66 protein-coding genes and 1 tRNA gene are annotated in these 54,725 nt (G+C 57.1%); 15 read left to right on the top strand and 52 right to left on the bottom strand.

Annotation, left to right across the window (positions count from 1 at the left end; genetic code table 11):
- Window positions 1-26: 26 nt before the first annotated feature.
- From GOX75_RS19905 to GOX75_RS19880, 6 genes are all read right to left on the bottom strand, one after another.
- Entirely contained in the window at window positions 27-1,007 is a 981-nt protein-coding gene (locus GOX75_RS19905) for a hypothetical protein (protein WP_170602466.1), read from the bottom strand.
- A 12-nt stretch (window positions 1,008-1,019) separates the two neighbouring features.
- A complete protein-coding gene (locus tag GOX75_RS19900) occupies window positions 1,020-2,192 on the bottom strand; it encodes a site-specific integrase (protein ID WP_170602467.1) in 1,173 nt (390 codons plus the stop codon).
- Between the two features lie 148 nt (window positions 2,193-2,340).
- Window positions 2,341-2,417, bottom strand: a tRNA-Arg gene (locus GOX75_RS19895).
- Between the two features lie 64 nt (window positions 2,418-2,481).
- Window positions 2,482-3,864 carry a HAMP domain-containing sensor histidine kinase gene (locus GOX75_RS19890; protein ID WP_254428856.1) on the bottom strand — a complete coding sequence of 461 codons (1,383 nt, stop codon included), beginning with the start codon at window positions 3,862-3,864 and terminating at the stop codon, window positions 2,482-2,484.
- Window positions 3,865-3,882: 18 nt separating this feature from the next.
- Entirely contained in the window at window positions 3,883-5,301 is a 1,419-nt protein-coding gene (locus tag GOX75_RS19885; protein ID WP_171126077.1) for an NAD(P)/FAD-dependent oxidoreductase, read from the bottom strand.
- Between the two features lie 4 nt (window positions 5,302-5,305).
- Entirely contained in the window at window positions 5,306-6,037 is a 732-nt protein-coding gene (locus tag GOX75_RS19880; RefSeq protein ID WP_171126075.1) for a TVP38/TMEM64 family protein, read from the bottom strand.
- A 297-nt stretch (window positions 6,038-6,334) separates the two neighbouring features.
- On the opposite strand from GOX75_RS19880, the gene rpmH reads away from it, so the two are divergent.
- The 12 genes from rpmH to GOX75_RS19820 all read left to right on the top strand — a co-directional run bounded on the left by rpmH (window position 6,335) and on the right by GOX75_RS19820 (window position 17,101).
- Window positions 6,335-6,469, top strand: coding sequence for a 50S ribosomal protein L34 (gene rpmH / locus GOX75_RS19875; protein ID WP_005980833.1), 135 nt, complete (start codon window positions 6,335-6,337; stop codon window positions 6,467-6,469).
- A 25-nt stretch (window positions 6,470-6,494) separates the two neighbouring features.
- Entirely contained in the window at window positions 6,495-6,920 is a 426-nt protein-coding gene (rnpA, locus tag GOX75_RS19870; RefSeq protein ID WP_171126074.1) for a ribonuclease P protein component, read from the top strand.
- On the top strand, window positions 6,917-7,174 hold the full coding sequence (gene yidD / locus GOX75_RS19865; protein ID WP_371808200.1) for a membrane protein insertion efficiency factor YidD: 258 nt from the start codon (window positions 6,917-6,919) through the stop codon (window positions 7,172-7,174). The genes rnpA and yidD overlap by 4 nt, the downstream gene beginning before the upstream one ends.
- Window positions 7,175-7,230: 56 nt before the next feature.
- Window positions 7,231-8,847, top strand: coding sequence for an acyl-CoA dehydrogenase family protein (locus tag GOX75_RS19860; protein WP_171126072.1), 1,617 nt, complete (start codon window positions 7,231-7,233; stop codon window positions 8,845-8,847).
- A 44-nt stretch (window positions 8,848-8,891) separates the two neighbouring features.
- Window positions 8,892-9,785 (top strand): tRNA 2-thiocytidine(32) synthetase TtcA, encoded by an 894-nt coding sequence (gene ttcA, locus GOX75_RS19855; protein ID WP_171126070.1) that lies wholly within the window; start codon window positions 8,892-8,894, stop codon window positions 9,783-9,785.
- Window positions 9,786-9,855: 70 nt separating this feature from the next.
- Window positions 9,856-11,400 carry a bifunctional diguanylate cyclase/phosphodiesterase gene (locus GOX75_RS19850; protein WP_171126107.1) on the top strand — a complete coding sequence of 515 codons (1,545 nt, stop codon included), beginning with the start codon at window positions 9,856-9,858 and terminating at the stop codon, window positions 11,398-11,400.
- A 123-nt stretch (window positions 11,401-11,523) separates the two neighbouring features.
- Window positions 11,524-13,353, top strand: coding sequence for a membrane protein insertase YidC (gene yidC, locus GOX75_RS19845; protein ID WP_171126068.1), 1,830 nt, complete (start codon window positions 11,524-11,526; stop codon window positions 13,351-13,353).
- Window positions 13,350-14,087 carry an MOSC domain-containing protein gene (locus GOX75_RS19840; protein ID WP_171126067.1) on the top strand — a complete coding sequence of 246 codons (738 nt, stop codon included), beginning with the start codon at window positions 13,350-13,352 and terminating at the stop codon, window positions 14,085-14,087. The genes yidC and GOX75_RS19840 overlap by 4 nt, the downstream gene beginning before the upstream one ends.
- A complete protein-coding gene (gene yihA / locus GOX75_RS19835) occupies window positions 14,084-14,737 on the top strand; it encodes a ribosome biogenesis GTP-binding protein YihA/YsxC (protein ID WP_171126065.1) in 654 nt (217 codons plus the stop codon). The genes GOX75_RS19840 and yihA overlap by 4 nt, the downstream gene beginning before the upstream one ends.
- 301 nt (window positions 14,738-15,038) lie before the next feature.
- Window positions 15,039-15,902, top strand: a complete 864-nt coding sequence (gene argB / locus GOX75_RS19830; RefSeq protein ID WP_171126063.1) for an acetylglutamate kinase — start codon at window positions 15,039-15,041, stop codon at window positions 15,900-15,902.
- Window positions 15,903-15,920: 18 nt separating this feature from the next.
- Window positions 15,921-16,607, top strand: a complete 687-nt coding sequence (locus GOX75_RS19825; RefSeq protein ID WP_171126062.1) for a ferredoxin — start codon at window positions 15,921-15,923, stop codon at window positions 16,605-16,607.
- Window positions 16,604-17,101, top strand: coding sequence for a histidine phosphatase family protein (locus GOX75_RS19820; protein ID WP_171126060.1), 498 nt, complete (start codon window positions 16,604-16,606; stop codon window positions 17,099-17,101). Before GOX75_RS19825 ends, GOX75_RS19820 begins: the two co-directional genes overlap by 4 nt.
- A gap of 46 nt (window positions 17,102-17,147) precedes the next feature.
- Here GOX75_RS19820 and GOX75_RS19815 read toward each other — a convergent pair whose 3' ends face one another.
- From GOX75_RS19815 to GOX75_RS19720, 20 genes are all read right to left on the bottom strand, one after another.
- A complete protein-coding gene (locus tag GOX75_RS19815) occupies window positions 17,148-17,939 on the bottom strand; it encodes an amino acid ABC transporter ATP-binding protein (protein ID WP_269149813.1) in 792 nt (263 codons plus the stop codon).
- Window positions 17,940-17,951: 12 nt separating this feature from the next.
- Window positions 17,952-19,250, bottom strand: a complete 1,299-nt coding sequence (locus GOX75_RS19810; protein ID WP_171126058.1) for an amino acid ABC transporter permease — start codon at window positions 19,248-19,250, stop codon at window positions 17,952-17,954.
- 3 nt (window positions 19,251-19,253) lie between these two features.
- On the bottom strand, window positions 19,254-20,486 hold the full coding sequence (locus GOX75_RS19805) for an amino acid ABC transporter permease (RefSeq protein ID WP_171126056.1): 1,233 nt from the start codon (window positions 20,484-20,486) through the stop codon (window positions 19,254-19,256).
- 125 nt (window positions 20,487-20,611) lie between these two features.
- Window positions 20,612-21,628, bottom strand: coding sequence for an amino acid ABC transporter substrate-binding protein (locus tag GOX75_RS19800; RefSeq protein WP_171126054.1), 1,017 nt, complete (start codon window positions 21,626-21,628; stop codon window positions 20,612-20,614).
- Between the two features lie 207 nt (window positions 21,629-21,835).
- Window positions 21,836-22,543 carry an ATP12 family chaperone protein gene (locus GOX75_RS19795; protein WP_171126052.1) on the bottom strand — a complete coding sequence of 236 codons (708 nt, stop codon included), beginning with the start codon at window positions 22,541-22,543 and terminating at the stop codon, window positions 21,836-21,838.
- A gap of 4 nt (window positions 22,544-22,547) precedes the next feature.
- Window positions 22,548-23,219 (bottom strand): HAD-IA family hydrolase, encoded by a 672-nt coding sequence (locus GOX75_RS19790; protein ID WP_171126050.1) that lies wholly within the window; start codon window positions 23,217-23,219, stop codon window positions 22,548-22,550.
- Complete coding sequence (locus tag GOX75_RS19785) at window positions 23,216-24,259, bottom strand: RluA family pseudouridine synthase (RefSeq protein WP_171126048.1); 1,044 nt, start codon at window positions 24,257-24,259, stop codon at window positions 23,216-23,218. Before GOX75_RS19785 ends, GOX75_RS19790 begins: the two co-directional genes overlap by 4 nt.
- Before the next feature lie 109 nt (window positions 24,260-24,368).
- Window positions 24,369-25,682 carry a replication-associated recombination protein A gene (locus tag GOX75_RS19780; protein ID WP_171126046.1) on the bottom strand — a complete coding sequence of 438 codons (1,314 nt, stop codon included), beginning with the start codon at window positions 25,680-25,682 and terminating at the stop codon, window positions 24,369-24,371.
- Window positions 25,683-25,686: 4 nt separating this feature from the next.
- Complete coding sequence (locus GOX75_RS19775; protein WP_171126044.1) at window positions 25,687-27,072, bottom strand: trypsin-like peptidase domain-containing protein; 1,386 nt, start codon at window positions 27,070-27,072, stop codon at window positions 25,687-25,689.
- Between the two features lie 137 nt (window positions 27,073-27,209).
- On the bottom strand, window positions 27,210-28,100 hold the full coding sequence (locus tag GOX75_RS19770) for a DUF2950 family protein (protein ID WP_171126042.1): 891 nt from the start codon (window positions 28,098-28,100) through the stop codon (window positions 27,210-27,212).
- 1 nt (window position 28,101) lies between these two features.
- Window positions 28,102-29,415, bottom strand: coding sequence for a DUF3300 domain-containing protein (locus GOX75_RS19765; protein ID WP_171126040.1), 1,314 nt, complete (start codon window positions 29,413-29,415; stop codon window positions 28,102-28,104).
- A 132-nt stretch (window positions 29,416-29,547) separates the two neighbouring features.
- The gene (gene rplQ / locus GOX75_RS19760; protein WP_039538314.1) at window positions 29,548-29,970 is read right to left on the bottom strand and encodes a 50S ribosomal protein L17; all 423 of its coding nucleotides are present in this window, start codon (window positions 29,968-29,970) and stop codon (window positions 29,548-29,550) included.
- Between the two features lie 117 nt (window positions 29,971-30,087).
- Entirely contained in the window at window positions 30,088-31,104 is a 1,017-nt protein-coding gene (locus GOX75_RS19755; protein ID WP_058276312.1) for a DNA-directed RNA polymerase subunit alpha, read from the bottom strand.
- Between the two features lie 115 nt (window positions 31,105-31,219).
- On the bottom strand, window positions 31,220-31,609 hold the full coding sequence (gene rpsK / locus GOX75_RS19750; protein ID WP_008757289.1) for a 30S ribosomal protein S11: 390 nt from the start codon (window positions 31,607-31,609) through the stop codon (window positions 31,220-31,222).
- A 15-nt stretch (window positions 31,610-31,624) separates the two neighbouring features.
- Window positions 31,625-31,993 carry a 30S ribosomal protein S13 gene (gene rpsM, locus GOX75_RS19745; RefSeq protein ID WP_171126038.1) on the bottom strand — a complete coding sequence of 123 codons (369 nt, stop codon included), beginning with the start codon at window positions 31,991-31,993 and terminating at the stop codon, window positions 31,625-31,627.
- Between the two features lie 208 nt (window positions 31,994-32,201).
- Window positions 32,202-33,215, bottom strand: a complete 1,014-nt coding sequence (locus GOX75_RS19740) for a DUF1214 domain-containing protein (protein WP_217354455.1) — start codon at window positions 33,213-33,215, stop codon at window positions 32,202-32,204.
- Window positions 33,216-33,296: 81 nt separating this feature from the next.
- Window positions 33,297-33,941 carry an adenylate kinase gene (locus GOX75_RS19735; protein WP_171126036.1) on the bottom strand — a complete coding sequence of 215 codons (645 nt, stop codon included), beginning with the start codon at window positions 33,939-33,941 and terminating at the stop codon, window positions 33,297-33,299.
- Window positions 33,938-35,302 (bottom strand): preprotein translocase subunit SecY, encoded by a 1,365-nt coding sequence (gene secY, locus GOX75_RS19730; protein WP_171126034.1) that lies wholly within the window; start codon window positions 35,300-35,302, stop codon window positions 33,938-33,940. Before secY ends, GOX75_RS19735 begins: the two co-directional genes overlap by 4 nt.
- A gap of 109 nt (window positions 35,303-35,411) precedes the next feature.
- Entirely contained in the window at window positions 35,412-35,885 is a 474-nt protein-coding gene (gene rplO, locus GOX75_RS19725) for a 50S ribosomal protein L15 (protein ID WP_171126032.1), read from the bottom strand.
- Window positions 35,886-36,125: 240 nt separating this feature from the next.
- Window positions 36,126-36,338 (bottom strand): DUF1127 domain-containing protein, encoded by a 213-nt coding sequence (locus tag GOX75_RS19720; protein WP_171126031.1) that lies wholly within the window; start codon window positions 36,336-36,338, stop codon window positions 36,126-36,128.
- A gap of 445 nt (window positions 36,339-36,783) precedes the next feature.
- Between GOX75_RS19720 and GOX75_RS19715 the strand changes: the two genes are divergently transcribed.
- Window positions 36,784-38,058 (top strand): adenylate/guanylate cyclase domain-containing protein, encoded by a 1,275-nt coding sequence (locus GOX75_RS19715; protein WP_171126029.1) that lies wholly within the window; start codon window positions 36,784-36,786, stop codon window positions 38,056-38,058.
- A gap of 157 nt (window positions 38,059-38,215) precedes the next feature.
- Here GOX75_RS19715 and rpmD read toward each other — a convergent pair whose 3' ends face one another.
- The 19 genes from rpmD to rplB form a co-directional block, all read right to left on the bottom strand.
- On the bottom strand, window positions 38,216-38,404 hold the full coding sequence (gene rpmD / locus GOX75_RS19710) for a 50S ribosomal protein L30 (RefSeq protein WP_074736195.1): 189 nt from the start codon (window positions 38,402-38,404) through the stop codon (window positions 38,216-38,218).
- A gap of 13 nt (window positions 38,405-38,417) precedes the next feature.
- On the bottom strand, window positions 38,418-38,981 hold the full coding sequence (rpsE, locus tag GOX75_RS19705) for a 30S ribosomal protein S5 (protein WP_170356677.1): 564 nt from the start codon (window positions 38,979-38,981) through the stop codon (window positions 38,418-38,420).
- 172 nt (window positions 38,982-39,153) lie between these two features.
- The gene (rplR, locus tag GOX75_RS19700; protein WP_170356678.1) at window positions 39,154-39,513 is read right to left on the bottom strand and encodes a 50S ribosomal protein L18; all 360 of its coding nucleotides are present in this window, start codon (window positions 39,511-39,513) and stop codon (window positions 39,154-39,156) included.
- Between the two features lie 11 nt (window positions 39,514-39,524).
- Window positions 39,525-40,058: a 50S ribosomal protein L6 gene (rplF, locus tag GOX75_RS19695; RefSeq protein WP_170373361.1), complete on the bottom strand. Its 534-nt coding sequence runs from the start codon at window positions 40,056-40,058 to the stop codon at window positions 39,525-39,527.
- A gap of 11 nt (window positions 40,059-40,069) precedes the next feature.
- Window positions 40,070-40,462, bottom strand: coding sequence for a 30S ribosomal protein S8 (rpsH, locus tag GOX75_RS19690; RefSeq protein WP_171126028.1), 393 nt, complete (start codon window positions 40,460-40,462; stop codon window positions 40,070-40,072).
- A 13-nt stretch (window positions 40,463-40,475) separates the two neighbouring features.
- Complete coding sequence (gene rpsN / locus GOX75_RS19685) at window positions 40,476-40,781, bottom strand: 30S ribosomal protein S14 (RefSeq protein WP_010437098.1); 306 nt, start codon at window positions 40,779-40,781, stop codon at window positions 40,476-40,478.
- A gap of 19 nt (window positions 40,782-40,800) precedes the next feature.
- The gene (rplE, locus tag GOX75_RS19680; RefSeq protein ID WP_171126026.1) at window positions 40,801-41,361 is read right to left on the bottom strand and encodes a 50S ribosomal protein L5; all 561 of its coding nucleotides are present in this window, start codon (window positions 41,359-41,361) and stop codon (window positions 40,801-40,803) included.
- Window positions 41,354-41,665, bottom strand: a complete 312-nt coding sequence (gene rplX / locus GOX75_RS19675) for a 50S ribosomal protein L24 (RefSeq protein WP_170356681.1) — start codon at window positions 41,663-41,665, stop codon at window positions 41,354-41,356. The genes rplE and rplX overlap by 8 nt, the downstream gene beginning before the upstream one ends.
- A 2-nt stretch (window positions 41,666-41,667) precedes the next feature.
- Window positions 41,668-42,036, bottom strand: coding sequence for a 50S ribosomal protein L14 (rplN, locus tag GOX75_RS19670; RefSeq protein WP_008757934.1), 369 nt, complete (start codon window positions 42,034-42,036; stop codon window positions 41,668-41,670).
- A gap of 76 nt (window positions 42,037-42,112) precedes the next feature.
- A complete protein-coding gene (gene rpsQ / locus GOX75_RS19665; protein ID WP_068340771.1) occupies window positions 42,113-42,343 on the bottom strand; it encodes a 30S ribosomal protein S17 in 231 nt (76 codons plus the stop codon).
- A gap of 4 nt (window positions 42,344-42,347) precedes the next feature.
- Window positions 42,348-42,554 carry a 50S ribosomal protein L29 gene (rpmC, locus tag GOX75_RS19660; RefSeq protein ID WP_010437082.1) on the bottom strand — a complete coding sequence of 69 codons (207 nt, stop codon included), beginning with the start codon at window positions 42,552-42,554 and terminating at the stop codon, window positions 42,348-42,350.
- 428 nt (window positions 42,555-42,982) lie between these two features.
- Complete coding sequence (locus GOX75_RS19655; RefSeq protein WP_171126024.1) at window positions 42,983-43,603, bottom strand: 2OG-Fe(II) oxygenase family protein; 621 nt, start codon at window positions 43,601-43,603, stop codon at window positions 42,983-42,985.
- Between the two features lie 71 nt (window positions 43,604-43,674).
- Entirely contained in the window at window positions 43,675-45,042 is a 1,368-nt protein-coding gene (locus tag GOX75_RS19650; protein ID WP_174825634.1) for a sodium:proton antiporter, read from the bottom strand.
- A gap of 23 nt (window positions 45,043-45,065) precedes the next feature.
- A complete protein-coding gene (locus tag GOX75_RS19645; RefSeq protein WP_171126023.1) occupies window positions 45,066-45,530 on the bottom strand; it encodes an HPP family protein in 465 nt (154 codons plus the stop codon).
- A gap of 304 nt (window positions 45,531-45,834) precedes the next feature.
- Complete coding sequence (rplP, locus tag GOX75_RS19640; protein WP_058283513.1) at window positions 45,835-46,248, bottom strand: 50S ribosomal protein L16; 414 nt, start codon at window positions 46,246-46,248, stop codon at window positions 45,835-45,837.
- Between the two features lie 12 nt (window positions 46,249-46,260).
- Window positions 46,261-46,971, bottom strand: a complete 711-nt coding sequence (gene rpsC / locus GOX75_RS19635) for a 30S ribosomal protein S3 (RefSeq protein ID WP_008758042.1) — start codon at window positions 46,969-46,971, stop codon at window positions 46,261-46,263.
- On the bottom strand, window positions 46,971-47,351 hold the full coding sequence (rplV, locus tag GOX75_RS19630) for a 50S ribosomal protein L22 (protein ID WP_039538267.1): 381 nt from the start codon (window positions 47,349-47,351) through the stop codon (window positions 46,971-46,973). The genes rpsC and rplV overlap by 1 nt, the downstream gene beginning before the upstream one ends.
- 3 nt (window positions 47,352-47,354) lie before the next feature.
- Window positions 47,355-47,633, bottom strand: coding sequence for a 30S ribosomal protein S19 (rpsS, locus tag GOX75_RS19625; RefSeq protein WP_005980699.1), 279 nt, complete (start codon window positions 47,631-47,633; stop codon window positions 47,355-47,357).
- A gap of 3 nt (window positions 47,634-47,636) precedes the next feature.
- The gene (gene rplB, locus GOX75_RS19620) at window positions 47,637-48,479 is read right to left on the bottom strand and encodes a 50S ribosomal protein L2 (RefSeq protein ID WP_171126021.1); all 843 of its coding nucleotides are present in this window, start codon (window positions 48,477-48,479) and stop codon (window positions 47,637-47,639) included.
- Between the two features lie 594 nt (window positions 48,480-49,073).
- Here rplB and GOX75_RS19615 point away from each other — a divergent pair.
- On the top strand, window positions 49,074-49,367 hold the full coding sequence (locus GOX75_RS19615; RefSeq protein ID WP_171126019.1) for a hypothetical protein: 294 nt from the start codon (window positions 49,074-49,076) through the stop codon (window positions 49,365-49,367).
- Window positions 49,357-49,770: a hypothetical protein gene (locus GOX75_RS20440; protein ID WP_171126017.1), complete on the top strand. Its 414-nt coding sequence runs from the start codon at window positions 49,357-49,359 to the stop codon at window positions 49,768-49,770. The genes GOX75_RS19615 and GOX75_RS20440 overlap by 11 nt, the downstream gene beginning before the upstream one ends.
- Window positions 49,771-49,986: 216 nt before the next feature.
- On the opposite strand, the gene GOX75_RS19605 is transcribed toward GOX75_RS20440, so the two are convergent.
- From GOX75_RS19605 to GOX75_RS19575, 7 genes are all read right to left on the bottom strand, one after another.
- The gene (locus tag GOX75_RS19605; RefSeq protein WP_171126015.1) at window positions 49,987-50,190 is read right to left on the bottom strand and encodes a hypothetical protein; all 204 of its coding nucleotides are present in this window, start codon (window positions 50,188-50,190) and stop codon (window positions 49,987-49,989) included.
- Between the two features lie 3 nt (window positions 50,191-50,193).
- Complete coding sequence (locus tag GOX75_RS19600) at window positions 50,194-50,604, bottom strand: hypothetical protein (RefSeq protein ID WP_171126013.1); 411 nt, start codon at window positions 50,602-50,604, stop codon at window positions 50,194-50,196.
- Between the two features lie 11 nt (window positions 50,605-50,615).
- Entirely contained in the window at window positions 50,616-50,912 is a 297-nt protein-coding gene (locus tag GOX75_RS19595; protein ID WP_008757532.1) for a 50S ribosomal protein L23, read from the bottom strand.
- Entirely contained in the window at window positions 50,909-51,526 is a 618-nt protein-coding gene (gene rplD, locus GOX75_RS19590; protein WP_170694153.1) for a 50S ribosomal protein L4, read from the bottom strand. The genes GOX75_RS19595 and rplD overlap by 4 nt, the downstream gene beginning before the upstream one ends.
- On the bottom strand, window positions 51,523-52,248 hold the full coding sequence (gene rplC / locus GOX75_RS19585; protein WP_171126011.1) for a 50S ribosomal protein L3: 726 nt from the start codon (window positions 52,246-52,248) through the stop codon (window positions 51,523-51,525). The genes rplD and rplC overlap by 4 nt, the downstream gene beginning before the upstream one ends.
- Window positions 52,249-52,266: 18 nt before the next feature.
- Window positions 52,267-52,581 carry a 30S ribosomal protein S10 gene (gene rpsJ / locus GOX75_RS19580; RefSeq protein WP_008756422.1) on the bottom strand — a complete coding sequence of 105 codons (315 nt, stop codon included), beginning with the start codon at window positions 52,579-52,581 and terminating at the stop codon, window positions 52,267-52,269.
- 174 nt (window positions 52,582-52,755) lie between these two features.
- Window positions 52,756-54,483: an amidohydrolase gene (locus tag GOX75_RS19575; RefSeq protein WP_371808201.1), complete on the bottom strand. Its 1,728-nt coding sequence runs from the start codon at window positions 54,481-54,483 to the stop codon at window positions 52,756-52,758.
- Between the last annotated feature and the right edge of the window lie 242 nt (window positions 54,484-54,725).

Genomic DNA, 54,725 nt, shown 5'->3' with positions numbered 1-54,725 from the left:
GGCGTCTTCCAGAAGTTAGAAAGCGCTTAAGTGCTTTTTCTGAAAACCGCTTCGTACCTGGATTTGAAAGGTTCCTCTGAACGCAGCGCCGTTCCATAATCCGCATGCGTTTTATGCGACTTTGGAAAGCCCTTTTGTTTTGCAGCTGACTTTTCCAAAGCTTGCTCGACAATGCGCTCTTCACTGATCAAGCCAACCGCGTCTGACAGCTGTTCGATTTGCTGCATCAGAATCTCAAGGTTTGCCAATCTTCGAGCGCTAGATGCCCTTCCACCGCTCGAACCAGCCTTCTTTTTGGTATTGAGCGACCGTAGCGCAATTTTCTCCGCACCGTCAAAAAGCTCTACTAGCTCACGTGAAGCATAGCCCGCATCAAACTTAAAACGTGCGACAGATTCAGCGACTAAAACACGAGCCGCAACACTGGCCAACGATGTGGGATGAAAATGCTTGGAACAATACTCCAGCACAGCCACGTCTTTCCAATTCTCGCCGAACCTTTTCTCCAGGAAGCTATGACCTGAAGTTCCCAGCCAAGACAATACGTCCTCGGCTAGATCGTAGGATTCAGTAAAGACACCAGCACCAACCAAGCTTTCGAAAACTAATTGATACGGAGGTTCACCTCTGCCAAAAACGGATAGCTCTGTCTCCGGACTAAGAGCGTTTGGATTGAAGGTTTCGCCTGCCTGACTTTCATCGGGAGTGCCAAGAATTGTATTAATTTTCTTGCCAACTGGGTAATTCTCACTTGCTGCATATGCTTCTTCTGACGAAACACAGAACTCTCTGAAGCTTTCTTCTTGTGCGAGTCCGGTTTGATAGAAAACCTGCAAAACCCAGATAGGGTCACCACTCGTAACAGCGCGTCGAAGCATCGTTTCTGACGGGTGCTCGAGAAATCTTTCTGGTGGTCGTTTGAAATTGCCATCAGGAAGTTCCTCGACGACAACACGCTTAACCACGGTATCGCGATTTGCTTGTGTCCAGAATTCCCTATCTTTCATGCATTGCACCAATTACTTCGAAGTAATCCATCCAGCCCATTGAATTGCAAGCTCTCGCCGCCTTTCCAATAAATCCGACCGTGCATAGGCCCGCTCCACATCCGACCCAACCTGATGGGCCAAGGCTGCCTCTGCCAGTTCGCGCGGCGCGTTTGCGGCCTCCGCCGCCCAATCCCGAAACGAACTGCGGAAGCCATGCACGGTGACGCCATCCTGCCGCATCCGGCGCAGCAGCATCAACATGGACATGTTTGACAAGGGCTGGTGCCGCTTTTGGCCCTCGAACACATAGTCAGAGGCCAGCGCGCGCAACGGCTCCAGAATGGTCAGCATTTCGTCGGTGAGAGGGACGCGGTGGACCTGCCCGCCCTTCATGCGCTCCGCTGGTATGGTCCAAAGGCGCGCATCGATTTCGACCTCGGGCCATTTCATCTCCAGCACCTCTGAAGTCCGGCAGGCGGTCAAAATGGTGAACTGCAGCGCCTTGGAGGCCATGGCTGAGCGGGTCTGCAACTCGGCATAGAACGCGGGCACCTCTTGCCATGGCATCGCATCATGGTGCTGGACCTTGGCTTTGACGGTGGGCAGCACCTTACCTTCGCGGATCGCAGTCACCGGGTTCTCGCCCGAGCGTAAGCCCTTGGACTTTGCCACGTCGAGCACTGTCTTGATCCGTTGAGACAGTCGCTTCGCCGTTTCGTGTTTCTCGGTCCAGATGGGGGACAGGCACATCAACACTTCGGGCTGATCAATGCTGTCGACTGGCATGCGCCCGATCTTTGGGAACGCATAGTCGCGCAAGGTGTTTAGCCACTGCTGACCGTGTTTGGCGTTCTTCCACGTCGGCAACCGGTCGATGTGAACCTGACGGCTGAGTTCTTCGAAGGTCGGGATTTCTCGTTGGGCGTTGAAGCGCGGGTTCAGTCCGGACTTAGCCATGCGTCGATATTCGAGTGCTCTTTCGCGTGCTTGGTTCAACGTTACAACGTCCGCGCCGCCTAAACCGAAGTCCGTTCTTAGCGGAGCGCCCTTGCGATTCTTGTGTCCTTTGACCGTTACGCGTACGATCCAACGCCGAGCACCCGAAGGGTCAACAACAAGATACAGGCCAGAACCGTCGCCATGCCGACCCGGACCGAGATTCTCTACCAGCTTCTTTGTCAGCTTCCCGCTGAGCGCAGCCATGAAAATACCACAAAATATACCACTCAACGAAAGTATATGGGTATGATCGGATAAAATCCAACGAAACCCACCAACGTGGCAAAATTCATAAAACACAGAGGTTTAAAAAACCCAGTGCGCCTCATCGACATTTAGGAAAACTACCAAGTGGCGGACCGAGGAGGATTCGAACCCCCGACCCCTTGATTCGTAGTCAAGTACTCTATCCAGCTGAGCTATCGGTCCGCGTTGGTGAGGCGCTATGTAGACCCGGTATTCGGGACGTGCAAGTCGATTCTGCAAAAATAATTCAAAAAGTACCACCGCCCCGTGGAAGCCTTATTTCGAACCTTGTTCCGTCAGGGCCGGTTTCGGCAAGAACCAGATCGCCGCCGTGCCCACGCACCAGTTCCTGCGAGATCGCAAGCCCAAGACCAGAGCCACCTTTACGCACCCCTCCCTGAAACGGGGTAAACAGGTTTTCGCGCGCCTTCGGCGGCAAACCGGGGCCTGTGTCCTTCACCTCAAGGTACCAATTGGCCTCATCCTCATAGCCGGAAATCGTGATATTCCCGGGTTTCGCCGACGCGACCAGCGCCTGACGCGCGTTGCGAACCAGATTCATGATGACGCGGAACATCTGTTCGGGATCAGCGCGCGCCACAAGATCCTCTGGCACCTCGTTAAGGATTTGCACACAGCCCCCAGTAACGGACAGCAATTCGCTGGAGACAACGTCATCTGCCACGTCATGCAACGGCACCATCGTCAGCGTAGGTGCCGGCTCTTCGGCGCGACCAAAGGCCAATGTGCTTTCGCACAGGGAAACCGCGCGAGTGATCGAATTCACCAGTTTAGGCGCCATACGCCGCACCAACGGGTCATCGCTTGCTTCGATCCGGTCTGTAAAAAGCTGCGCCGACGTGAGGATGTTGCGAAGATCGTGGCTGACCTTGGCCACCGCTCCGCCCAGTTGCGCAAGACGCTCGCGTTGCTTCAGGGCTTGGGTCAGCTCTTTCTGCAACTGTTCCAGCGCTTCTTCTGCCTCGCGCAGTTCGGTCACTTTCGAGTTGGGCGAGATGATTCCCCGCGCATCCTCGGGCGCGCCAGCATAGCGCTGCATGTAACCTACGACGCTTTTGATTGGCTTCACCAGAACCACGCGCACAGCCAGAAACAGAAAAAACGCCGTGATAATCGAAATTACGAAAGACAGCCCCAGAATACGCAGCCCGTAATCTGTCATCGCCATGCGCAGCGGTTCGCTGTCTGTTGTGACTTCGATCAGCAAGCCCGCGTCTTTCACTGGCTCACCTATCACGCGGATCACCTCGTTCTCAGGGGTAAACAGCCGGGCCACAGCGTCACGGATCAAAATCCATGGGGTCGCGTCGCGCAGATCGTAGGTGTTGGTGATCCGATCAGGGATAGGAGAAGACAGCATCAACTGCCGCACCTCATCGCGGCGCAGCACCACGTTATAGACACCCGCATTGGCCAGCAGCTCAGCCTCAAGATCATCAGCCAGCATGTCGTCGGCCAACAGCGCCAGGGATGCGATCTGGGCGCGTTCAAGACGGTTTAGCAGGAAATCCTCGCGGAAACGCGCGATCGAGGGGACAAAGATCAAAATCTCGGCCAACATGACGAAGACCGTGGTCAGGATCAGAAATCGGCCTGACAGAGAATTCAATCTGCTCTCCCTTCCCGGTCAGGGCAGCCAGCGCTGGACGAACCTGACCACTTGTTTAACCGTCTGATTCTCAAACAGCCTTGGCGAGAAATAGGCACCCGCCACCCGTTTGTTAAGTTCTCCGATCGTCGGATAGGGCGAAACCATCGCGGCGATCTGTCCCATCTTGAGGTTATTGGCCAATGCCAGAGACCACAAGTTGATCAACTCTCCCGCCTGATGCCCAACGATTGTCGCACCGACCGGGCGGCCTTTTACGACCATGACCTTAATGAAACCTTTAGTTTTGCGTTCGGAAATGGCGCGGTCGTTATGGTGATAGTCAAAGCGCGCGATTTCCACCTTGTCGCCATGCTGCGCGCGGGCCTGAGCCTCGGTCAGGCCGACCTGAGCCAGTTCAGGATCGGTATAGGTGGCCCAGGGGATATGCGCCGTTTGCGCCTTGGAGGGCAGGCCAAAGAGGGCCGAGCGGATGATGATGCCCGCGTGATAGCCCGCCACATGGGTAAACTGCAGCCCACCCGCCACATCACCAATGGCGTAGACCTTTTTGTTGGTTGTGCGCAGCGCGTCATCCACCTTGATACCGGTGCGCGTGGGTTCGATCCCAGCCGCCTCAAGGTTCAGCCGGTCGGTATTGGCCTTGCGCCCTGCGGCCAGCAACAGGTGCGAGCCCGCGTAGATCTGGCCGGTTTCGGTTACAACTTCGACCTTCCCGTCCGCGCCGCGAATCTGGGCGACCATGGCCTGTTCGTGGATCTCGACGCCCTCAGCACGCAATGTGTCCAGCACGATCGCCGCCGCCTCGGGGTCGTCCTTGCCCAGCGCCTGCATCCCTTCGATCACAGTGACCTTGCAGCCCAGACGAATATGGGCCTGCGCCATCTCCATCCCGATGGGGCCGCCGCCGATGATCAGCAGATGCTCGGGCTTGTCGCGCAGGTCAAAGATCGTCTCGTTAGTATAATACGGCACCTGATCCAAGCCAGGGATCGGCGGCACCAACGGCGACGAGCCGGTGGCGATCACCACCCGCCGCGCGGTGATCAGGTGGTCGCCCGCCTGTACCTGCGTGGGCGAGATGAACTGACCATATTCGCGGATCACTTTGACGCCAAAGCCTTCGAACCGCTCCTGACTGTCCATCGGCTCAATCTGCGCGATCACGTCATGCACGTGGTCCTTGGCGGCGGCATAGTCCACCTGCGGCACCACATCCGCCACGCCCAGCGCCGAGGCATGAGCCTGCCCAAAAGCCGCCTTGCCACTGGCGATCAGCGCTTTGGACGGCACGCAGCCAAAGTTCAGGCAGTCGCCGCCCATCTTGTGACCTTCCAGCAAGATGACGTCCGCACCCATCTGGCTGGCACCGGCGGCCACAGACAAGCCACCCGACCCGGCGCCGATCACCAGGATATCTGTCTTCAGCTCTTGCATGGGGTCAGGCGTCCTTTTTACCACGTATCGCTTTGATAACTATCGGCAAAGCCGCTAGTACACACAAGCCGATGATCGGGCCAATCACGAAAGGCTCCCACAGCAGCGACACATCCGGCGTCTCGCCCCGGTCAAACACGCCGCCCAGACCGACACCAATCCAAGTATAGACGATGCCCCCGGGGATGATGCCCAGCGCAGTGGTGATCAGGAAGTTGCGGAATTTGACGCCCACCAGCGCGGGCACCAGATTGGCCACGAAAAACGGTACCACCGGCACAAGGCGCAGCAGGAACAAGACCGAGACTTCATTCTCGCGCAGCCCATCCTTCAGCTTTTTAACAGTACCTTCCGATGATTCCAGACGTGCGGTCAGGGTTTCCCCAAGCCCACAGCGTGCTGCCAGAAAGATTGCGCAGGCGCCGATGGTCGCGGCAAAGACGTTGAAGACCGTGCCTGCAAGCAGGCCGAACAAGAACCCTCCTGTCATCGAAGCCACCGCCGCTCCGGGCAACGAAAATGCAACGATCACGATATAGATCGCGACAAACGCACCGGCCATGGCCCAAAAATGGCTGTCACGCCATTCCAGCAACGCCTCGCGGTTGTCACGCAACGTTTCAAAGGTCAGGTAATCGCCCAGTGTGAAAAACCCAACCGTGGCCACAGCAAGAATCACCAGCAAAGGAATATGCCGCGTAAGCCCAGCGCGGGGGGCCTGCGTTGTGTCGCTCATGAGGCTGTCCGATTTTGTACGTTTCATCTTGCCCCCAACATGCGACGTCTGGCAGTTCGACAACAGGGACCTCACGCTGCGTTGATGTTAACCGTAGGGAATGTGAGGGTTTGAGGCAGTAAAACCCCCAAATTGAAACCTTTCGGGTTGCGCGGCTACAGAATTGTTGCAAAAGGCGTGAAAACCCCCACCTAGGGGTTTGACTTACCCCCCGCTACCCAGTAGAGGACGGGCTTCGAACACTAGGGCCAGGCGAATCCGCGCCGCACCCGACCGCTATAGATTGGAGACGGAGCGATGAAACGCACCTATCAGCCTTCGAACCTGGTTCGCAAACGCCGCCACGGTTTCCGCGCGCGCATGGCCACCAAGGCCGGCCGCAAGATCCTGAATGCACGTCGCGCACGCGGCCGCAAATCGCTGAGCGCATAAACCGCTCACCGATCAGGTTATGAACATGACGCCGCCGGAGGCCCCTGAGGATGGTAACAACCAACCGAGGGTGAAGCCCCCGGCGGCGTCCGTTTGCGCGCCTGAAACTCTCATCATCCTCAAAAAACGGTCCGATTTCCTGAAAGCCGCCCGCGCGCGCAGGCAGGGGACACCGTCGATGATGGTTCAGGCCCGAAAGCGCGCCGATGACGAAGCGGACGGTATTCGCGTCGGCTTTACCTGCTCCAAGAAAGTTGGCAATGCCGTGGCACGCAATCGCGCCAAGCGAAGACTGCGCGAGGCGGCACGTGCGGTCCTGCCGGACAATGGGGAAAGCGGTTGGGACTATGTCCTTATAGGTCGCGCCGAGGTCACCGCAGGACGCCCCTATGACGCGCTTCTGGGCGATTTGCGATACGCGCTGCGCAAAATTCACAGCGCGAAGACGTGACGCTGCTTTCCCATATCCTCGCCCTGCCCATCCGGATCTATCGTTTGGTCTTCAGCCCTTGGGTCGGTTTTAACTGCCGGTATCAACCAACCTGTTCGGCCTATGCCCTTGAAGCGTTGGAAAAGCACGGGCCGGTCAAGGGAACTTGGCTGACCATCCGGCGCATCGGGCGCTGCCACCCTTGGGGCGGGGATGGTTATGATCCCGTACCGGGCCGTTCGGACTGTGAACGCTCTTCCCACGACCCGCAGTAACACTTGACCCGTTCCGATCCGCGCTGAACAGTTGCCCTATTCAGCCGGAGGCCCAAATGACATCCCAGGCGCGTCACACTCTGCCCACGCATGACGTCGTGAACCAACCTCCTTTGCGCGGTGATAGCGACCTTTGGGTGGCTGATCCTGTTCTCCAAAATCTTCTCCACAACTTCGGTGGGCGTGCCGACCCGGTATTGACCTATGGTGACATACTGGGCCGCGCCGAAACGCGCGAGTTGGGGCGCGAGGCCAATCGGCACCCGCCAGAACTAATGCTGTTCGATCAAGGCGGCCGTCGCATCGACGAAGTCAGGTTCCATCCCGCGTATCACCAGATGATGCAGATCAGCCAAGCCGCTGGCTACGCAGCGTTGGCCTGGGACGGACAGCCCGGTGGCCACACCACCCATGCGGCAATGGTATATATGGCCAGTCAGGTCGAGCCCGGACATTGCTGCCCTCTGACAATGACCTATGCCGCAATTCCTGCGATCGAAGCTGACGCACACTTGGCTTCGATCTGGCGCCCAAAACTGTCCGCCTTCGACTACGACGGGACGATCAACCCCATTTCCGACAAAAGCAGCGCCACGCTGGGCATGGCAATGACCGAGAAACAGGGCGGCTCGGATGTGCGGGCCAACACAACAACCGCTACAAGGGACGGCGATCACTGGCGATTGCGCGGGCATAAGTGGTTCTGCTCGGCCCCAACGTCGGACGGATTCCTGACCTTGGCGCAGGCTTCGGGCGGCTTGACCTGTTTCCTTGTTCCCCGCTGGTTAGAAGGCCAGCGCAATGCGATTCATCTGATGCGCCTGAAAGACAAGCTGGGGAACAAGGCGAACGCTTCTTCCGAAATCGAATACCACGACGCGCTCGCTTATCAGCTTGGTGACGAAGGGTCCGGAATACGCACGATTCTGGAAATGGTGCATCACACCCGGCTGGACACCGCCATCGCCCCGGCCGGATTGATGCGCGCCGCGTTGACCGAAGCCCACCACTGGGTCTTGCATCGTAGTGCTTTTCAGCGTCGGCTGATCGACCAACCGTTGATGCGCGCCGTCCTTGCCGATCTGGTGCTGGACTGGGAGGGCGCATTGACGCTGGGATTGCGTGTCGCCCAAGCGTTTGATGGCACCTCTGCCGAGGATCGCGCCTTTGCCCGCATCGGCGTCGCACTGGCCAAGTTCCTGAACAACAAACGCTGTCCCGTCGTCGCTGTTGAAGCTATGGAGATTCTGGGCGGTATGGGATACGTCGAAGACACCCCCCTGCCGATGATCTACCGCGAAGCCCCCCTGAACGGGATCTGGGAAGGGTCGGGGAACGTGATCTGCCTCGACATACTCCGAACTTTGACGCAAGAGCCGCTGGCCGCCGAGGTTCTGCAAGCGGAACTGAACGCCGCAACGGGTGCGGATCGGGAATACGACGCCGCGCTAAAGGCACATCGCGACCGCTGGCCGGGCATCCCCCCCGAAACCGAGGCGCGCTGGTTCGCCGAACGCACAGCGCTTTTGCTGACCGCGTCCCAGTTGCTGAGACACGCGCCCGGTCCCGTGGCCGATGGTTTTGTCGCCACCAGAATCGCCGAACACAGCGGTCGGATCGCGGGATCAGTCGCAGGTCTGGACACAAACGCGCTGCTGGGGCGCTTGGGATGACCCGGCCACTTGCCGGGTTCCGTCAACTATTGTAGGGGCTGCGCATGTTTGACGAAGCTGACGATATCCACCCGCTCTTTGCCGGTGCGCCCTCGACCACCGAGTTCAAGAAGCTGCGCAAGCGCATCGTGCGCCAGACCCGCGAGGCGATCGAGCAGTACGGGATGATAAGTCCGTCAGCCCACGGCAAGGATGGCAAACCCTCTCGTTGGCTGGTCTGCCTGTCGGGCGGCAAGGACAGCTATACGCTTCTGGCGGTGCTGTATGAGTTGAAGTGGCGTGGCCTGCTGCCGGTTGATCTGCTAGCGTGCAATCTGGATCAAGGTCAGCCGGGCTTTCCCGCCACTGTTCTTCCTGAATTTCTGGAACGGATGGGTGTTCCCCACCGGATCGAATATCAGGACACATACTCTGTCGTGATGGACAAAGTTCCGCAGGGCCGGACGTATTGCGCACTATGTTCACGCCTGCGCCGGGGCAACCTGTATCGTATCGCCCGCGAAGAGGGGTGCACGGCCATTGTTCTGGGTCATCACCGCGACGATATCCTTGAGACGTTCTTTATGAACCTGTTCCACGGCGGACGTTTGGCGACGATGCCGCCTAAACTGGTGAATGAGGAAGGCGATCTGTTTGTCTTCCGCCCTCTGGCCCATGTGGCCGAGGCAGATTGCGAGAAATTCGCCAATGCAATGAGCTATCCCATCATCCCCTGTGACCTGTGCGGCAGTCAGGACGGGCTGCAACGTCAGCAGGTAAAACAAATTCTGGATCAATGGGAAAAGAACAGCCCCGGACGCAGACAGGTGATGTTCCGCGCGCTGACCAATGCAAGGCCCTCGCACCTGCTGGACCCAAAGCTGTTCGATTTCGAAGGTCTGAGCCTGAACACTGACAAAAAGGACGAAATTGAGGACAAAATTCCTCAGTTGCGTTAACGACTGACTCAGATAGGTTTTCTACGGTTACCCTGAGCGTGCGATGCCCAAGGGAAAGGCCGGAAACCTGATGTGGAAACATTTCTCTGTTAACAGAGCTCTCGATTTTCTAGCCACCGTGTTCAGCGGACCATCCGTTCTGGCATTCGCGCCGGCGATTTGCCTTGCTGCGTTTTGGATAGGCGGAGAGCGTACGCTTGTTCTCGTGGCCCTCATTCTGCCTGTGTTGATCGGTGCAATCATAGCGCTTGTCCGCAAGGTCCAACCCGATTCCACTGATTTGAACGCAGCCAGCGGCCTGATGGCCATTGATATGTTCGCCGCAGAGATGGAAGGCTTTTTTGAGGCCAGCCGAAACATGCAAGAGGACTCTGCCTGCATGATCGTTGCGCTGGACGGGTTTTCCGACATTTCAGACCAGCATGGTCAGGCGGCGGCAAGTCATCTGGCGGAACATTTCTGTGAGCGTGTCCTGTCGTCGATTCGCACGCATGACATCACGACAAGACTGGATCAGAACTCGGTCGCAATCGGCTTGCGCCCGTACAGTCATCTGGATCTTGAAGCGTGCATTCAAATGTCTGGCCGCATTCAGGCCGCCATAGAGGAACCGATCAGCGTAAACGGTGCCAGCATTTATGTTTCCTGTTCCATCGGCTTCTGCCTTTTGTCCAGCGTGAAGGAAGACGGGTTCGACTACTGGATCGACGCAACGAACGCAGCCTTGAGCGAGGCGCAGCGAAACGGACCATCAACGATCCGTGCCTATTCCAGCGAAACCCGCCGCAGGTCGCGCACCCGTGCAAACCTGCGCAAAGAATTCGAGGCTGCGCTGGACAGCGGTGAAATCCGCCCATGGTTTCAACCTCAGATATCCACAGACACCGGCAAGGTAACTGGATTCGAGGCCCTTGCCCGGTGGGAGCATCCCCAAAAGGGCGTCATCGGCCCGCAGGTGTTTTTGCCCTTTGCCGAGCAAGCCGAATTGATGGAGCGATTTGGGCAGGCTATGCGCCACCACGCCTTCGCGGCGATGCAGAAATGGGATCACGCCGGGATCAGTGTGCCCCGGATCGGCATCAATTTCTCGTCCGACGAACTGCGCGACCCTGCCCTGATGGATCGGCTGAAATGGGAACTGGATCAGCATGACCTTACCCCTGACAGGCTCGCGGTAGAGATTCTTGAGACCGTGTTTTCCCGGCACCCCGATGACGTGATTACCCGAAATGTAATCGGTCTATCCAGCTTGGGTTGCTGCATTGATCTGGATGATTTCGGCACCGGCCATGCGTCGATCGCGTCTATCAAACGCTTTGACGTATCCCGGATCAAAATCGACCGCTCATTCGTGGCCAAAGCCGACAAGGATGCCAGCCAGCAGCAAATGGTCAGCGCGATTCTGACGATGGCGGAAAGGTTGAACGTGGAAACTCTGGCAGAAGGTGTGGAAACCCCCGGGGAACATGCATTGATGGCACAATTGGGCTGCAATCACGTTCAGGGGTTCGGTATAGGTAAGCCGATGCCGTTTGAAAAAACTCTGGATTGGATGACTGCGCACCGGAACAAGGTTGGGGGTGTACCCAGGATCGGGCGTCAGGCGGGATCATAAACGCGAAATTACGCCACAAAAGCCTTATACGCGACTATAGCAGGGGCGATTCCGCTTGACCTTTGGGGCTGCACTCTGTTGAACCCACCGGGTGTGTTTCACTGCTTAAGGTGGCTGTCCCAGATGGACGATCAGAATAAGAATCTCATCCTCGCAACCGCGCTCAGTTTCCTCGTGATCCTCGTTTGGTTCGTGCTCTTCCCGCCGCCCGAGCAGGCCACGTCACCGGAACAGGCCGAAATCAGCGCGACCGAGGCCAATGAGGTTCAAACCCCCAGCACCACAGGAACCGGCACTGTAGGCGAAGCAACCACTGCGGCCGAAGAAACACTGCCCGATGCACAGGCCCCGCGGGTTCAGATCGACACGCCCCGTTTGGAGGGCAGCCTGTCCCTGTCGGGTGGGCGCATCGACGAGCTGTATCTGAAGGACTACAAGGTCTCGATCGAAGAAGGCGCGCCGATTGTCGAGCTTCTGTCACCGGTCGGATCTGAGTCCGCCTATTACGCCCTTTATGGCTGGGCACCGGGTGCCGGTGTCGCCGGCACGGATGTGCCCGGTCCGAACACAGAGTGGTCCCTGGAACAAGGTGAAACTCTTGGCGTAGACTCTCCTGTCACGCTGAAGTGGGACAATGGAAACGGCCTGACCTTCCGCCGCACAATTGCGGTGGACGAGAACTATATGTTCGAGGTCACCCAGTCCGTTGAAAACAACACCCAAGCCGAAGTCGGCATGGCCCCTTACGGTATTCTGGCCCGTCACGGTATCGGCGAGGATGGTGATCTGCCCGGTCTCAAAAACTTCTTCATCCTGCATGAAGGCGTGATGGTCATGGCCGACGGAGTTCTGGACGAGATCGACTATGGCGATGTCCGTGATTTCGACATTGACCCCAACGAACGCGCGCAGGCCGAAGTGTTTCAGGTCAAAGAAGGCGGCTGGGTTGGCTTCACCGATCACTATTGGATGACCACCCTGATCCCCGAGGAAGGCTCGGCCTTCAAGGCCGCCGCGAAATACGACGCGCGTCGCAAAATCTATCAGACCGAGACGGTTCTGCCGACACTCACAGTGGCCCCCGGCGCAACCGAACAGGTAACCACGCAGCTTTTTGCTGGTGCAAAGGAATGGGAAACCATTCGGGAATATCAGGCTGACGGCGTTCAGAAGTTCATCGACAGCATCGACTGGGGCTGGTTCTACTTCCTGACCAAGCCGATCTTCTGGCTGCTGCACAACATCAACGCGCTGATCGGCAACATGGGTTGGTCCATTATCGGCCTGACCCTGATCATCAAGGCAATCCTGTTCCCGCTGGCGTTCAAATCTTACGTCTCGATGGCGAAGATGAAGGAACTGCAGCCGCAGATGGAGGCCCTGAAAGAAGCCGCTGGCGACGACCGCCAGAAAATGCAGCAAGGCATGATGGAGCTCTACAAGAAGGAAAAGGTGAACCCTGCCGCGGGTTGTCTGCCGATCCTGATGCAGATCCCGATCTTCTTCTCGCTGTATAAGGTAATCTTCGTCACGATCGAATTGCGTCAAGCCCCGTGGTTTGGCCCCTTCCAGGACCTGAGCGCACCTGACCCAACCTCGATCATGAACCTGTTTGGCCTGCTGCCTTGGGGTGGCCCGCAGCCAGACACGCTGATGGCGCTGATCTTCATCGGTATCCTGCCGCTGTTGCTGGGTATCTCGATGTGGCTGCAGCAAAAGTTGAATCCAGCGCCAACCGATCCGACGCAAGCAATGATCTTTGCCTGGATGCCATGGGTGTTCATGTTCATGCTGGGCAGCTTTGCCAGCGGGCTGGTGGTCTACTGGATCGCGAACAACACGATCACCTTCACCCAGCAATACCTGATCATGAGAAGCCAGGGTTATAAGCCCGACGTGTTCGGCAATATCAAATCCAGCTTCAAGCGCGCACCAAAGACGGATGACAAATGAGCGCCGAAGTAACCAGCCTCTGGCGGCATCCGATCAAAAGCCACGGTCATGAAGCTGTGGAAACCGTAACACTGAGCCCCGGGCAGACCATGCCCGGGGATCGTATTTGGGCAATCGCCCATGAGGCGTCCAAAGCGGACGGTTCGGAATGGGCGCCCTGCGCGAATTTCAGTCGTGGTGCCAAGGCCCCTCAATTGATGGCAATCACGGCGAAACTGTCAGGTGATACGGTGGCACTCAGCCACCCACAGCGCCCAGACCTGAGTTTCCAGCCGGACGCAGAACAAGATGCGTTCCTTGATTGGGTAAAACCATTGATGCCCGCTGACCGCGCCGCGTCTGCACGTATTGTTCGCGTACCCGGGCGGGGAATGACCGACAGTGACTTCCCATCCGTCAGCCTGTGCAACATGGCCTCGCACAGAGCGGTCGAGCAGAAACTGGGCAAAGACCTGTCGATCAGGCGCTGGCGCGGCAATATCTGGTTCAACGGCCTGCCCCTGTGGGAAGAGTTCGAATGGTTGGGTCGCGAGGTTCAGATCGGACAGGCCGTGTTCCACGTGCGTGAGCGGATCACACGCTGTCTGGCCACAACCGCAAACCCGGATACCGGTGAACGCGACGCGGACACTTTAGGCGCGTTGAACCGTTGGAACCACCAGGATTTCGGCGTTTACGCCGAGGTGATCCGAGGTGGAGAGGTAAAAACCGGCGACACGGTGCAAGTGCTATGACAACGCTTCCCTTCCCCCTTGCCGAGACACCCGACGAATTCGCGCTGGAGCGCGGGCGCAAGCTGTTTGCCGGGTCCTCGGAATTCGTCAAAGGCGTTGTGGCGATGAATGGCCTGCCTGCCCCGGATCGGCTGGAGGTCTGCTTTGCTGGCCGTTCCAATGTCGGCAAGTCCAGCCTGATCAACGCGCTGACCGGGACCAAGGGTCTGGCCCGCGCCTCGAACACGCCGGGCCGGACACAAGAGATCAACTTTTTCACCCAAGGCCCCGAGCTGTATCTGGTTGATTTGCCCGGCTATGGCTATGCCAACGCGCCGCTCAAGGTGGTGGAAAAGTGGCAGCGGCTTCTGAAACAGTACCTAAGCGGCCGTCAGACCCTGCGCCGAGCTTTTGTTCTTATTGATTCCCGCCATGGGGTAAAACCCGTCGACGCCGAGATCATGAAGTTGCTGGACACCAGCGCCGTGACGTTTCAATGCGTGCTGACCAAAGCTGACAAGGTCAAAGCCAAGGATCGGGAAAAGGTCTTGGATCAAGTGCGCAGTGCATTGTCCAAACATCCCGCCGCCTTCCCGGAAATCGTGTTGACCTCATCCGAAAAGGGCGACGGGATCGAAACGCTGCGCGCGATTATTGCCGGGCTGGAGTAGCGACGCAGAATCGCGCAGCGCTTCATCGGTAGTTGGTACAGGTATTGCAGCCCGCTTCCCATTTATCCCACGTACCACCTAAACCCGGCGCGAAGAAATTCACGCCGGAACTCTTCCCTTTTGCCGTGAGGTTGGACGCCAGACTTCTCGCACCCACCTCTTGGGGCTTGCTGGCAACGCTGCGGTGAACGCCGCGTTTTGCCGGGCGTCGGATTTGCAGGCCGGTCAACCTATGGCACCCACAACAGCGATCTTGGCTTACGCGTCCAAAACGCCTAACACGAGGGGAAGAGGACAAGACATGAAGACAAGAGATATGAACCGGGACTGGATCGCTACTGCTGCAACTCTGAACAGCGCTTTGCCATATTTGCAGCGCTATGACGGCGCGGTCGTCGTTATCAAACTTGGCGGTCATGCCATGGGCAGCGATGAGGCCATGGAAAGCTTTGCCCGCGACGTCGTGCTGATGCGTCAGGTCGGTGTGAACCCTGTGATCGTCCATGGCGGTGGACCGATGATCAACGCAATGCTGAAACAGTTGGATATCCAGTCCGAGTTTGTGGGCGGCAAACGCGTGACGGACAAGGCCACCGTAGAAGTGGTCGAAATGGTTCTGTCAGGGCTGGTCAACAAACGCATCGTTCAGGCCATCAACGGTCAGGGCGGCACAGCCGTTGGTCTGTCGGGCAAGGACGCCAATCTGATTGTCTGTGACCAAGCCGATCCCGCGTTGGGATTTGTCGGCGCTCCGGCGCAGATGAACCCTAAAATACTCCACGATTTGTTCGCACATGATGTGATTCCCGTAATTGCCCCCTTGGGCGCGGGTCGCGAAGGTGAAACTTTTAACATCAATGGTGACACGGCAGCGGGGGCGATTGCCTCGGCCCTGAAGGCGGATCGCCTTTTGCTGTTGACCGATGTGTCCGGCGTCAAGAACGCAGCCGGCGAGGTGGTGACAGAACTCAAGGCCGGCCAAATCCGCGAGATGACGATGGATGGCACGATTGCGGGCGGCATGATCCCCAAGACTGAAACCGCGCTGGACGCGCTGCACAGCGGTGTCCGGGCGGTGGTTATTCTGGATGGGCGCGCGCCCAATGCCGTGCTGCTTGAACTGTTTACCGAGCACGGCGCGGGGTCGCTGATCCGGCCCGACTAATCCCAATGCGGAGGTCCCATGACCGGGCAGTCCACCCCCCTCACTTACGCTCCGGCCATTAGTTATGGCTGGGTCGGGCGTGTTGCGCATCAAGCTGGCCTGATTGTCATGGGCGCGACCCATCCTCGTAAAAGCGGTGCAAAGGGACTGGACGGGGGCACACTGGTTCTATTGGGCGCGGGTTCGGCCTTTTGGACGGTGCTGAAAACCTCGCCCGAGTGGCAAGGCCCTGATCCAGCGGATCGCTGGTCTGCGCGCGTCATTGGCCAAATGGCGCAGGAATTGGGCGGGCAAGCCCATTTTCCCTTTGGCGGACCGCCTTACGCCCCGTTCATAGACTGGGCGCTGAAGTCACAACGCACCTTCAGCAGCCCGGTTGGGGCGTTGGTTCATGACACGGTTGGCATGATGATTTCGTACCGTGGCGCGCTGCATTTCCCGCAGGAGTTCAACATCCCCGAAGTCACAACCGCTTCGCCCTGCGTCGAATGCCCGGCACCCTGCACGACGACCTGTCCGGTCGGTGCGCTGAATAGTCAGGATTTCTATGATGTTGCCGCGTGCCATGCCCATCTATCAACCGAAGAAGGCCTGACCTGCATGACGGGCGGTTGTCTCGCGCGCCTGTCCTGCCCGATCAGCGTCGGGGCCGACCGGGACCCCGAGCAATCCGCCCATCACATGAGGGCGTTTCACCCCGCATGACCTTGACCCTGATCCTGACACGACACGCGAAGTCCAGTTGGGGCAACCCGATGCTTGACGATCACGCCCGTCCTTTGAACAAGCGCGGAAGTAAATCCGCCCCTGCTATCGCCACATGGCTGCGCGACAATGGGTGGCTTCCCGACGAAGTGCTCAGCTCAACCTCGGCCCGCACGCGTGAGACATGGGATCGGATGGGTTTGCAGGCAGACAAGGTTTGCTTTCATCGGCGTCTTTATCATGCTGCACCCGAAGACATGTTGACCCAACTTGCTGGTGCAACAGAACCCACGGTCCTGATGCTGGGTCACAATCCGGGCATTGGCGATTTTGCCCAGCGGATCGTTGGCAAAGCACCAAACCACCCCCGGTTTCAGGATTATCCCACCTGTGCCACGGCTGTGATTCAATTCAACATCTCAGACTGGGCCAATATCAAATGGCAGAGCGGGGTTGTTCTGGATTTCACCACACCGCGCGAGCTGTTGGAATAGAGAAAGGCGAGGCCAAAGCCCCGCCCTTTCCCTGATTTCAACCGGATCAGTGCCCCAGGATTTGGCTGAGGAAAAGCTTGGTCCGTTCACTTTGAGGGTTGTTGAAGAACTCTTCCGGTTCATTCTGTTCCACGATCTGGCCAGCATCCATAAAGATCACACGGTTGGCGACCTGACGGGCAAAGCCCATCTCGTGCGTGACGCACAGCATGGTCATGCCTTCCTCGGCCAGTTCGATCATGGTGTCGAGCACCTCTTTGATCATCTCGGGGTCCAGCGCCGATGTCGGTTCATCGAACAACATAATCCGAGGCATCATGCAGAGCGAGCGGGCAATCGCCACACGCTGCTGCTGACCACCCGAAAGCTGGCCGGGATATTTCAGCGCCTGATCGGGGATTTTCACCTTTTCCAGGAAATGCATCGCGCGCTCTTCGGCCTCTTTCTTGGGCGTCTTGCGCACCCAGATCGGGGCCAGCGTGCAGTTCTCCAGGATGGTCAGATGCGGGAACAGGTTGAAGTGCTGGAACACCATGCCAACCTCGGACCGGATTTTGTCGATGTTCTTCAGGTCATTCGACAGTTCGGTCCCGTCTACGACGATCGTGCCCTGCTGGTGTTCTTCCAGCGCGTTCAGGCAGCGGATTAGGGTGGACTTACCCGAGCCCGACGGCCCCGCGATCACGATCCGCTCGCCCTGATTGACGGTCAGATTGATGTCGCGCAGCACGTGGAAGGACCCGTACCACTTGTTCATGCCGTTGATTTCGATGGCGACCTCGTCGCTCACCTGCATCTTCGAGCGGTCGATTTCGCGTTCTACTGCAAGTTCAGACATGTGTTGAACTCCTTAGTGATGATCCGTGGCAAGGCGACGCTCGAGCCACTGGGAATATTGAGAGATGCCGTAACAGACGACGAAGAACAGAAGCGCGGCAAAGCCCAGAAGCTCCCAATAGACGCCGTTCCATTCGGTTGACGCCAGGATGGGGCCCCGGATCATGCCCACCAGATCGAACATCGAGATGACCGAAACCAGTGTGGTGTCCTTGAACAGGCCAACGGCCACGTTCACGATACCGGGGATCGAGATCTTCAGAGCCTGTGGCAGGATGATCAGCCGCATCGCCTGCGGGTAATCCAAGCCAAGACTGTCTGCTGCCTCGTACTGTCCGCGCGGAAGCGCTGCCAGACCGCCGCGGATCACCTCGGCGATATAGGCGGCCGAGAACATGGTGATCATGATCACAACGCGCAGGAACAGGTCGACCGTGCTGTCAGGCGGGAAGAAATAGGCCAGCATCACCGAAGCCACGAACAGCAGCGTGATCAGTGGCACGCCGCGGATGAATTCGATGAAGATGACACAGACCCACTTGATCAGCGGCATATCGGACTGACGGCCCAGAGCCAATGCAATGCCCAAAGGCAGGGACAGCGACACACAGGTCACGCCCAGCATCAGGTTCAGCATAAAGCCACCCAGATCACGGCTGGGAACAGCCGAAAGCAGCGCGCCCTCGTTGGCATCGTCGGGAATCAGCGCCCCGCCGATATTCCACACGACCAGCGCCACAACGATGCCCCCAAAGAACCCGGCTGCAAAACTGTTCTTGCCGAATTTCTGAAACACCACGGCGGCTGCGACACAGCCCAGCAGTGCCACGATGGGGACCATGATGGTTCCGCCCCAGATCAGCCAGAACGCAACGAACGGGTACACCGCTGTAAACAGCAGCAACTTGCGCGGCAGGTCGAAGAACAGCACGGGTGCCACCGCGACCAACATCAGCAAGAAGGCCAGGTTCGGGCGCCAATAGGCATCGTCAGGGTATTTGAACCCATAGATCAACTGGTGCCAGCGCTCGGTCAGAACCGCGAAACAGGCTCCGGTCTTGCCGTCCAGAATCTCACGGCATTGCGCCAATGAATCCGCGTTCCATACACCATTCAAAATCCACGGAAGCGTGTTCTTGAGCAGCACATAGATCAACAGGATCGACAAAACCGTCAGGATGGTATTCGCCACGCCCGAGAAGAGATTCTCGCGCAGCCACTTGATGATACCGGTCTGGTTTGCTGGCGGAGGCGATGGCGGGATTGTGCCATCAGCGACAAAGGCGATCGGGTTTGTTGTTTGATCAGCCATAACTCAGCGCTCCTTCAACTTGACGGATGCGTTGTAGATGTTCATCGCCATCGAAATCAGCAGCGAGGCCGTCAGATAGAACAGCATCAGCAGCAGGACGCATTCGATTGCTCGACCGGTCTGGTTCAGCGTGATGCCGCCCAGCGTGGCCGTGATATCCGCATAGCCCACAGCAATCGCCAGTGACGAGTTCTTGGTGATGTTCAGATATTGCGAGATCAACGGCGGGATGATGACCCGCAGCGCCTGCGGCAAGATCACAAGGTTCATGATCCGTCCAGGACGCAGGCCCAGCGCAGCCGCAGCTTCGGTCTGACCCTTCGAAATCGCCTGAATACCAGCACGTACGTTTTCTGCGATGAAGGCACCCGTATAGATGGACAGAGCAAACCACAGCGCGATCAGCGGACCGCCAACCTTGATACCCCCGCTGAAGTTAAAGCCCTTGAGCGCGGGAACTTCCCATGTCAGGCCCATCAAAACCATCAGCAGCGCAAACGGCACCAGCCATACGGCCAGTTTCACAAGACCGGTTTTTGGACGCTCACCCGTCTGTTCCTGCTTCAGCGTGGCGCGCTTTTCGATTTCACGAGTTGCAAACCATGAGCCCACCAGTACTGCAATGACCAACAGCCAATTCAGGAACGTCGCGCCAAACAGACCATTCGCAAACTCGGGGCGCGGAATGTAAACGCCTCGGTTGGTAAATGCGAACAGATCAAACAACATGCTGGATGTCGGGTTATCCCCGCGAAATTCCCGCGGACCCGGCAAAACCGCCGTCATGATCGTGAAGATGATGATGATCCAGATCAGAACCGGAATATTCCGGAAAATCTCGACGTAAACCGCCATCAGCTTGGACACCAGCCAGTTATTGGACAGGCGCAAAACCCCGGCGATCACACCAAACACAGTTGCGGTGATACAGGCCAGAAACGCGACCAAAAGCGTGTTGAGAATACCGACAACAGCCGCACGTCCGTGCGAGGACTGGCTGTCATATTCGATCAAACGCTGGTTGATGTCGTACCCGGACGGATCGCCCAGGAAGGAATACGAGATGTTGAGGCCTGCGGCCCTGAGGTTCTGGATCAGGTTGTTGCCCAGATACCAGATACTTAGCGCAATAACGATCGCCGCGATCACCTGGAACGTCAATGATCTGTAGCGGGTATCGTTTATGAGCATCGACAACCGAAAATCTGCTTTCGGCGGGTCAGTCATAGTCGACATATTTTGGGATCCCCGTGCTTTTCGGGTGCTTCCTTCCCGGCGAGGTTTTCCCCGCTCCTGAGCAGCCCGTAGCATTCTGTTATGGAAAAAGGGCGCAGGTTAACCCGCGCCCTTTTCTGTGGATTTTAGCGGAACGGCGGCGAGTACAGCAGACCGCCGTCGGTCCATTGTGCGTTCAAGCCACGTGCCAGACCGATCGGAGTTTCCTCACCGATGTTCTTGGCAAAGACTTCGCCATAGTTACCACCGGATTTGATCGCCTTCATAGCCCAGTCAGCGTCCAGACCCAGCATCTCGCCCAGCGTACCTTCGGTACCCAGCAGGCGATTGACTTCAGGGTTGTCGGTGCCAGCGGCCATCTCGTCGATATTTGCCGAGGTCACGCCCAGCTCTTCAGCCGAGACCAGTGCGTTCAGAGTCCAACGGACAACGTCGCCCCACTCGTGATCGCCGTGACGGACCAGCGGGCCCAGCGGCTCTTTCGAGATGATTTCGGGCAGCAGGACGTGGTCACCGGGGTTTTCGAACGTGGCGCGGGTTGCGGCCAGGCCCGATGCGTCGGTGGTGTAAACGTCACACGCACCAGCCAGGTACTGCTGCTGCGCTTCAGCGTTGGTTTCGATCGGAACCGGCTCGTAGCTGATGTTGTTCGAGCGGAAGAAGTCCGCCAGGTTCAGCTCGGTGGTGGTGCCGGTCTGGATGCAGACGGTCGCGCCGTCCAGTTCTTTGGCCGAGCTTACGCCCAATGCCTTGGGAACCATGAAGCCTTGACCATCGTAGTAGTTCACGCCTACGAATTCGAACTTCAGGTCGACGTCGCGGCTGAAGGTCCAGGTGGTGTTACGGGCCAGCATGTCGATCTCGCCTGAAGCCAGCGCGGTAAAGCGTGTCTTACCGGTGGTCGGAACGAATTCAACGGCGCTTGCGTCGCCCAGAACGGCTGCAGCAACTGCGCGGCACAGCGAGACGTCAAAGCCCTGCCATTCGCCATTCGCGTCGGGTGCGGCAAAGCCAACCAGACCGGTGGTCACACCGCAGTTCAGCTTACCGCGCGCTTTGACATCATCGACAGTCCCCGCTGCCGCTGCGCCTGCAGCAAGGCCGGCAACGGTTGCCACGCCCAAGATTACGGATTTTTTCATTTTTACCTCTTCCTGATTTTCCGCCCCGACTCTGGGACGGTTCTGTCCGGCACCTTTGGTACCAGAAAGGTTTCCCCAAAGGTGTCTCCCCTTTAGTGGGCTTGAGTTTGGGCGCATTCATAAACAAACGTCAAGGGTCGGATCAGCGAAAACGATGGTTCATCTTACAGATGTTCGGCACAGCGGCGGATTTTCAGGCGTAAGAGCTCAAACCGAGAGGTCGAAGAACCTTTTGGCGTGTAGAAATGCAGCCCTTTTGACCTCGGAGGCGGCGTGGGCCTCGTCGTCATGACCCCATTGTTCGATTTGCCACAACTCGTCCAACCTTGAGATTTGCCAGATGTCCTCGGCAGAGCGCCAGTCCGCAGCGGCTGCAAACCCCAGCACCAGCGACCCGGACAGGCTGACCAAGTCGTGGAAAGCGGCAAGCTGGAAGTTATTGAAATCATGGACACGTTGGCGCAATTCGTGCAAAGCCGATGCGTCCTGGGGCTGATGCAAAACACCGGCGACCGGCAGCAAACGCGCCGCGAGCGCCTCGGCCGCCCAATCCAATGCCGGGTCCCACTGTTCGGCCTGCCGTTGCTGCAACTCCTGCGGGTGCGTGGCGCGATAGCATAACAGGTCCGAATCGCCGTAATCGGCCAGCATGTCCGCAACCTCGGCGTGCTGTTGCTGGACCTTGTCGATGGCTGCGTTCGCCGAACGGGTAAACGGCATCGTGGTCGGGTCTACTTCTTTTTCCTGCGCGTCCCACTCGGCAGCGATTTCCTGCGCCATGGCTTGAGTGGGCACGATCAACCCTACCTTGGCCGGCGTTTTGACGCGCCGACCATCCAATTCCACCGTAAACCCACCTTCTGCGTCAACAACCGCGCTTTCGGTCCAGAATCGTTTCGGTTTCCAGTCGCTCATGATTTCAGGTCCAGATTTGATCCAGCGCGCCCGGCAACTGGTCGAAGGTTTCGATTATGGTCGTGGCGGCATCAAGTGCAGGGCGCGTATGATATCCCCATGTCACGCCAATGGCAGGGACACCGGCAGCAGCGGCCATATCCATGTCAAACCGGGTATCGCCGATCATGACCGTATTCACCGCCTCAACGCCCGTTTCGGCCCGGGCCGTGTCAATCATCGACGGATGCGGTTTCGAAGGGTGGTGATCGGCGACCTGCCGCGTAACAAAATAACCTTGCAACTCGTGCCCTTCGATCAGCGCATCCAAGCCGCGCTGAGATTTCCCGGTTGCAACGCCCAGCAAGACCTCGGGGATGGCGTGCAGCGCTTCGATTGCCTCTCGCGCACCAGGATAAAGCGGCGACCCTGCCATGTCCTGTTCCAGCCGATGCGCATGATAGGCTTGCTTATACCCTTCGACCAACCGCGCCTGATCAGCATCAGACTGAAGCGGCGCAAGCTGTGCGATGGCTTTGGGCAGCGACAGGCCAACGATGGACAAAATCGCCTTGCGATCAGGCACCGGCAGGGACAGCGCGTCAAAACTGGCGGTCATCGCGCCGACGATACTGCCCTGACTGTCGACAAGGGTGCCGTCCACGTCGAACAGCGCCAAACGCAAGGGTGCGCTCATTGCAGCTCCTCGAACGGGTCGTCGGCGGCCAGATCCTCGGTCCAGCCGAAGGTATCCCAGCTGTGTTTCATGTGGTCCGGCAAGGGGGCTTTCACGGTGATCGTCTTGCGTGTCACCGGGTGCTGGAACGACGCTTGCCGCGCATGCAGGTGCAGCTTTTTGCTGATGATCCCGCCCAGTTGTGCGCCCCAACCGTCACCGAGGTTTTCTTGACCCGAACCGCCATATTTACCGTCACCGATAATCGGATGACCGATCGCGGCCATATGTGCCCGCAACTGATGCGTTCGACCGGTAATCGGCTCCATGGCCACCCACGCGGCGCGCCCTGCCACCCGGTAAAGAGTGGCATAGAGCGTATGCGCGCGTTTCGCACCCGGTGTATCGTTGACCTCATTCAGGTGAACGGCGACCATCTTTTCGCCTTCGCCCTGCTTGCCATGGCCTGACGCCTTGACCAGACCGGTCTTGATCTCGCCCAAATATGGCGTCGGCACCCCGGCCACCAACGCCCAATAAATCTTACGCGTATCGCGGTGGCGGAAGGCTGCGGTCAGGCCCTTGGCGGCTTCGCGTGTGCGTGCCATCAGTAGAACGCCGGAGGTGTCCTTATCCAACCGATGAACCAAACGCGGATTTTCGTCATAGCCAAACCTCAGTGCTTCGGACAGGCTGTCCACATGGCGGGTTTGGCCGCTGCCGCCCTGCACAGGCAAGCCATGGGGTTTGTTCAACGCCAGCACGTGATCGTCGCGGTAAATCACGCAGGATTGGATCATCTTGGCGTCCGCGTCGGAAACCCGGCGTTTGACTTCGGCCGGTTTGTGATCAACGTCGGGCAGAGGCGGGACACGCACAACTTGTCCAGCCTCAAGCCGGGTCGAGGCTTTGACCCGGCCACCTTCCACACGCAATTCACCCTTGCGGCACATCTTCTCGATACGGCCCTGACTGACATGTGGGAACAGACGGCGCAGCCAGCGATCCAACCGCTGGTCTCCGTCACCTTCTGCCACGGTGATCATCTGTACGCCGCTCATGCCAATATCCCCTGCGCCGCGCGGTGATCCCGCGCGAAATGCGTATCATTCAGTGCCATAGAAAACATGCGCGTCTGTGGCGTGCCCAACCGCAAGAGTCAAGCGGGCGTTAGCCGTTGCGTTGCGCGCGAAGCTTGGCGAAATATTCCAGTCGCTTTTTCAACTCGCGCTCGAAGCCGCGTTCGACAGGTTGATAGAGATCAGGCCGCTGCATGCCGTCCGGAAAATAATTCTGACCGGAAAACCCGTCTTCGGCATCGTGGTCATAAGCATAGCCCGCGCCATAGCCCTGATCCTTCATCAGGGATGTTGGGGCATTCAAAATGTGCTTGGGCGGGGGCTCGCTGCCGGATTGTTTGGCCAGCCGCATGGCGGCCTTGTACCCTACATAAGCGCCGTTCGATTTGGGCGCCAAGGCCAGATAGACCAGCGCCTGTGCCAAGGCCAATTCCCCCTCCGGGCTGCCAAGACGTTCATAGGTTTCCCATGATTGCAGGCATATCGCCTGAGCCTGCGGGTCAGCCAACCCGATATCTTCAACCGCCATCCGGGTGATACGGCGCGCCAGATATCGAGGATCCTCGCCCCCCGTCAGCATCCGCGCAAACCAGTACAAAGCCGCGTCGGGGTCGGACCCCCGCACGGATTTGTGCAGCGCCGAGATCAGGTTGTAGTGCTCATCACCGGACTTGTCGTATTTTGCGGCCCGACGCATCAGCCTTGTGGACAAGGCACCCGGGTCCAGCGGCGCATCAACCTGCCATGCCGCAACCTGTTCGATCAGATTCAACAAAGCCCGACCATCGCCATCCGCCATTTCCTGAAGCGCTTCACGGGCAGTACCCGTCAGAGGCAATGCCCGGTCCAATTCTTTTTCGGCACGTTGGGTCAGATGCTCCAGATCAGACAGGCTCAGACGCTCAAGCACCAGAACCTGCGATCGGCTCAGAAGGGCCGCGTTCAGTTCGAAAGAGGGATTTTCGGTCGTGGCCCCGACCAACAGGATCGTTCCGTCCTCCATATGCGGAAGAAACCCATCCTGCTGCGCCTTGTTGAACCGATGAATCTCATCCACGAACAAAAGCGTGCCCTGCCCGTTCTGACGCCGTATCTTCGCGGCCTCGAACACTTTTTTCAGATCCGGAACGCCGGTAAATATTGCGCTGATCTGAACAAAATGCAGGTCCGTTTCCTGCGCAAGCAACCGCGCGATTGTGGTTTTTCCAACACCCGGCGGCCCCCAGAATATCAGGCTCGACAAACTACCTGACGCCAGCATGACGCCCAACGGCGCGTCCGGGCCCAGAACCTGCTGCTGCCCAATCACCTCGGACAGTGCTTGCGGCCGCAGGCGATCCGCAAGTGGCCGGTGGGGGCTTGTTGTGGGCTGCTGAGTGGCCCCGGTATCGAACAGATCGCTCATTGCGTCACAACCGGAACCGCAAAGACACGGTGCGTCCACCGCGCAGGATGTCGAGCTGCAGCCTGCGGCCCGGATCAGTTAGCGCGTCGACCAGATCGTTGGGATGCTGAATGTCCTGACCGTTGACGCTGTTGACCACATCGCCCGCACGCAGACCGGACCGCCCGCCATAAGGGCCGGCATCAACCACGACGACCCCGGTCTGTGACAACAGCAAACCCATCCGTGAAATCACTGCCGGATTGATGCGCGACACCTCTAAACCGGGCATGACCGTTTGATCATCCAGCGTAGTTTCGTCGGCTGATGGTGTTTCCGGGGCTTTGATCAGCGCGATCTCAATCTCTTCGCTGCTGTCGCCGCGCAACAGGGTAAGAACCGATGTTCCGCCAACACCCGCGACAGACATCCGAAACTTCATCTCGGCGGGTGAGTTCACCTCATCCCCGTCAACATGGGTCACGACGTCACCAACACGCAATCCAGCCTCGGCCAAAGGACTCAGTCCGTGCAGGTCCGAGATCACGACGCCCTGCGGGATGACAAGCCCCAGAGACTCGGCGATATCGGCGCTCATATGCTGCCCGGCCATCCCTGCCCATGGGCTTACAAAGCTGTCATTGCCGGACTGCGCTTGCCGCAGAAACTCGGCCACCAGATTAGCAGGGATGGCAAAGCCGATGCCGTTCGACCCGCCGGATCGCGTCAGGATAGACGTATTGATCCCGATAAGGTTCCCGTTCACGTCGATCAATGCGCCGCCCGAGTTGCCGGGATTGATCGCAGCATCCGTCTGAATGAAGTAGCCCCGCGCATTGCCCGTCGCAGTACCCGTGCGCGCCAGCCCTGAAATAATCCCCGACGAAACGGTCTGCCCTACCCCAAACGGGTTTCCGATGGCCAAAGCCAGCTCTCCGACCTCGACCTGATCGGAATCGCGCATCTGAAGGTATGGCAGGTCCGTCGCATCCTCCAGCCGCAGAATGGCGATGTCACTTTCCTTGTCACCTAATACAACCTGCGCCGAGTATTCGCGGCGGTCTGTTGTCACGACACGAATCTCGGTTGCCGTTCCAACGACATGGTAATTCGACACCACGTAGCCATCGTCTGACAGGATCACACCGGACCCCAATGAGTTCTGGACCCGTTGACGAGGTTCTGAGAATCCGCGACCGAAAAAGTCCTGAAAAAACGGGTCAGAAAACAGGGTGTTCGCACGCCCCTGACGGATGATCTTGGCATAGATATTCACGACAGCCGGCGACGCCTGCTTCACGACCGGCGCAAATCCCAATGAGATTTCGGCCTGTGACTTGGGAACACGGGTTTCTGCCGCAGCAAAAGACGCGCACACTATGAAAAGTGCGAAAAGGGACGGGCGGAGCATTGTTTCCTCGACCTACAAATCTCAGATGGATATGCGGCTCCGTGCGCCGTAATGCAAGCGCCGACGCACGAAGATGGCGGCTTCGGTGCCTGGGCTGAACGTTAGAAAAGGACGCCTCGGCGTTCACTGGTGGCGCGTCATTCTATCGGTGACCAATTTGGGCCGGGATCATAGGTCTCGATATCTGCGCTCAGGTTCAGCGTTTCCGGCCCCAAGTCAGCCTCGTATACGATCCCGTTTTCGCCCACTAGGAACGAGTGAATGCCCGTCTCGCCATAATCCGCCGGAACCGCGAGCATCGCGTGACCGGCCACGAACCTGTCGCCGACCATATAAGAATAAGCGCCACCGGGGGCACTTGGCCCCTGCCCCTGCAAGATCGTGTAATAGTAGCCAAGAAACGGCTCGGCGTCGTAATCCGCTTCGCCGTCGCTCCATCCGGATGCCGCGGCCCTTGCAAGGGCTGCACCGACAAAACTGTCCTCATCCGGCCAGAATAGCCCGTTGCGCGCGCCCGGATCGGCAATGATGTTGCGTGCAAATTCCATGACACCGTCGCCGTCGTGATCGACCAGCCGGAACGCCGCCTGCAGATCAACATAGGCTTCGAGCAGGTCGATCACTTCCAGCTCGTTCAGGCCAATCTCACGCGCGGCGACTTCTTCAGCGCCCGCTTCGATGTCGAATTGCCAAGCCTCTGCGCTGCGCAGGATCGGGATAGGGAAAGGCCAGCTATCCTCGCCCAAGAGGATCACAACCCCGTCGTTTTCAGGCTGAAAGCGATAGCCCTCGGCGTACATGGCCAGCACCTCACGCCGCCTTTGCTTGTCCTCAGCAGGATCGCCAGAGCCAATCAGATCTTCGGCTTCAGGCCCAAAAATGTCCAGAAGGGCATTGTGATCATCCGACCTGAGAGCATCCACAAACGCGTCCAGCGCCGACTGAGGCGTGTCAAATCGCGCGCCCTCGGACATTGCCAGACCAGCAGATGCGAGAAGAAAGAATACAGAAACAACCGCTTTGCGCATATTACCTTCTCCGTGCTCCCTTGGCCGCGTGTCCACGTTTCGACGCGCTTTTGGCCCTGTTACCAGAGGATTTCTTTTTCATGGCCGCGCCCTTGGCAGCAGATGGCTTCCGCTGAGTCGTCGCCGGTTTCTTGGCCTGAGGTTTCTTGACGCTTTGTGGCTTCTGCTTGACCGGTTTCTTGGCAGCGTCCGGCCTTTGCTTAGTGCGGTCAATGGCCTGCTGCTTGGCGGCGGCCCTGTCCCCGTCCACGTTGCCACGGTTCACCTTCGGCAGTTGCTTGTCGCCGCCACGGTTGGCCAAAGCACTTCCGGCGACAGCTCCGGCACCAGCGCCGGCAGCAACGGCAGCGGCGCGATCACGACTGATATCCGCCGCACCGGATTCCCGGCTTAGCTTGGCTCGCAGTTCATCCGTCCGCCCGTCCGGTCGGTTGACAGGTAAATCGCCGCGCCCGCCTTCAGGCCTTTTGTGATCCGATATCTTGTCGCGCGCCTGTTCTTTCCGCTCGGGGTCCGGAGTCCAACCGATATCCGTCCGGTCGCCCCGGCCAATCTCATTACCGATATTGATATTACCATCCACATCAATGTCGATGTCGGGGTTTCTGACGATGGGTTGACCGTTCCATCCACCACAATTCCGGCAGCCCCAGTAGTCATTCCAATCGTCATCGTCGTCAAAGATTTCGTCAATCAGGGCAACGGCCCCAAATGTCAGCAGCGCGGTTCCGATCACGTCCCCGGTCGAGGGACCGGTGTAGACGGTCTGCGGATCATATTGCGGGACATAAACCGTTTCCGTGTTCGTCGGCGTGATCACTACCGTTTCGTCTTCGGTCACCTCGACGGTTTGTTCCGGCCCCGAGACCAGCGCGCCACTGTCAATCGCCTGATCCCGCATGACCTGTACGGCGTCCATCACATCATCGGACTGAGCCAGCATTGCCGTCCCCATAGTCTCGGTCCAGTCGATATGCGTAGCCATCTGCCCTACAACTTCGGGGAAGGCCGTTGCCAGTACGCTGACGGAAGGATCCCATCCCATGGCGTCGATCTCTGACTCCAGCTCTGTTGGATCGCGATCGGCGTTGTCCAGCAGGAACCGCTCGGCCTTAACGATCTCCAACGGTTGGGTGGCCGCCACGAAAATCTGGATGAGTAACGTGTCGGGATACAGCGCAACCGGCGCGACCAGCGTTTGCAGTTCGGCGTCGGTCAACAGGGTATCGTCGGGTTGCGCGTCCTGAGATGCCTCCTGCGCAAACACGGAAACCGGTGCGCAAAACCCGAGTAATAGGACAAGATATCTAAACATATTGCGATCCTTCAATTGAACCAAGGATCGCCCAAGTTAATGATTCTGGCAACAAAACCGCTTTTCGGCCGCCAAAACGAAAAAACCCCCACGCCTGTAGCGCAGGGGTTTCGTTCAGAAAGACGGGCTTTCTTATTCTTCGTCTGCGGCTTCTTCAGCAGCAACGCGGGCTTTGTCAGCCGCACCTTTGGCGTCGACGTCACGATCAACGAATTCGATGATCGCCATCGGTGCCATGTCGCCATACCGGAAGCCAGCTTTCAGGATGCGGACATAACCGCCCTGACGCTCGGCATAGCGGGGGCCCAGAACTTCGAACAGCTTTGCGACGTCTTTGTCTTCTTTCAGCTGTGCTGCGGCCTGACGACGGGCGTGCAGATCACCGCGTTTGCCCAGAGTGACCAGCTTTTCGATGATCGGGCGCAGTTCTTTCGCCTTGGGCAGAGTTGTTTTGATTTGCTCATGCTCGATGAGCGAGCCAGCCATGTTCGCAAACAGAGCCTTACGGTGCTCATGAGTACGATTAAGGCGGCGGTAACCACGTGCGTGACGCATTTTTCAATTCCTATCTTGCGTTTTGCTTTGTCTGGCCGGCGATGCGTGTCACCGGCTCTCCTTGGGGCGAAAGTGCCCATTTTGTCCCCGGCAGCCCGGGCATTGGGGAAGACGCGCTTAAAACGCGTCTTCGAATTTCTTCGCCAGATCTTCGATGTTATCGGGCGGCCAGTCCTCGACATCCATGCCGAGGTGCAGACCCATGCCGGACAGCACTTCTTTGATCTCGTTCAGCGACTTGCGGCCGAAGTTCGGGGTGCGCAGCATCTCTGCTTCGGTCTTTTGAATCAGGTCGCCGATATAGACGATGTTGTCGTTCTTCAGGCAGTTTGCCGAACGGACCGACAGTTCCAGCTCGTCTACTTTCTTCAGCAGCAGCGGGTTGAACTCCAGACCATCGTCCTCGTCCTGGCGGCCAGCCGATTCCGGCTCGTCGAAGTTGACGAAGATCGACAGTTGATCCTGCAGGATACGAGCGGCAAAGGCCAACGCATCTTCCGGCGTGATCGAACCGTCGGTTTCGATCTTCAGGGTCAGCTTGTCATAGTCCAGAACCTGACCTTCACGGGTCGGCTGAACGTCGTAGGCGACCTTCTTGACCGGCGAATAGATCGCGTCGATTGGGATCAGACCGATAGGCGCGTCTTCCGGCTTGTTCTTCTCAGCCGAGACATAGCCCTTACCGGTGTTGACGGTCAGTTCCATGAACAGGTCGGCGCCATCGTCCAGGTGGCAGATGACGTGATCGCGGTTCAGAACCTCGATGCCGGCGCTTTCGCTGATGTCGCCAGCGGTGACAACGGCTGGGCCTTTAGCATTGATCGACAGGCGCTTGGGGCCTTCGACTTCCATGCGCAGGGCAACCTGCTTGAGGTTCAGGATGATGTCGGTGACGTCTTCGCGGACACCTGCGACCGATGAGAACTCATGCAGAACGTTGTCGATCTGAACGCTGGTGATGGCCGCACCTTGCAGGCTGCTCATCAGAACGCGGCGCAGCGCGTTGCCCAGAGTCAAACCAAAGCCACGCTCCAGCGGTTCAGCGACCAGAGTCGCCTGACGCGCGGGGTCGTTGCCCGGTTTGCCTTCCAGTTGGGTCGGCTTGATCAATTCTGCCCAATTCTTGTGGATCATGTAATCCCTCCATTCCTGTCCGCGCCCCATGACCAACAAGGTGCAGACGCCCGAGGTTCAAAATGACGTGCTGGGGCCGTGCAAAAACACTGGCCCCAGCTCAATTCAAAATCGCTTAGACGCGGCGACGCTTCGGCGGGCGGCAGCCGTTGTGAGCAATCGGAGTCACGTCGCGGATCGACGTGATGTTGAAGCCCACGGCAGCCAGCGCACGCAGAGCCGATTCACGACCCGAACCGGGGCCCTGAACTTCGACTTCCAGCGTCTTGACGCCATGTTCCTGCGCCTTCTTGCCTGCATCTTCTGCAGCCATCTGAGCGGCGTAAGGTGTCGATTTCCGCGAGCCTTTGAAGCCCATGGTACCGGCAGACGACCACGAAATGGCGTTGCCCTGTACGTCCGAGATCAGAATCTTGGTGTTGTTGAAGGTCGAGTTCACATGGGCAACGCCCGATGCGATGTTCTTACGCTCTTTGCGCTTAACGCGAGTCTTGTCACGTGCCATCAGTCAGACCCTCCCTTATTTCTTCTTACCAGCAATGGCCTTTGCGGGGCCTTTGCGAGTACGAGCATTGGTGTGGGTACGCTGACCCCGAACCGGCAGGTTGCGGCGGTGACGCAGACCGCGATAGCAGCCCAGGTCCATCAGGCGCTTGACGTTCATCTGAACTTCGCGGCGCAGATCGCCTTCGACGGTGAAGTTTTCGTCGATGAATTCGCGAATTTTCAGAACTTCGGCATCGGACAGTTCATTGACGCGACGGGTCGCTTCAATGCCCACAGCGTCGCAGATCGCTTTGGCCGAGGTGTTGCCGATTCCGGTGATATATGTGAGGGCGATAGGTACCCGCTTTGCAGTCGGGATGTTTACGCCGGCAATACGTGCCACGTGTCACTTTCCTTTTCGTTGCGGTTCCGTAGCTCCAGAACCTTTTTTCACAACGCCTAACCGTGGCAGTGTCGCCAGAGGGCTCAGCATTTTATGATATGATCATGTGAACGGATTGCCCGCACACAATTCGATTCTCTTCCGAGATAGCGTCCAATAGTGTTGCGCGACCCGCGCGTCAAGCGCAGATCGCATATTGATCCCGAATTCATTCCGCAGGCTCGATTTCGGGGAAGGTCCAGGTCCCGTCAATCACTTCTGGCGCTGGTTGGTACAGGCGCACAGCATAGTTCCAGCCCTCCATGATCGGCAAGCAGTTCACACGGCCGTCTTCGCATTCACCGAAGTGCACGGTCAACGATCCATCCGGGTTGCGGTCGCCCGTCACCGAGTTGATCACATAGACACCTAGATCGTTCTCTTCAAAGAATCCGGCCGAGTTATACAGACTGACGGACCAGAATGCGCCAACCGGAACCTTGGCCGGAACGTCCAGCTTATACGCCCCCAACGCCAGACCCGGATCGACGTTCAGATAAAAGGCCTGTGCCTCTGGCAAGCCACCCCAGCCAAACCCTGTTCCCAGCAGGTGCCGCACAGGGTCAACCTCGTCTTTCGCGCCGAATGTGCCAGTGCTGTCGGGAGAAAACCGCGCCAGTTCCAGCACCGCGCTCAACACCTTGTCAAAAGCATCTTTATCGTAATGCGCTTCGTCAAAAGGTCGCGCGGAATTGGCCTGAAGCGTTACCCCGTCCTGCAACGCGATCACTTTGGCAACATCCTCGGGATCCTCCGAGTTGACAAGATACCGAAACAGGAGTGCCACATAAGGCGTATCGAACTGATCAACAGTCAGCTCATAAGTACCGCCGCCCAGAAACACATCATTGACGTAGTGATCCTGATTGACCACCTGAACCGACACGTACCGATCACCGGATTCCGGCACAGTCAACACCGCCCCGTCCGAGATATCCACCACCGCCATACTATACAGCGTATCGCGGTTCATGCGGATAGTCGGCTGCATATCCAAGGGCGTCGGCTCGCGCACATGAAACAAAGCATTCACAGCGCCCGAATTTTCAAGATATTTGCGAAACTCGATATCTGTTGCAGCGCGGACAAAATTGTCGACGTTGACCGGCGTTGTATCCGCCAACGCGCCAAGGGCCAAACTGGTCAAACCCGATGCGACCGAGAGCATTCTGAGCAATTTCATCAAATCCATCTCCCAAAAAAAATGCGCGCGTTGGCAAAGGTGATACCTCGGCAAACACACGCATTCAATTAATTAGAGATGTTACCTTAGGACACCTGCGATCGCGCCCTGAACCTCATCAATTTCGCCCAAACCATCGACCCAGGACAGGTTGCCCTTGGCATGGTAATAGCCGATCAGCATCGAGGTCTTCTTGTAGTATTCCATCAGACGGGTCTTGAGGCTTTCCTCATTGTCGTCCGCGCGGCGTTTAAAGTCATTTTGCTTGCCGCAGTTGGTGCATTTCCCATCTGCCGGGATCGGTTTGGTGATGTCGTTATAGACCTCACCGCAACCAGCACAGGTCGACCGGGCCGTGATCCGCGCGACCAGAGCGTCATCGTTGACCTCCATCGCGATGACAGCATCCAGAGACTCACCCGTGCTGTCCAGCAACTCACCCAGCGCGTCAGCCTGGGCCAACGTGCGCGGGAAACCGTCAAAGATGAAACCACCTTTGGCACCCTGCTCCAGTTTTTCGCGGATCAGACCAATCACGATCTCATCCGTGACCAACTCACCCTTGGCCATCACTTCGGCCACGCGGTTGCCCATCTCGGTGCCGCTGTCCTTGGCCTCGCGCAGCATGTCGCCGGTGCTCAGCTGGACCATGCCGCGTGTTTCCACCAAGTGGCGCGCCTGCGTCCCTTTACCTGCCCCCGGGGGGCCCAACAAAATAATGTTCATCGACGAGCGGGTCCCTTCCTGCCGCGTTTCTTACCTTTACCGCGCAACTGGGACTTTTCAATAAGCCCTTCGTACTGGTGCGCCAGCAGGTGGCTCTGGACCTGTTGGATCGTGTCCATGGTCACAGAGACGATAATCAGAACCGAGGTGCCGCCGAAATAGAACGGGATGGCGAACTGGTTCCGCAGAATTTCAGGCAGCAAACACACCGCCGCCAGATACGCCGAACCCAGAACCAGAACGCGGTTGACCACATATTCCAAATATTCAGCGGTTTTCTTGCCCGGACGGATACCCGGAACAAAGCCATTCTGCTTTTTCAGGTTATCCGCCACATCGTCCGGTTTGAACGAAACGTTGAACGTATAGAAATAGGCAAAGAACACGATCATCGAAGCGAAGAACAACAGGTACAAAGGTTGTCCGGGGCCAAAGTTGGCCAGCAGCCATGACATGATCGGCCCGTTGGTTGCACCTGACGAAAAGGTCGAGATGGTCACCGGCAGAAGCAACAACGAGCTGGCAAAGATCGCCGGGATCACGCCTGCCGGGTTTACCTTGACCGGAAGGTGGCTGGAGCCGCCTTCATAGATCTTCATACCGGCCTGACGGCGCGGGTATTGAATGTGGATCTTACGCAAGGCGCGCTCCATGAATACCACAAAGGTAATCACGGCAATCACCATCACGATCACACCGATGATCACTGCAGGGCTGATCGCGCCCGAGCGGCCCGAGGCAAAGAACTGCGCCAGAGCAGCCGGAACTTCGGCAATGATGCCCACGAAGATGATCAGAGAGATACCGTTGCCGATGCCGCGTGCGGTGATCTGTTCACCCAGCCACATCAGGAACATCGTACCACCGACCAGCGTGATCATGGTCGACAGACGGAAGAACAGGCCCGGATCGGTTGCCAGATCGCCCGATTCCAGTGAAACGGCCAGACCATAAGCCTGTACGGTGGCCAGTGCCACGGTGCCGAAACGGGTATATTGGTTGATCTTCTTGCGCCCCTGCTCGCCCTCTTTCTTGAGCTGTTCGAGCGCGGGAACCATAGATGTCAGCAGCTGCACGATGATCGAGGCTGAAATGTAGGGCATAATGCCAAGGGCAAAGATACCCATCCGCCCAAGCGCCCCGCCGGTGAACATCGAAACCATGCCGCCGATGCCCTGCCCCGCTTGCTCCATGAACTCGCGCAATGCTTGGCCGTCGATGCCCGGAACCGGAATGAAGGTGCCCAGACGATAGACGATCAGCAATGCAAGCGTGAACAAGATGCGGTTGCGCAGATCGGTGGCTTTACCAAGGGCAGACCAGCTTGTGTTGGCTGCCATTTGTTCTGCTGCTGATACCATAAATCGGTCTCTCTTATGAAAACACCGCCCGGAACCGTTTTCCGGCTCGGGCGGCGTCTTGGAAAACTCTGAGGTCTATGTAAGCGGGTCTTGGCCCGCTCACAAGCGCTTACTCTACCGCAGCGGCTTTTGTGACCTTAAGTGAGCCGCCCGCTTTCTCAACTGCTTCAACAGCAGACTTCGAAGCACCGGTGACTTCCAGGTTCACTTTGGCGCTGATTTCACCTTTGGCCAGAACGCGGACGCCGTCCAGCTTTCGACGAACCAGACCGGATTCAACCAGTACATCTTCGGTGATCGCAGCTTTAGCGTCCAGTTTGCCGGCATCGACGAATTTCTGGATCAGGCCCAGGTTGATAACGGCGAATTCCTTACGGTTCGGCTTGTTGAAGCCACGCTTGGGCAGGCGTTGGTACAGCGGCATCTGGCCACCTTCGAAGCCATTGATGGCCACACCCGAACGGGATTTCTGGCCTTTGATACCACGGCCACCCATTTTACCCTTGCCAGAACCGGGACCACGGCCAACGCGGGTCCGTTTCGGTGCAGCGCCGGGATTATCGCGCAATTCGTGCAGTTTCATATCGCTTCTCCTAAGCCGGATGTGACCCCCGAAGCGTGATGGGCCAAACACGGCGTTTCTTGGTTTTGATTCTCGTGGACGCAATGCCACCGGGGCGGGTTACAGCGTCGCGTTGCAGGATGCAAGTTTTGTTGTCCCCAATGTTCAAGATTTCGGGAAAAACAAACAAGCTCGCCCCCTAAAACCCAAAAGAGACGCCAATTGGCGCCTCTGGGTCAGGTCAACGGTCTGATCAGTTTATCAGCAGTAGACATGCTTTTGAGCGATATCGCGGATATCGCACCGACGCACACCGATATCGTTTAACTCACGGTCCGACAGGCTTTGCAGCTCTGAATAGGTGCGGTTGTACTCGGCACGCAGGGTATAAGCCTCTTTGATGCGAGCGACGAGCGTTGCGATGCGGGCGTTCAGGCCAAAGCCTTCGCGGGTGTATGTTGCAGTATTTGCCATAGTTCATTTCCTTTCTAAGCCCGAAGCGAATTCCCCGGGATACTGATTGCGTTCCTGTTTGGGACACGGCTCAGATAAGGAGGGCGGGTATCGCTAACAACGGATGTTTCGGTCTATCCGCTATGCGTTGGGGGAATGGCGAAACAGGAGTATGTACACCGCGCTTAACGCGATGAATGTCCACTTGGCGGAAGGAAGCGGCCGTTAGTTGCACCGCTGCACAGGACATTGGAGGGAGTACTTTAGAGTTGAATAGTAACGTTTCTCTATCGACTGTTTCGCCTGGCACATTTTCGTAGCTCGAAAAATTGACGGGCTTTGGCCAATATTGCGAGCGAATGCGCGTGAAAATTTGCAAACCCATCGCTGGAGAATTGAGTGTTCGAAGACAAACCGAATGACACGAGCCTTCGGCTGTAACAAGATGATGGTGGAGGTGTAAGGTATGGCGGATGTTTTCGACCGCATTGCAGATTGGCTGCAAAAGCTGGCCTTTTTTGATGCTGATCTTGGTGGACTAGTCGAGCAGTTAAGTAACAGGCTGATCGATGGTGGCGTGCCGGTCACGCGTGTTTCCTTGGGCCGTCTGATGATGCACCCTGTAATTGGATTACTCGATGCAACGTGGGATGCATCGAACCATCGAATTGAATGGACCGTTCTTCCACGCAGTTCTGTAACGGCTGATCTCTTCGACAAAGCACCCTTCGGAGAGAATTCGAAATTGGCCAATGAGATTGCGAAACAGCACTTTAATGAGGAAGTTTGGGACTTGGCGGACGGACTTACCAACGGCACAATCAAGTTTCCTTTCATGCGAGCAAATCTGACTGACCAAGCGACCCGTGACAAATTTCCGCTATTCCGAAAACTCGCTGAAGCAGGTGTCACCGACTATGTCGTATGCAGTGCACCATTCGGCAATCGTACCGTTGTCTTTGACGGAAAGATGGAGTGGGCTTTGGGCGCGTCAGTGTCTTTTGCTACAAAGCGTCGTTCTGGCTTCACAGATCGTGAGGTAGATGGTCTGTCGCGGCTATCTTTACCTTTGCTTGGTGCAGCGCGTGTACTGTCAGAGCAGTTCTTGGCAGCTGAGTTGATGGAGGTCTATCTAGGCAAGTTGTCCGGGCGATCCGTACTGAACGGTCAAATAGCCCGGGGAGATGTCAGCATAATTGACTGTGCTCTATTGTTCAGCGATATGCGCGGCTCTACGGCTTTGAGCCAGCGCTTGTCTTCGGAAAAATATGTCGCGACGGTTAACCAATTCTTCGATTGTGTCGGTGGGGCGGTACACGATCACGGCGGAGAGGTTCTTAAATTCGTTGGCGATGGGTTGCTTGCGATCTTTCCTTTTGATGGTCAACGAAGACTACCCGAAGACATGTGCGAAGCAGCCCTGTCCGCGGCACGTGAAGCGTTCCAAAGGAATGAAGAACTTGATCCATCAGACCGTGCTGAATTTGGGGTTGGATTGCACACTGGGGCGGCTGTCTACGGGAATGTTGGCACTGAAAAGCGTTTGGATTTTACGGTAACTGGCCCATCAGTCGCGATAGCCAGCAGGTTAGAGGGCCTGACGCGAAAATTGGAGGCGCGGCTTTTAGCAACGGGTGATTTTGTGAACTTGGTATCTGAAGAGCCGAAAAAATTGGGGCGGCATTCTTTGCGGGGTTTTGAGGAAGACTTAGAAGTCTTTTCTTACGAAATTTTCACATAACGCTGAATTGCGTTAGGCGAATGGCAATCATTCGTTTAGGCGCGGGTACTGGAATGAAACCGGTCAGCTTTGACCTCAAAGCGGGCAAACATGATCGTAAGCATGAAAAAAGCCCCCGCAAACAGCGGGGGCCTTTCAATTCTAAAAGAGGCTGCGCTTAGCCGCGCTCTTCGATGATCTCAACCAGATGCGGGATCTTGTTGACCATGCCGCGAACCGAAGGCGTATCCTCCAGCTCACGGGTGCGGTGCATCTTGTTCAGGCCCAGACCGATCAGGGTTGCGCGCTGTTCGGCGGGGCGGCGGATCGGGGAGCCGATCTGCTTGACGACAATGGTTTTTGCCATGGTACGCTACTCCTTACGCTTCGGCTTCAGCCGGTGCTTCGTCCCGCTTGGGCAGGATGTCGGCAACTTTTTTACCACGACGTGCGGCAACCGAACGCGGGCTCTGCTCTTTCTGCAGGCCGTTGATGGTGGCGCGGATCATGTTGTACGGGTTCTGCGAGCCCAGCGACTTGGACACAACGTCCTTCACGCCCAGCATTTCGAACACAGCACGCATCGGACCACCGGCGATGATACCAGTACCTTCAGGTGCGGTGCGCATAACCACTTTACCAGCGCCGTGACGGCCCTCGATGTCGTGGTGCAGAGTACGACCTTCGCGCAGCTGCACGCGGATCATCTGACGCTTGGCTTGTTCAGTCGCCTTGCGGATGGCCTCAGGTACTTCTTTCGCTTTACCTTTGCCAAAGCCCACACGGCCTTTCTGATCGCCGACAACCACCAGAGCGGCGAAGCCAAAGCGCTTACCACCTTTTACGGTTTTCGACACGCGGTTGATTGCGACCAGACGATCTGCAAATTCCGGTGCTTCTTCACGGTCGCGGCCACGGCCCCGACGGTTTTCACGTTCTGCCATTTGGCATCCCTTTTCTCATATGGCGTTTGTGACGCCGTTTTCTTCAATCGAAGTGAGCGTGAACGCCCCCCGATCATCGAGGCGAGATAACCCGCCTTCAGGTGCCGAAGCCGGGCTGAAGCCCGGCCTACAGCGATGTCGTAGGCAGGCCGGGCCTCAGCCCGGCGCACCATCAGATCTTCAAACCACCTTCACGCGCGGCGTCGGCAACTGCCTTCACCTTGCCGTGGAACAGGAAGCCACCACGATCGAAATAAGCCTCTTCGACGCCTGCCTTCTTGGCACGCTCGGCGATGGCCGCGCCCACTTTGGTGGCCGCTTCGACGTTGTTCTTGCCAACAACACCCAGATCTTTTTCCAGGGTCGAGGCTGCGGCCAGGGTCACGCCACGAACGTCGTCGATCAGCTGAACGCTGATGTTCTTGTTCGAACGGTGAACCGACAGGCGTACGCGGCCCGCGTTGACTTTGCGAAGTTTGTTCCGAACGCGCAGGCGGCGCTTCAGAAACAGGGTTCTTTTGCTGTTTGCCATTGTCTGCGTCCTTACTTCTTCTTGCCTTCCTTGCGGAAGATGAACTCGCCCTTGTAGCGGATGCCCTTGCCTTTGTACGGCTCGGGACGGCGCCATTCGCGAATTTTGGCCGCGACTTCGCCCACCTGCTGCTGGTCGATACCTTCCACAACGATTTCGGTCTGCTTCGGCGCGGTGATGGTCACACCTTCCGGAGCAGTGAAATCAACATCGTGGCTATAGCCCAGGTTCAGCTTCAGGGTGTTGCCCTGCATCTGAGCCCGGTAACCAACACCCTGGATCTCCAGCTCTTTTTTGAAGCCTTCGGTCACACCGGTTACCAGGTTGGCAACCATGGTGCGGCTCATGCCCCACTGCTGGCGGGCACGCTTGGACATGCCACGGGGGTCGATTTTGACCACGTTGTCTTCAACCGACAGCGTCACGTCGTCGGTGGCGGTGAAGCTACGGGTGCCTTTCGGACCTTTGACTTCGATGGTCTGACCCGACACAGAGGCAGTAACGCCGCTGGGCAGCTCGACCGGTTTTTTACCAATACGAGACATTGCAGACCTCCTTAGAAGACGGTGCAGAGCACTTCGCCGCCAACATTGTTGGAGCGAGCGTTTGCGTCCGACATCACACCTTTCGGAGTGCTGACAATCGACACGCCCAGACCCTGACGGACCTGCGGGATGTCATTGACGCCCATGTAGACGCGACGGCCAGGTTTCGAAACCCGCTTCAGTTCGCGAATGACAGGGGTGCCTTCGTAGTATTTCAGGCTGATTTCGATGGCCGGATGACCGTTTTCACCGGTCGTGTTTTCGTAGCCACGGATGTAACCTTCGTCCACCAGCACGTCCAGAACCCAACCGCGCAGTTTGGATGCGGGTGTGGAAACGGTGGACTTGCCGCGCATTTGCGCGTTGCGGATACGGGTGAGCATATCGCCGATAGGATCATTCATATCTATGTCTCCCTTACCAGCTCGATTTCACCATGCCGGGGATCTGACCAGCAGAACCCAGCTCGCGCAGCGCGATACGGCTGACCTTCAGCTTACGGTAGTAAGCGTGGGGACGACCGGTCAGCTGACAACGGTTGTGAAGACGGGTAGCCGAGCTGTTGCGCGGCAGTTTCGCCAGTTTCAGACGCGCCTTGAAACGCTCTTCCATCGGCTTGCTCTCGTCATTCGCGATTTCTTTCAGCTCGGCACGCTTTGCGGCATATTTGGCCACCAGGCGTTCGCGCTTCTTCTCGCGTTCGATCATTGCTTTCTTAGCCATGTCTCAATCCTCCCGGCGCTTACGCGTTGAACGGCATGTTGAACGCTTTCAACAATGCCTTTGCTTCAGCGTCGGTTTTCGCTGTGGTGGCAATTACGATATCCAGGCCCCAGACCTCGTCGACCTTGTCGAAATCGATTTCCGGGAACACGATGTGCTCTTTCATGCCCATGGCAAAGTTGCCCTGACCATCGAAAGACGGCTTAACACCGCGGAAGTCACGAATACGCGGCATCGCGATTGTGATCAGACGATCCAGGAATTCGTACATCCGGTCACCGCGCAGGGTCACTTTCGCGCCCAGCGGCATGTCTTCACGGACGCGGAAACCCGCGATCGACTTCTTCGCCTTGGTTGCAACAGCCTGTTGGCCAGCAATTGCAGTCAGATCTTCGACAGCAGCTTTCGCTTTCTTCGAGTCCTTGACCGCCTCAGCACCACAACCGATGTTCAGAACGATTTTGTCCAGCTTGGGCAGCTGCATGTCGTTCTTGTAGCCGAACTCTTCTTTCAGAGCGGCACGGATGGTCTCAACGTACTGAGCTTTCAGACGCGGGGTGTAGGTTGCGGAATCAAGCATCGATCACGTCCCCTGTGGTCTTGGCGAAGCGGACCTTCTTGTCACCTTCCATGCGGAAGCCAACGCGGGTTGCTTTGCCGTTCTTGTCCAGCAGCGCCAGATTCGACAGTTGGATCGGGTTTGCCTGGGGCAGACGACCACCTTGCGAAGTTTGCGACTGACGGGTGTGACGGATGGCAATGTTGATGCCTTCGACAACAGCTTTACCGGCTTTGGGATCAACCGAGGAAATGGTTCCCTCTTTGCCCTTGTCCTTGCCGGCCAGCACGACGACCTTGTCGCCTTTGCGGAGTTTAGCAGCCATGATTACAGCACCTCCGGAGCCAGCGAGATGATTTTCATGAAGTTCTTGCCGCGCAGTTCACGAACAACGGGGCCAAAGATACGTGTACCGACTGGCTCGTTGTTGTTGTTCAGGATGACGGCGGCGTTGCGATCGAAACGGATCGCGGTGCCGTCTTCGCGACGGACTTCCTTGGCGGTGCGTACGACGACGGCCTTACGGACGTCCCCTTTCTTTACGCGGCCGCGCGGGATGGCTTCCTTCACCGAGACGACAATGATGTCGCCGACGGAGGCGTATTTACGCTTGGAACCACCCAGGACCTTGATGCACTGAACTCGGCGTGCGCCGGAGTTATCAGCGACATCCAGATTGGTCTGCATCTGGATCATGTGGTTTCTCCCGACCTGTGGGGGCTGGTCTAGTTAGATCCCCCAGGGTTTCGACAAATGGGAAAATCCCGGAAACTTACGCTTCCAGAACTTCCCAACGTTTCGTCTTCGATTTCGGCGCGCATTCGATGATGCGGACTGTGTCGCCGACCTTGAAGGCGTTCTTTTCATCGTGAGCCCGGTATTTCTTGGACTTACGGATGGTTTTCTTCAGAACCGGATGCGTAAAGCGGCGCTCGACGGATACGGTTACGGTCTGTTCGTTGGCGTCGCTGGTCACGGTGCCTTGCAGGATACGCTTGGGCATCTGATTACTCCTCGGATGCCGCTGCAGCGGCCTTTTCGTTCAGAATGGTTTTGACACGGGCAGCATTGCGGCGAGCCGCTTTGATACCAGCAGTGTTTTCCAGCTGACCGGTTGCCTGTTGAAAGCGCAGGTTAAAGCTTTCTTTCTTCAGGTTGGCCAGTTCCTCGCGGAGCTGGTCCGGGGTCTTGTCACGCAGTTCTTGGGCGTTCATCGCCTTTTTCCTTTGCTCAAAACACCAGAAGGCCCCCTGACAGGGTCACCTTGGACCTGGTGGATGAATGATAGACATACGAATCGCCCGACAACGCCGGGAGATCGCAGGATGCCGCCGTATAAGGGTTTGGGGGGTGCGTGGCAAGAGGAAGTTTGGCGGAGCTGCGTTAAGTTATCACGATCTAAATTGATCAGCCCGCGCACGCCTTAAAGGCCGCCCACGAGACATAGAGTGCCACAGTCAATATCATCACCCATAAACCAACTTCAAATCTTGGCAAAAGATGCAGATGCGACCGCCACAAGGCTGCCAAAAGGCTCTCTTTGAATTTCCATCCAGAGCGGCGCAAAGTGATCAAGTAAAGAACGAGAAACCCACCCCAGAAAAACGGCGAACCAGCACTCACGGCCTCGCCGATGCAGGAGTCACTCCCACTTGTAGTTAAAGCTGACACTGATCCGCTCTTCCTCGGCCATGTTCATCGGCACCTCGTGGCGCAACCAGCTTTCCCACAGCAACACGTCCCCGACTTGCGGCTTCATGTAAATGAACGGCTGCAAATCCCGCCGACCACCTTTGATCCGCGTCGGCGCAGCCATCATGCGACCCGAACGCGGGTCTTCCAGTTTCAGCGCGCTCGCCCCTTCGGGCATCGCCACATAGGTTGTGCCCGAGATGACGCTGTGCGGGTGCAAATGGCTGGAGTGCATGCCGCCCTCAGGAAGGATGTTGATCCACAGGTCTTCCAGCTTTAGCTCACCCTCGCCCAGATCAAACTCTAGATCCTTGGCAAAGGACGCCACGTGCTGATCCAATGCGGCGACCAGATCGGCAAAGATCGGGAACCGCCATGGTAGGTCGGTAAGCGAGGCGTAACTTGTATAGCCGGGATAGCCGTTTTCCTCGCACCATTCCTGCCCGGCCTCATCATCCTCGGCGATGACAATGCACGAGCTTTCCAACTCCTCCGCGTCGATCTTGGGATCGAACTCGGACAAGGTTGCGCGATAGAGACGGGTAACGAAGAGTGATTCAATCTGTGCCATGTCCCGGCTATAGCCCAGCCGGGACGCAAGCGCGAGACCAGCCGCCCCAGAAAAGCGGCTGGTCGGGTGCCTTAAAAAAAGTAGCGCAACCAGATATAGACGTTGGCGATCATCAGGGTCAGGATCATGATCGGAAAGGCCATGATCGCGAATTTGACAAAACCGATCGGCTGTTTGGCTTTCTCGGCAAAGGCCGCAACGGTCAGGTTCGCGCTGGCGCCCAACAGGGTCCCGTTGCCACCCAAACAGGCACCCAGAGCCAGCGACCACCACAGCGGCTCGATCGCATCCGGGCCGCCGAATGTGTCAGCGGTGGATTCAATCAGCGGGATCATCGTGGCAACAAAAGGGATGTTGTCCAGAATTGCCGACAGAATGCCCGACGCCCAGAAGATGAAGAACGCGGTCCACATCATGTCACCTTCGGTCAGTTCCAGCACCTTCTGGCCGAAGAACTCCAGCAGCCCAACATGCTCGACACCTGCGACAATCACGAACAAGCCGCCGAAGAAGAAAATCGTGATCCATTCGACCTCACCAAAAATATGGTGCACGGACTCGGATTGCTCTTCACCGCTTTGGTGACCGTAGGCCAACAACATCAACAACCCAGCCCCAGCCAGCGCGGAAGTCCCCGGTTGGATGCCGTAACCATGGCCAAGCGTAAAGCCCAGAAGAACCAGCGCCAGAACAGACAGGGATTTGATCATCAGGCGAACGTCCGTGATCGCCTCGTCTTCGTTGAACCGCATGATCTTTTCGCTGGCCGACTTGGGAATGGCGGCCAGAGTACGCCGGTTCATCAGGTAAATGATCCCGGTCAGCACAACCAGACAGATGGCTGATATCGGCGCCAGGTTCACCACGAATTCATTGAAACTGAGCCCGGCGGCCGAGCCGATGATGATGTTGGGCGGGTCACCGATCAGGGTCGCCGTCCCTCCAACATTCGACGCCAGAATTTCGGCGAAGAAAAACGGAAATACAGGCGTATCCAGCGCGTCCGTGATCAGCAAGGTTATCGGGGCAATCAGCAGAACGGTCGTCACGTTGTCCAGCAGAGCAGAGAAGACCGCGGTAATCAGGGTCAGCATGATCAGGATACCCGTAGGGTTGGCCTTGACCACCTTGGCCGCCTTGATTGCGACGTACTGAAACAAGCCGCACTTACTGGTGATCCCCACAATCACCATCATGCCGATCAACAGGGCCAGGGTGTTGGCGTCCACCCCTGCCACGGCCTGTTCCTGATTAAGGATGCCAAAAAGCACCATCAATGACGCCCCCAGCATGGCCAAAATTGCGCGATTAACTTTTTCGGTAATCAGGACAGCATAGACAGCAATCAGAATACCGGTGGCGATCCAAAGGGGATCAATTCCCAACAGTTGAGGGACAGAGAACGCGTGTTCTCCGTGCGAAACGGAATGGTTGGTCAAGGGTCTGATCCGGTATTTAGGGGTTAACTTAGCGCGTGTTCAATCAGCGAATTGGGGCTGACTGTGCCCACAAAATGATTGGTATCGGGCTCAACAAGGAAGACGTGGCGCTTGAATTTGTGGATCAGGAAAATGCCTTCCATGACCGGAGTGTCTGGCGCGGTCACTGGAATATTTGCGGGTTCAGACATGTGATCCCCGACCCGTTCTTCGTTCAGACGCTTAATCTGCTCTCCGAAGTCCTCTTTGGTCAGGTCCATGAAGCTGAGATTTGCGATCGGCACACGCGCCGTTTCAGAGCTGACGCCAATCCGTGCGGCTTGAGGCAAGATCATCTTGATGAGCGTTGGAGCGGTAAACACGCCCTGAAAGCTTCCGTCGTCGGAAACCACAGGCAGGAACCGGGCCCGGCTGTCGCGAATGATCTCGAACGCCTTTGCGACGGTATCATCGGGATGGATTGTCTTCTGAATTTCTGGGGGGACCATAACGTCCCTGCAAGTAAGGCCCATTCGTGCTCTCGGTCTTTCAACGGGGTGGCAAAGCCAGGATATCATACGCGCTCAAACCAAGTTGAGGGATTGAATTGCCCAAGCTTTGATCGGGAATAAGTGTGGGGGCTTCTTTTCACCAGATCAGGGAATTTTCCACCCCTGAGCTGCATGATTTTTGCAATGCCGGTATTGAATTTCGGAAACAACCCACTGGTCGCTCATCGCAAACCGCCAAAACGAAAAAGGCCCCCGCCGAGTGTTCGGCAGGGGCCATGTTCTTTGGGTTTCCCCAGACTGTTTACCAGTCTTCGCGAACCACGACGCGGGTCTTGATCGGCAGCTTCATCGCGGCCAGGCGCAGGGCCTCGCGGGCGATGTCGTCATTGACGCCATCGATCTCGAACATCACGCGGCCAGGCTTGACTTTGCAGGCCCAGCGGTCGACCGAACCTTTACCTTTACCCATACGAACTTCGATCGGCTTGGCCGTGACCGGAGTGTCGGGGAAGATGCGGATCCAAACACGACCCTGACGCTTCATGTGACGCGTCATGGCACGACGTGCAGCTTCGATCTGGCGTGCGGTTACACGCTCAGGCTCAAGAGCTTTCAGGCCGTAGGTGCCAAAGTTCAGATCAGAGCCGCCTTTGGCGAGACCCTTGATCCGGCCTTTGTGCATCTTGCGGAATTTAGTACGCTTTGGTTGAAGCATATCTTTCCCTCCTTAGCGACGACCGCCACCAGCACCACGAGGTGCAGGGCCGTCCTGGAGTTCCTGTGCTTTACGGTCACGTGCCTGCGGATCGTGCTCCATGATCTCACCTTTGAAGATCCAGACCTTGATCCCGATGATCCCGTAGGGGGTCATCGCTTCGGCATGTGCGTAATCGATGTCGGCACGCAGGGTGTGCAGAGGCACGCGGCCTTCGCGGTACCACTCGGTCCGTGCGATTTCGGCGCCGCCCAGACGACCAGCGACGTTCACCCGGATACCCAGGGCGCCCATGCGCATGGCGTTCTGAACCGAGCGCTTCATGGCGCGACGGAACGAAACACGACGTTCCAGCTGCTGAGCGATGGACTCGGCAACCAGCTGCGCGTCAAGCTCGGGCTTGCGCACTTCGACGATGTTCAGGTGCAGTTCGCTGTCGGTCATACGAGCAAGCTTTTTGCGCAGAACTTCGATGTCCGCACCTTTCTTGCCGATGATGACACCGGGACGTGCGGTGTGGATCGTAACGCGGCACTTCTTGTGCGGACGTTCGATGATCACACGGGCAACACCGGCCTGCTTGCACTCTTTGTTAATGAACTCACGGATTTTGAGGTCTTCCAGCAGAAGATCACCGTAGTCCTTGGTGTCGGCGTACCAGCGGCTATCCCAGGTGCGGTTGACCTGTAGGCGCATGCCGATCGGATTTACTTTATGACCCATTAGGCTTGCTCCTCAACTTGACGCACCTTGATGGTGATCTCCGAGAACGGCTTCATGATCTTGCCGAAACGACCACGGGCACGCGGACGACCGCGCTTCATGACCAGGTTCTTGCCTACCCATGCTTCGGCGACGATCAGCTCGTCAACGTCCAGGTTGTGGTTGTTTTCAGCATTCGCGATTGCGGACTGCAGGCACTTCTTGACGTCCTGCGCGACACGCTTGTTGCTGAAAGTCAGGTCGGTCAGAGCCTTCTCAACTTTCTTGCCGCGGATCATTTGCGCAACCAGGTTCAGTTTCTGCGGGCTGGTGCGAAGCATACGGGTTTTCGCCATTGCTTCGTTTTCAGCCACGCGGCGGGGGTTCTTTTCCTTGCCCATGACTTACTTCCGCTTCGCTTTTTTGTCTGCGGCGTGGCCATAATAGGTACGGGTCGGCGAGTATTCACCGAACTTCTGACCGATCATGTCTTCCGAGACGTTGACGGGAATGTGCTTCTGGCCGTTGTACACACCAAAGGTCAGACCCACGAACTGGGGCAGAATGGTGGAACGACGCGACCAGATTTTGATGACTTCGTTGCGGCCCGACTCGCGCGCTGCTTCGGCTTTTTTCAGCACGTAAGCATCGACGAAAGGACCCTTCCAAACAGAGCGAGACATAGATTAACGTCCCTTCTTCTTGGCGTGCCGCGAGCGGATGATCAGCTTCTGGGACGCTTTGTTCTTGTTGCGGGTACGTTTACCCTTGGTGTCCTTACCCCACGGAGTAACCGGCGTACGGCCACCCGAGGTACGACCTTCACCACCACCGTGCGGGTGATCGATCGGGTTCATTGCAACACCACGAACCGACGGACGAACGCCCTTGTGGCGCATACGACCGGCTTTACCGAGGTTTTGGTTGCTGTTGTCGGGGTTGGACACGGCACCAACGGTGGCCATGCATTCCTGACGGACAAGACGCAGTTCACCCGAGCTCAGACGGATCTGAGCGTAGCCGCCATCGCGGCCAACGAATTGCGCGTAAGTACCGGCCGCACGTGCGATCTGACCGCCTTTGCCAGGCTTCATCTCGATGTTGTGGACGATGGTACCAATGGGCATGCCCGAGAACGGCATTGCGTTGCCCGGCTTGATGTCGGCTTTTGCCGACGAGATGACCTTGTCACCAACAGCCAGACGCTGCGGAGCCAGGATATATGCCTGCTCGCCGTCTTCGTATTTTACCAGTGCGATGAATGCGGTCCGGTTCGGGTCATATTCGATCCGCTCGACGGTTGCCGCGACATCAACTTTGTTCCGTTTGAAGTCAACGATCCGGTAGAGACGCTTTGCGCCACCGCCGCGGCGGCGTGAAGTGATCCGTCCGGTGTTGTTCCGGCCGCCCGATTTGGTCAAACCCTCAGTGAGAGACTTGACCGGACGTCCTTTCCAAAGCTCCGAACGGTCGATCAGCACCAGCCCGCGCTGGCCCGGCGTCGTCGGCTTGTACGACTTGAGTGCCATGCTTTCTGTCTTCCGTTTAGCAAGTGCAGGGGATTTCCCCGCTATGTGATAGGCCCCCGTAGGTGCCAAGGGTATAGGGCCCCGAAGGTCCCCGGTTACAAATATCAGAGGCCCCGGAACGAATCCGAGGCCGCAAGATTGGGAGCGTTTAACAGGGTTGGGGGTGGGTGTCTATAGCATAAGGCAGATTTCTAATCTGGTCGCCTAAAACATGCTCAGGCAACTTTTCGCGTCAGTGGAAACAAGTCTCTTATATCGTATTAATAACAGCGATGTCATTTCCAAACTATCGGAGACCTGGCCGCCAATGTAGTTGGCCAAGTGCTTCATGATTGATCGGCAACGCCAATTGCGGGAGGTCATTGTCGTATCTACGCCATCAACGACAGCCGCTTGGGTGCTTACGCTTCACATCCAATGTTCATTATATTCAGTTTTCTTGATCTGTATCAACGAAATCAGCAGACATAAAGCCTTCAATTCTAGACCGGAGTCATTTCTGCGGAGGAGATCATGTCTTGTAAGTCTATTTCTGTAGCTTTAGCCCTTATATGCGGACTTGCGTCAGCGTCATGCACCGGATTGAGTTACGCCATGGAAACCTATGGCGAAGTCAAGCCAGTGAATTTTGACGCCTATGGGCGAACCTGGCGGGTTTTTGACAAACCGGAAAGCGGTTTGATTATGCTGACACCAAGCATAGGCGACGCCGCAATTGCCGGCGCAGCCGAGGGTGCAACATTGGGCTTGGCTGGCAGCATGGATGCAACTCAGTTGGTCTTTCAGTCTGCTGCCAAAGATTATCTCGCGTCTACCGGTCGGAATTGCCAGATTCTGGCAGCTCGCTTAGTGGTGGACCCTCAGTGGGAGTTTTCCTATGCGTGCTGAGTTAGAGTTGGCAATGTTTTCACCAAAAACAGAACGCAATGCGTCTCTCAGTATTCGGAATATCGGCATAATACTTTGTTCTTCTGCGGTAATCTCAGCCTGCGCTGAACAACCTAGCTCGATCGTACCAGTCGCGATGGGCGATGTTTACGCGAATGTACCTTGCAACAAGGCGAGAGAGCTCTATCAAAAAGAAACTGCAAAAGTCCCTGGGTTGATTGCTGGGCAAAAACAGGCCGTTACAGGTGACGCAGTAGGAGTATTTTTGATTGGTGTTCCGGTTTCCAGCCTCTCAGGTGATGATCTGGAAGGTGAAATTGCCGTTACTAAAGGCAAAATTGCTGCCCTTGCAGCGCGGCTCGATGTTTGCGGAACACCGCCACCCGCAATCGTCTGGGACTGATTTGAACGCGAGTGTTTAGAGCCTATTACATGGCTCCATTCGCTCAAAGTTTTGTGCCCCGCTCAAAACCTGTACAATCAGCTTGGATACCCGTTCACCAAACCGAGTCTTCTCTGGAAACCAGATGAAGGGAGAAATTGTATTACTAAGTTGTAGCCCTGTTCCAGATTAAAATAAGTTCCTGCACAACACCACTAGAGCTGCCAAATCTAATACTCACCCCAAAGAACGCCTGCGGCAAAGCGGCTCGGCTTCCACCGCGATCCGCTGTTTAAGTTTGATATGCCCCAGCACCTCGCGAAAGGCGCGGTGTTTGGGTTTGCCTTCCAGATAATCCGCCAGTTTGAGCAGGTTGATCTGGTGTTTCGAAATCAACGCCTCGATCCGCTGCACCGCGTCGTCCAACTCATAGTGATCCACGTACTAACAGGCCACTTGCGTGGGTGTCAGCAGGCAGTAGTCTTGAGGGCGTTTTTCAGTATAGCGTGCGATGTCGAAGGGCGGCGCGCCGAGAGCATGAAACTTGGGGATGTGCACGCGCATATCGGCCTCGGCGTGCTCCAAGACCGTCCCCGAGGTCTGGTGGAACCCGAGCGGACCAAGTTTGCCGACCACGTGCTTGCGCATCGCCGGAGAGACCATGTCCACATCCGCCCGGTCGTATTTCAGATCATCGAAGACCGACAGAAGCCCTAGCTTCTCAACTGTGATCTGGAAATAGGGCCCGGCGCTGAACGCCCGCATCTGCTCCAGCACCTGCGCCCGCACAGTTTCAGGGTCTGAAACGAAATCGGCCCCGGCGGGTTGAACCGCCGAGGCCGTGAATAGTCGCACTAAGCATCCGATCAGAGACCGGTGCTCACGTCGATGGTGTTCCCCTCTTCGAGGGTCACATATGCTTTTTTGACGTCTTTCCGACGACCCAGCTGGCCGCGGAACCGCTTGACCTTGCCCTTGGTCACGGTGGTGTTCACCGCTTTGACCTTCACACCAAACAGCGCCTCAACGGCCTCTTTGATCTGGGGCTTGTTGCTGTCGATCGCCACTTCAAAGACAACCGCGCCGTTTTCGGACGCCATGGTCGACTTCTCAGTAATGATCGGCTTGCGGATCACGTCGTAGTGTTCTGCCTTCGCGCTCATTTCAGACGAGCCTCCAGTGCTTCGACAGCCGCTTTGGTGAGCACCAGAGTGTCACGCTTGAGGATGTCATAGACGTTTGCGCCCATCGACGGCAGGATATCCAGACCTTCGATGTTCTTGGACGCTTTCAGGAACCCTTCGTTCACGGTCGCGCCGTCGATGACCAGAGCGCGTTTCCAGCCCAGGTTTGCAACCTGTTTGGCCAGAGCGGCAGTCTTGCCTTCGGCTTCGGCGTTCTCGATCACAACCAGCTCACCTGCTTTGGCTTTGGCCGACAGAGCGTGGCGCAGGCCAAGCTTGCGGAACTTCTTCGGCAGGTCGTGGCCATGCGAACGCGGGGTCGGGCCCTTGTAGATACCACCCTTGCGGAAGATCGGCGCGTTACGGTCACCATGGCGTGCGCCACCGGTGCCCTTCTGGCGATAGATCTTCTTGGTCGAGTAGCTGGTTTCCGAGCGGGTCTTCACCTTGTGGGTGCCAGCCTGCGCGTTGTTGCGCTGCCAACGGACCACACGGTGCAGGATGTCCGCGCGCGGCTCGAGGCCGAACAGGTCAGCATCCAGCTCGATGTTGCCGGCTTTGCCGCCGTCCAGTTTGATTACATCAAGTTTCATGCTTCACCACCTTCCGCGGGAGCTTCTTCCGCAGGTGCTTCAGTTGCGGCACCTTTTACGGCTGCCGGGAAAGGCAGGCCTTCGGGTGCTTTCTTCTTGACGGCGTCCTTGACGGTGACCCAGCCCGATTTCGGTCCGGGAACGGCGCCTTTGATGAAGACCAGGTTCCGGTCGGCGTCGGTTTTGACGACTTCCAGGTTCTGGGTGGTTACACGGGCAGCACCCATGTGACCGGCCATCTTCTTGCCTTTGAAAACCTTGCCCGGATCCTGACACTGACCGGTCGAACCGTGCGAACGGTGGCTGATCGAAACACCGTGCGAGGCGCGCAGACCACCGAAGTTGTGGCGCTTCATCGCACCGGCAAAGCCTTTACCGATCGAGGTGCCCGAAACGTCAACTTTCTGACCTTCCAGGAAGTGTTCTGCCGAAATCTCGGCGCCCACTTCGATCAGGCCGTCTTCGGAGACGCGGAACTCGGCCAGCTTACGCTTGGGCTCAACCTTGGCAGCGGCATAGTGACCGCGCATGGCTTTCGAGGTGCGTTTTGCCTTGGCAGCACCGGCGCCCAGCTGAACGGCGGTGTAGCCGTCTTTGTCAGCGGTACGCTGTGCAACGACCTGCAGGTTGTCCAGGTGAAGAACGGTCACAGGGATCTGCTTGCCGTCTTCCATGAACAGGCGGGTCATGCCAACTTTTTTTGCGATAATACCAGAGCGCATAATCTATACCCTCCGATCTTACGACTGCAGCTTGATCTCGACGTCCACACCAGCAGCGAGGTCGAGCTTCATCAGCGCGTCAACGGTCTGGGGGGTCGGATCAACGATGTCGAGCAGACGCTTGTGCGTACGGATCTCGAACTGGTCGCGGGATTTCTTGTCAACGTGAGGGCCACGGAGAACCGTGAACTTCTCAATCTTGTTCGGCAGCGGGATCGGGCCGCGCACGTTCGCGCCGGTCCGCTTGGCAGTGTTGACGATCTCTTGCGTGCTGGCATCCAGAACGCGATAGTCAAATGCCTTCAGCCGAATACGGATGTTTTGGCTTTGCATATTAACAGCCTTTTTTAGGCGTTGAGGTTGAGAGGAGGACAGACGCGCATCGCCAACCCTCTTCGAACCCAAAAGGCGGGAATCACCCCGCCTTGACGTTCTTATTGAGAACTCGCGCGTATTAGTGGGGTTGGTGCGGTTTGGCAAGAGGCAAACGCCATAAAGACAACCCTCTTATTGATCGTCAGACATGCGGTTGCTTAACCATGGATCTTCAACCTTCATGCCTTGATAAACTGCGTGCAGGAAAAGATGAGCAATCACAGGGTCATTCGAAAACGGCGAGAACTGCAGGTTGCCTTCTTTGACTTCCTCTACGGCTTCATAGACGACCTCGTCGCCCTTTACCGTCAAGAGCACTTTGAGTTCGGCCAATGTCTCTGGGTCAACCGCCGTGGGATCGTCTGACAAGATTACAAAATCTGCTACTTTCCCCATTTCGATCGAGCCTTTTTCGTTCTCCTCGAAATGCTGCCAGGCGGGCCAGATTGTCATGGCTTTCAAGGCGGTCATGACATCAACCCTTTGATGCGGGCCCAAAATGTCGCCGGACCGAGTGCGCCGGGTGACGGTTGCGGCCAGGACCCGCATACTGTCCGGAAAGGCCACCGGGGCATCATGATGCGTGCCAAACATCATGTCACGCTCGCGCAGCCACCCGGTCGGCGAGATGTTGTCCGCATTCACCGGCCCAACCGTGTGGTCCCGGTGCCAGTCGCCCCAATAGAATGTGTGCATCGGGAACAGGGATGGGAAAACACCCAACCGTTTAAAGCTTGCGACCTGATCCTCCCTTAGAAACTGCCCGTGAATAAGAACTGGGCGGTTACCGGGGTCGCCATACTTGATCTGCGCTTCTTCTAAGGCCGCAATAAGCATGTCAGATGCGCCTTCGCCATTGGAATGAACGAGAATTTGGAAACCGTTCTCAAAACACCAGTTCACCGCGTCTTGGAGTTGCTCCATCGTGATGGCGGCGTATCCCGCATACCCGGGAACATAGTTCCCTACCGGATCGTAATAAGGTCGATCCCTCAATGCTGTGAACCCCTGAGGCGAGCCGTCAATCGTAAGCTTGCAGCCCCCGACCCGGACACGGTTTTCATAGTTCCTAGACGTGTTCGCGCCGATAAAATCCCGCGCCTCAAGAACATCCGGAAACGCGACTACGTCAATGGGAAGCCCGTCTTCGGCGGCAACCTTCCTCAGAACCTCGACAATTTCGCCAGATGAGCGACCTTCTTGTCCGGTCGTATACCCAAATTTGGCCCAAAGCTGTGTGCCCGCTTTGGCAAATTCTGCCAGACCATCTTCACCCAGATTTCCCAACATGGGTACAAGGACCGAAAAGAATGCGTACTCTTCCAGCACACCGTTCGGCTCACCAGTCTCGTCACGTTGAATTACACCGCCCGGAGGAGCCTCGGAAGCGGCAGTGATGCCAGCCAGTTCCAAGGCTTTTGAATTCGCGACACCCAAGTGCCCGGATTGATGAACGATTATGACAGGAAATTCCTCAGAAACCTGGTCCAGCTCTTGCCGTGTTGGGTGGCGAAGCTCCTTTAGCTGGGCATTGTCGTAGCCGAAGCCAATGATCATTTTAACCTGTTCGACAGCCTGCGCATTCTCGTCGGCCCAACTTGAAAGCGTGGATTGCAGACTTGCGATATCAACCACCTCTCCATCCGGCGGCGCGAGAAGGTTCGCAGACAAAGCCTGCAAGCCCCCCATGACGACATGCCCATGGCTGTCGACGAAACCCGGAAGCATCGCCCGCCCTTCCAAGTCGAAGGTTTCGGTTGCGCTCCCTTGATGGGCCGACACATCAGAAAGCGCTCCCACCGCAAGAATGCGCCCATCTTTGACTGCGACAGCTTCGGCTGACGGAGCCGCGTCGTTCATCGTAACGATTGGTCCCCCGAGATAAATCCTATCCGCGGTTTCTTGCGAGGATGCCGAGGTAGATAAGCAAGCAACAGCCGCGACAAGACAAACTGAACGAGCCGAGAAAAGCATCTTATGACCTCTTTTTAATTGCAATTTGTTAATAAGAATGAAGCTAGCACCTCAGGTAGCTTAGGCAAAAAAGAAAAAGGCCGCCCTGTTTGGAGCGGCCTTCTTTAGTTTTATCGATGCGCCGGGCT

The sequence above is a fragment of the Ruegeria sp. HKCCD7251 genome (assembly GCF_013031165.1).
Lineage (GTDB): Bacteria > Pseudomonadota > Alphaproteobacteria > Rhodobacterales > Rhodobacteraceae > Ruegeria.
Note: the sequence above shows the minus strand (reverse complement) of the source record. Positions and strands in the feature narration are given on the sequence as shown.

Bases quoted from the DNA above. Each gene is read 5' to 3' on its own strand.
- GOX75_RS19905 (WP_170602466.1), bottom strand. From the start codon at position 1,007: ATGAAAGATAGGGAATTCTGGACACAAGCAAATCGCGATACCGTGGTT.
- GOX75_RS19900 (WP_170602467.1), bottom strand. From the start codon at position 2,192: ATGGCTGCGCTCAGCGGGAAGCTGACAAAGAAGCTGGTAGAGAATCTC.
- GOX75_RS19885 (WP_171126077.1), bottom strand. From the start codon at position 5,301: ATGCAAGAGCTGAAGACAGATATCCTGGTGATCGGCGCCGGGTCGGGT.
- GOX75_RS19880 (WP_171126075.1), bottom strand. From the start codon at position 6,037: ATGAGCGACACAACGCAGGCCCCCCGCGCTGGGCTTACGCGGCATATT.
- rpmH (WP_005980833.1), top strand. From the start codon at position 6,335: ATGAAACGCACCTATCAGCCTTCGAACCTGGTTCGCAAACGCCGCCAC.
- rnpA (WP_171126074.1), top strand. From the start codon at position 6,495: ATGACGCCGCCGGAGGCCCCTGAGGATGGTAACAACCAACCGAGGGTG.
- GOX75_RS19860 (WP_171126072.1), top strand. From the start codon at position 7,231: ATGACATCCCAGGCGCGTCACACTCTGCCCACGCATGACGTCGTGAAC.
- ttcA (WP_171126070.1), top strand. From the start codon at position 8,892: ATGTTTGACGAAGCTGACGATATCCACCCGCTCTTTGCCGGTGCGCCC.
- GOX75_RS19850 (WP_171126107.1), top strand. From the start codon at position 9,856: ATGTGGAAACATTTCTCTGTTAACAGAGCTCTCGATTTTCTAGCCACC.
- yidC (WP_171126068.1), top strand. From the start codon at position 11,524: ATGGACGATCAGAATAAGAATCTCATCCTCGCAACCGCGCTCAGTTTC.
- GOX75_RS19840 (WP_171126067.1), top strand. From the start codon at position 13,350: ATGAGCGCCGAAGTAACCAGCCTCTGGCGGCATCCGATCAAAAGCCAC.
- yihA (WP_171126065.1), top strand. From the start codon at position 14,084: ATGACAACGCTTCCCTTCCCCCTTGCCGAGACACCCGACGAATTCGCG.
- argB (WP_171126063.1), top strand. From the start codon at position 15,039: ATGAAGACAAGAGATATGAACCGGGACTGGATCGCTACTGCTGCAACT.
- GOX75_RS19825 (WP_171126062.1), top strand. From the start codon at position 15,921: ATGACCGGGCAGTCCACCCCCCTCACTTACGCTCCGGCCATTAGTTAT.
- GOX75_RS19820 (WP_171126060.1), top strand. From the start codon at position 16,604: ATGACCTTGACCCTGATCCTGACACGACACGCGAAGTCCAGTTGGGGC.
- GOX75_RS19815 (WP_269149813.1), bottom strand. From the start codon at position 17,939: ATGTCTGAACTTGCAGTAGAACGCGAAATCGACCGCTCGAAGATGCAG.
- GOX75_RS19810 (WP_171126058.1), bottom strand. From the start codon at position 19,250: ATGGCTGATCAAACAACAAACCCGATCGCCTTTGTCGCTGATGGCACA.
- GOX75_RS19805 (WP_171126056.1), bottom strand. From the start codon at position 20,486: ATGTCGACTATGACTGACCCGCCGAAAGCAGATTTTCGGTTGTCGATG.
- GOX75_RS19800 (WP_171126054.1), bottom strand. From the start codon at position 21,628: ATGAAAAAATCCGTAATCTTGGGCGTGGCAACCGTTGCCGGCCTTGCT.
- GOX75_RS19795 (WP_171126052.1), bottom strand. From the start codon at position 22,543: ATGAGCGACTGGAAACCGAAACGATTCTGGACCGAAAGCGCGGTTGTT.
- GOX75_RS19790 (WP_171126050.1), bottom strand. From the start codon at position 23,219: ATGAGCGCACCCTTGCGTTTGGCGCTGTTCGACGTGGACGGCACCCTT.
- GOX75_RS19785 (WP_171126048.1), bottom strand. From the start codon at position 24,259: ATGAGCGGCGTACAGATGATCACCGTGGCAGAAGGTGACGGAGACCAG.
- GOX75_RS19780 (WP_171126046.1), bottom strand. From the start codon at position 25,682: ATGAGCGATCTGTTCGATACCGGGGCCACTCAGCAGCCCACAACAAGC.
- GOX75_RS19775 (WP_171126044.1), bottom strand. From the start codon at position 27,072: ATGCTCCGCCCGTCCCTTTTCGCACTTTTCATAGTGTGCGCGTCTTTT.
- GOX75_RS19770 (WP_171126042.1), bottom strand. From the start codon at position 28,100: ATGCGCAAAGCGGTTGTTTCTGTATTCTTTCTTCTCGCATCTGCTGGT.
- GOX75_RS19765 (WP_171126040.1), bottom strand. From the start codon at position 29,415: ATGTTTAGATATCTTGTCCTATTACTCGGGTTTTGCGCACCGGTTTCC.
- rplQ (WP_039538314.1), bottom strand. From the start codon at position 29,970: ATGCGTCACGCACGTGGTTACCGCCGCCTTAATCGTACTCATGAGCAC.
- GOX75_RS19755 (WP_058276312.1), bottom strand. From the start codon at position 31,104: ATGATCCACAAGAATTGGGCAGAATTGATCAAGCCGACCCAACTGGAA.
- rpsK (WP_008757289.1), bottom strand. From the start codon at position 31,609: ATGGCACGTGACAAGACTCGCGTTAAGCGCAAAGAGCGTAAGAACATC.
- GOX75_RS19740 (WP_217354455.1), bottom strand. From the start codon at position 33,215: ATGAAATTGCTCAGAATGCTCTCGGTCGCATCGGGTTTGACCAGTTTG.
- GOX75_RS19735 (WP_171126036.1), bottom strand. From the start codon at position 33,941: ATGAACATTATTTTGTTGGGCCCCCCGGGGGCAGGTAAAGGGACGCAG.
- secY (WP_171126034.1), bottom strand. From the start codon at position 35,302: ATGGTATCAGCAGCAGAACAAATGGCAGCCAACACAAGCTGGTCTGCC.
- rplO (WP_171126032.1), bottom strand. From the start codon at position 35,885: ATGAAACTGCACGAATTGCGCGATAATCCCGGCGCTGCACCGAAACGG.
- GOX75_RS19720 (WP_171126031.1), bottom strand. From the start codon at position 36,338: ATGGCAAATACTGCAACATACACCCGCGAAGGCTTTGGCCTGAACGCC.
- GOX75_RS19715 (WP_171126029.1), top strand. From the start codon at position 36,784: ATGGCGGATGTTTTCGACCGCATTGCAGATTGGCTGCAAAAGCTGGCC.
- rpmD (WP_074736195.1), bottom strand. From the start codon at position 38,404: ATGGCAAAAACCATTGTCGTCAAGCAGATCGGCTCCCCGATCCGCCGC.
- rpsE (WP_170356677.1), bottom strand. From the start codon at position 38,981: ATGGCAGAACGTGAAAACCGTCGGGGCCGTGGCCGCGACCGTGAAGAA.
- rplR (WP_170356678.1), bottom strand. From the start codon at position 39,513: ATGGCAAACAGCAAAAGAACCCTGTTTCTGAAGCGCCGCCTGCGCGTT.
- rplF (WP_170373361.1), bottom strand. From the start codon at position 40,058: ATGTCTCGTATTGGTAAAAAACCGGTCGAGCTGCCCAGCGGCGTTACT.
- rpsH (WP_171126028.1), bottom strand. From the start codon at position 40,462: ATGAATGATCCTATCGGCGATATGCTCACCCGTATCCGCAACGCGCAA.
- rpsN (WP_010437098.1), bottom strand. From the start codon at position 40,781: ATGGCTAAGAAAGCAATGATCGAACGCGAGAAGAAGCGCGAACGCCTG.
- rplE (WP_171126026.1), bottom strand. From the start codon at position 41,361: ATGCTTGATTCCGCAACCTACACCCCGCGTCTGAAAGCTCAGTACGTT.
- rplX (WP_170356681.1), bottom strand. From the start codon at position 41,665: ATGGCTGCTAAACTCCGCAAAGGCGACAAGGTCGTCGTGCTGGCCGGC.
- rplN (WP_008757934.1), bottom strand. From the start codon at position 42,036: ATGATCCAGATGCAGACCAATCTGGATGTCGCTGATAACTCCGGCGCA.
- rpsQ (WP_068340771.1), bottom strand. From the start codon at position 42,343: ATGCCCAAGCGTATCCTGCAAGGCACCGTGACCAGCGACGCCAACGAA.
- rpmC (WP_010437082.1), bottom strand. From the start codon at position 42,554: ATGAACGCCCAAGAACTGCGTGACAAGACCCCGGACCAGCTCCGCGAG.
- GOX75_RS19655 (WP_171126024.1), bottom strand. From the start codon at position 43,603: ATGGCACAGATTGAATCACTCTTCGTTACCCGTCTCTATCGCGCAACC.
- GOX75_RS19645 (WP_171126023.1), bottom strand. From the start codon at position 45,530: ATGGTCCCCCCAGAAATTCAGAAGACAATCCATCCCGATGATACCGTC.
- rplP (WP_058283513.1), bottom strand. From the start codon at position 46,248: ATGCTTCAACCAAAGCGTACTAAATTCCGCAAGATGCACAAAGGCCGG.
- rpsC (WP_008758042.1), bottom strand. From the start codon at position 46,971: ATGGGTCATAAAGTAAATCCGATCGGCATGCGCCTACAGGTCAACCGC.
- rplV (WP_039538267.1), bottom strand. From the start codon at position 47,351: ATGGGCAAGGAAAAGAACCCCCGCCGCGTGGCTGAAAACGAAGCAATG.
- rpsS (WP_005980699.1), bottom strand. From the start codon at position 47,633: ATGTCTCGCTCTGTTTGGAAGGGTCCTTTCGTCGATGCTTACGTGCTG.
- rplB (WP_171126021.1), bottom strand. From the start codon at position 48,479: ATGGCACTCAAGTCGTACAAGCCGACGACGCCGGGCCAGCGCGGGCTG.
- GOX75_RS19615 (WP_171126019.1), top strand. From the start codon at position 49,074: ATGGAAACCTATGGCGAAGTCAAGCCAGTGAATTTTGACGCCTATGGG.
- GOX75_RS20440 (WP_171126017.1), top strand. From the start codon at position 49,357: ATGCGTGCTGAGTTAGAGTTGGCAATGTTTTCACCAAAAACAGAACGC.
- GOX75_RS19595 (WP_008757532.1), bottom strand. From the start codon at position 50,912: ATGAGCGCGAAGGCAGAACACTACGACGTGATCCGCAAGCCGATCATT.
- rplD (WP_170694153.1), bottom strand. From the start codon at position 51,526: ATGAAACTTGATGTAATCAAACTGGACGGCGGCAAAGCCGGCAACATC.
- rplC (WP_171126011.1), bottom strand. From the start codon at position 52,248: ATGCGCTCTGGTATTATCGCAAAAAAAGTTGGCATGACCCGCCTGTTC.
- rpsJ (WP_008756422.1), bottom strand. From the start codon at position 52,581: ATGCAAAGCCAAAACATCCGTATTCGGCTGAAGGCATTTGACTATCGC.
- GOX75_RS19575 (WP_371808201.1), bottom strand. From the start codon at position 54,483: ATGAACGACGCGGCTCCGTCAGCCGAAGCTGTCGCAGTCAAAGATGGG.